We start from the raw sequence: 57671 nt of genomic DNA, 5'->3' as shown, positions 1-57671 counted from the left end.
CAGTTATGGCATCAGTGAATCACTAAACCTTATCGTGCCTCGTCTTTTTGGGGGTTCTAACCACGAAAACTTAGGAGAAAACTCTAAGACCTATCAGTATTTGGTACAATTGGGGGTACCCCCTATGCAGGCATTACAAGAAACACAACGTTTACCCACTTACTGGGGCGACCAGCCTATCGTGGCTGCCCCTGCCTATATAGGAGCTGTGGTGTTCTTCCTATTTGTCTTAGCACTTTTTGTAGTAAAAGGGAGAATTAAATGGTGGCTTTTAATGGGCTCAGTAATGGCACTCGTACTTTCGTGGGGCAAGAACTTCGGACTGCTCACTGATTTTATGATAGACTACTTTCCGTTATACAATAAGTTTAGAGCGGTATCGTCTATACAAGTAATTTTAGAACTCTGCGTGCCTATATTGGCGATAGTAGGGTTACAACAGTTCTTAAAAACGCCTGAAGAGGAGCGCAAAAAATACTTGCTTTACAGTCTTTATATTTGTTTGGGGGTAATGTTATTGCTTTTCTTAGGAAAAGGATTCTTTGATTTCCAAAGTGCAAACGATGTGTATTACGGCAACAGAGAGATTGTGCAAATGATAGTGGAAGACCGCAAAAGTATTTACACTGCTGATTTGCTAAGAAGCACCGTACTTATACTGCTCACGGCTTTGGCTTTGGTACTTTATCAGTACAACAAAATTCCTCTTAGGGGAATGCAAATAGCACTCTTAGCATTGCTTTTCTTTGATTTGGGAGGAGTAGCCAAACGCTATGTAAACAAAGACAATTTTGTAGATAAATACCTAATAGAAAATCCTTTTGAGGCAACTCCTGCTGATATGGCGATTCTTCAAGACAAGAGCTATTATCGCGTATACGAACCTCAAGTGGGTATCAATGGCGCACGTACTTCGTTTTTTCACCATTCGATTGGAGGCTATCACGCAGCGAAACCTAAGCGCTTGCAGGAACTCTTCGATTACCAAATAGCCAAAGGAAATATGGAAGTGCTCAATATGCTGAACGTGAAATATATACTTTTGCGCAACCAAGAGGGAGAAATACAACCAATGCACAACGAAGATGCCTTAGGTAATGCGTGGTTTATAAAGCAACTTAGCTTAAAAAACAGTGATAATGAGATGATGAAAGCTTTAAAAGAGTTTTACCCTTCCGAAGAGGCTTTAGCAACGCTCAAAGATTTGAAAACAAACCTTCCATCACAATACACTGTGGATAGCACGGCTACGATTGCACTAAAACATATGCGCCCTGATGAATTAACTTACGAAAGTAACAATTCTCACGAAGGTTTTGCGGTTTTCTCGGAGATGTTCTACCCTCACGGCTGGAAAGCGACTATCGATGGCAAAGAGACGCCTATCTACCGTGTAGATTACACTTTACGAGGAATGTCTGTACCCGCAGGAAAACACGAGATACGCTTTGCTTTTGACCCCGAAGTAGTGAAAACAGGTAGTAGGTTAAGTCTTGTAGGGTGTATTTTATTGCTTTTATGGCTTGCAGGAGGTATTTTTGTACAATTTAAAAAATGAAAACACTTTTTACTACTATTGGACTACTGCTAATCAGTGTTATTCACGCTCAAGATTTTATAGGCAAAGAATGGCGCATTGATAATTTTTTAGGGGAGTTCCCTGACGTGACCGATGTGTATTTCCTAAAAACGCCTGAGAGTAAATATACTTTTGGCGACCGTATTCTCTTCAATTCAGATGGTACTTTCTCCTCCTGGTTAGTAGCCGAATGTGGTAATACCTGCTCTTCTCCTACTATAGGGACTTATCAAGCGGTAGGTAAGTATTTATCTATTCAGGTAGAGAAAATGGAAAAACGAGGGGTGGAATGTGATAGTATTCCTATAGAGCTCAATCTTAATCTCGGTAGTTATTATCTCCACAAAATCTCCAACGATGAATACTACCTCATTAAAAGTACTGGTAATTTTGCTACCGACAAACAGAAACTAAATGACGTAGCCACTTTACTGCGCTTTATCAAAATTTATGATATACGGGGCAAATCGCCTAATCCTTCTTTCCAACTGAAAAGTGATATTCCTAAAGACGAGCGCATTGGCAAATTCGTACGCAAACTCTTTCATCTCACTACTTATGAAATCCTCAAAGGCTTCCCTGATAACCATAGTACTCATTACCTTGTAAAAGACCTTAAAACTAACACCTATTACTACCTACGAGAGGAATATTTTAGCAATAAAGTTACTGTTTACTACTTTACTGAAAAAGACTTAAAACAACGTGCTAAAGAATTGAAAAAACAACGGTAAATAGGGAAGGAGAAAAGACAAAAGAGGTACCTAACAGAAGAAGCGAGAACCGAAGTAAAACCTAAAAAATAAATAGTTCTCAAAACTACTTTATATAAAAAAACAAAAAGGAGCCACAATAATGTAGCTCCTTTTATTGTACCTGAGGAGGGAATCGAACCCTCACTCCGAAGAACACGAGTTTGAGTCGTGCGCGTCTACCAATTCCGCCACTCAGGCTCCTTTTTAATTCGGTTGCAAAAGTACATAAGTTTTTTAAATATACAAAAAAAACGAGTACTTTTTTACAAAATAATTTATAACAACCTATACTTCAATAGTCACTGCTTTGTTTTTTACAAGGCTATCTTCCTCAAAAAAGAAGTCTACTCTTCCCAAATTAATACCATAACAACCTACTTGATTTACCAAAGTAGTTTTTCCTCTTTTATTTGTAACCAAAGTAGGGCGAGGTAAAAAAGTATGTGTATGACCTCCTATAATTAAATCGATATAAGAGGTTTGAGCAGCAACTTTTAAATCGGAGACCTTAGGGCTATTTTTGTAATCATATCCTAAGTGGGACAGACAGAGAATTAAATCACAATGTTCTTCATTATAGAGTTTGCGTTCCATATCTTGTGCTATCTCTATAGGGTTCAGATAAACTGTTTCGCCATATTGTTTTTTATTTACCAAACCTTCCAATTCAACGCCCAGACCAAAAACTCCTATTTTAATACCATCTACCATATAAATTTTATAGGGGTTTGTATACCCATTGAGGAGCGTTTTACTTACATCGTAATTAGAAATGATAAAATCAAACTTGGCGTGAGGAAGCTGTGCAAAAAGCCCCTCTACTCCATTGTCAAAATCGTGATTCCCTAAGGTAGCAGCATCGTATTTAAGCATTGACATTAGCTTAAACTCTAACTCACCTCCATAGAAATTAAAATAAGGAGTGCCTTGAAAAATATCCCCTGCATCGAAAAGCAAGGTATGAGAATTTTCTTTACGTACTTGGTCGATGAGATATGCCCTGCGCGCTATTCCTCCTTTATTAGGGTTATGAGGGTCAGTAATAGGGAAAGGGTCGATGTGACTGTGTACGTCGTTCGTATGCAAAATAGTAATTTGTTTTGCATTGCTTGGCTTCATTGATAGTGATAGACCTCCTACCCCCATTAGCAAAGATGAAGCTCCTATGTTTTTAATAAAAGTACGTCTTTTCATAATCGTATTATAGTTTATATTCAAATCGGTTATCTTTTTTAGCGTCTAATACATCTATTTTTTTGAAATAGTCAATCAGTACATTGCGAAGTTTATAATCAGTTTCATCTACTTTTAAAGAATTTTCGAAGAAGTACATCGCATCTCCCCCATTCATTAAATAATCGGAAGTAGCGACTATATAAGTAGCTTTAGAATCGAAAGGTTTCCCGTTGATATTGAAGTGAACCACCTTACCATCTTTGGTGATTTGCAAATCTATTTGCTTTGACAGAGGGTGAGGTTTTCGCTCTTTAATCAAATAGTTAAGAAGCTCTTGTACTTTCTCTCCTGACATTGTAAGTACTACTACTTTATTCTCAAAAGGCATTATATCATAAACTGAACCTACTGTAACATCACCTTTAGGCAAATCAGAACGAATACCTCCCCAGTTGAGCATTACAAAGTCGATATCCTTACCTGTACGTTTTTTGTAAAGAGGATTTACAATTTCGAAGGTAGCATCAGCCATAAAATTACCAATAGCGGTATTTAACGCTTTTTCTTTTCTATCTTTCACCAAATCGACTGGATTTTGAGCTAAGACGGTAGACATCTCAGAGGATATGTGTTCGCGATATGGTGCGATAAAGTTTTCTATTTCAGCTTTTTGTGAAATAGTATCGGTAATAGGAATGTTTATAGCTTTTACTCTTGTAAGCTGCGTTTTAGACGAAGAGCAAGAGGCTAAAAATCCTATTGTTACAAGCAATACAAAAAAATAATGCTTCATTACATCAAACTTTTTCATAAATATATTTCTATTTTAAAAATTATTTTTACCTTTGCAATCACACGCAAAATTACAATATATTTTGGACATCGTAAAAAATTATAACATAAAAAATAAAATTCGGAAGAATTTTAAAGCCTTAGAAAGTTATAACAAAAGGTTAGACAACAACTTAGCAAAAGTTGGTTGTATTGTGGATATGGATGTAGTGAAGAATGTAGACCCCTTATTGGAGCTTATAAAATACTATTCCATTCGCCCTGAGAACTATATTGTCTTAGGATATAAGCGTGAATCAGAAGAAACTCACGCTAATGGAACTCCTTTTCTGATTGATAAGGAAATTAATTGGCAAGGAAAGATTAGGAATTACCACGCCGATAGATTAGCTGAACAAGAGTATGACTTGCTCATTAATTATTTTAGTGAGCCTAAATTGCCATTGTTGCTATTATCTTCGTCTATCAAAGCTAAATTAAGAGCTGGTTTTGAAGGAATAGGGCTACAGTACAACGATATTGTGATAGCTTGTTCTCCTGCTGATGAAAAGGTTTTTGCTAATGAATTAAAAAAAATATTAGAAACCATTATTCGCAAATAAAAAAATTATGACAAAACAACTAAGAGGAACTGGTGTGGCTCTTATCACACCTTTCACAGCTGAGAAGCGGGTGGATACTAAGGCTCTTACCCGTATAGTAGAATATGTAACTGATGGTGGAGTAGATTTCATTGTAGTTTTGGGAACTACCAGCGAAGCTCCTACTCTCAGTAAGGAAGAAAAGGCTCTTGTGCGAGAGACTATTATCAAGGCTAATAAAAAGCATTTACCCTTAGTATTAGGTATTGGGGGCAATAATACCCAAAGTGTTATTGAGGAAATCAAGAGTACGGATTTAACCCCTTTTGATGCGATTCTATCTGTAACGCCTTATTACAATAAACCTTCGCAAAATGGTTTATATGCACACTTTGCAGCAATAGCCAAAGAGAGTCCTTTACCTATTATTTTATATAATGTACCTGGGCGCACAGGGGTATGTATGACCGCTGAAACCATATTGCGATTGGCTAATGACTTTAAGAATATTATAGCTGTAAAAGAAGCTTCTGGCAATTTAGTGTTAGATATGAATATCTTAAAAGATATGCCTAAACATTTCACTTTCTTATCAGGAGATGATACTACGACCCTTCCTTCAGTATATATGGGTGGTAGTGGAGCAATTTCGGTGATTGGGATTGCTTTCCCTAAAGAATTTTCTGAGATGGTACGGTTAGGGTTAAACGGTAATACTTCTAAAGCTAATACATTGCAATACGAATTGTTACCTATGATGGCTTTAGCTTTTAAAGAAGGGAACCCCACAGGAATTAAAGCTATTTTAGCTGCTCAAGGCTTATGTGAGCCCTATGTGCGTTTGCCTTTGGTAGAGGCTTCGGATAGTTTAAAAGAAGAAATAAGAAAAGCTTTAAAATAAAGGGCATTAAAATAAGTGACAAATAAAAAAAGCGGTTTGAAAGTTAGCTTTCAAACCGCTTTATGTCTTTCAACTGTTCGTTATCAAGATCGTAGATATCATTCTTTATAGTTGCTTCGCCTTTCTTATCTACCGATATGGTGTAGTACAGAATATTAATCATATATTTTGTATTGAGTTTTACACGATACTGATTGCGCTTATTATTGTTCATAAAGTCTTTTACTTTCTCTTCTGTCCAAGACTTTCCATCACCTTCATTCTTCAGTAGATGATAGGCTAATTGCGAAGGATTTTGCACGCGTACACAGCCGTGACTAAGTGCACGTTGCTCACGTTCGAACAAATACTTCGATGGTGTATCGTGCAAATATATACTCATATTATTATTGAGCAGGAACTTCACTAAGCCCAATGAGTTGCGCTCGGAGGGAGCTTCTACAAAATAAAAAGCACGTTTATGCACTAAAGGATTCGTCCAATCTACCTCTAAGGGGTCTATCACCTTGCCATTTTCATACATAGTATAACCTCTATTTTTGTATCTTTCAGGGTCTTCTTGCAATAGCATTTGAGGAATCATTTCCTTTCTGATAATACTCTGAGGCACAGACCACGTAGGGCGAAATTCTATTGAACGGATAGAATCGGTGAAAATGGGAGTTGAGCTTTGAGCTCGCCCCACCACTACTTTGGTTTGATATATTAATGAGTCCTTATGATATAAAAAAAGTTTATAATCAGGGATATTCACAATTATATAATCATCACCTAAATCATTATTGAAAACACGCATACGCTCCATATTGAGCCTAAGTAAATCGCGCTGGCGTGCTTTATTCATATTCAGACGATTGAGCGTTTGGATACCTAAGGAACCATCGGGAGTAAGCCCATTACTGCGCTGAAATCTTTTCAATGCCCATATAAGGGTACTATCTACTTCCTGAGGGTCGATTTTGGGAACTGACCCAAAGCCTTTTTTAGCTAAGGCATTGCGCAAGCTCTCAACCTCAGGATCAGTATATCCGTAAACAAAGTTTTTAGGGTCTGAAAATTTAATAATACGGATAGTGTCAAGAGGCTGATTTTTGAGTTGTATATACTTATATTTCATTCGTCTATACTGTTCTCCTTTGGGATAAAGACTTGCTAATTTTGCTTCTAAATCATCGTTATCTCCCAAATGTAAGAGCATATCAATATTCCGATATTTATATTTTGGTTTTATCCACGTATGTTTTCCATAGGCTCTTTTAGAAAAGCGACCAGAGGTAAGGTGCTTGGCAAAAAGCAAAAAAGAGGCGGTAATTTGTTTATCTAAATAAGCCTTATAATCATTAGGGAGTTTATATTTATAGGCACTATCTACCACTTTTTTCAAAGCAGAACGCCTATAAGTTTCGGGGTTTAGACCATCTTCTTCAATACATTTTAAAGCTTCTATATATTGCGAAAAGATGCGAGAAGGGATGTCTTCGAAGAGCCAACGAGTTTTTCCTCCATTTTCTGTATAATAACTATGGGTTTCGGACTGTATTCCTTTTTTATAAGTAGCATCAAGAACTGTAAGATTTTCAAATGAAGTTACAGAGGTATCTACTGCAATAGTAAGAGCCTCAGTATAAACCTCTTTACCAGCCTCATTTAATGAAGAATTGGGGTGAGAAGTAGTGGGAGTAGTTTTTCTACAGCTTTGTAAGATGATAAAAATAGCTATTAAAACTGCAATTTTTATCTTTAAATCAATATGAATCATATTAAAAACATATTTTGGGTGCAAAGATAAGGATAATTAGGGAATTAGCAAATGTGAAAATTAGGAAATTAGTAAATTAGTAAATGTGAAAATTAGCAGATTAGCAAATTTAGAAATTAGCAAATGATGGAGAGAGGTTAAAATAGTTATTTGATTGGTCGGAGGAAGGTGGAGCTTTCGGAAGGAAACGAAAAATATCAGAAGTACACTGAGAGTAATTTTGGAGAGAAAAGGCTCTTAGGAGGGTATGGTTAGCTTATAGGTAGCTTATAGGAAGCTTATACGAATCTTGGACGATTGGTATAGAAAGGGTATACAAGTGATTGATTAATAATACAATACAACAATGCAAAAAATGTTAAAAACGGGGTTACGAGGCGAAAGAAAAGGTAAGGTGAGATATTGGAGAAATATGGAGGAACTCTAAAAAACTCGGAGGAAAAATATGCTCAGCTTATAGGAATCTTATACGGAATCTTGTACGATTATTATAGAACAGCCTTTTAAACTTCTATAAAATAAGGAGTTATATTATAGAAAAACAGCTTATTAACCGTATCAATACACTTTTTTAGCTGTTTAGTTTTTAGTTTCCACTTTTTTTCAGTACCTTTGCACAACTTTTTAAAATAGACAAAAATGTTTGATAATTTAAGTGATAAATTAGAGAAAGCCCTACATAACTTAAAGGGACACGGTAAGATTACCGAAATAAACGTAGCTGAAACACTGAAAGAAGTGCGTCGCGCTTTGCTTGATGCCGACGTGAATTATAAGATAGCCAAAGATTTTACCAACAACGTAAAAGAAAAAGCCTTAGGACAACAAGTGCTCACTACCCTACAACCAGGGCAGTTAATGGTGAAGATTGTAAAAGATGAGCTCACCCAGCTAATGGGAGGTGATGCTGCTGGAGTGAACCTATCGGGGAATCCTACTGTTATATTGATGTCGGGGTTACAAGGTTCTGGTAAGACTACTTTCTCAGGGAAATTGGCTAACTACCTCAAAAATAAAAGAAATAAAAAACCATTGCTCGTAGCGTGCGACGTGTATCGTCCTGCTGCGATAGACCAATTACATATTGTAGGAGAGCAGGTAGGGGTACCTGTTTTTTCGGATAAAGGGAACAATAACCCTGTGGATATTGCCAAAAAAGGGGTGCAATACGCTAAAGAAAACCACTTGAACGTGGTGATTGTGGATACCGCAGGTCGGTTGGCAGTAGACGAGCAAATGATGACCGAAATATCGAATATCCACAAAGCTCTCAACCCACAAGAAACCCTTTTTGTAGTAGATGCGATGACGGGGCAAGATGCTGTAAACACGGCTAAAGCCTTCAACGATGTGCTCAACTTCGATGGGGTTATCCTTACCAAACTCGACGGGGACACCCGCGGTGGGGCGGCTATCACTATTAAATCGGTAGTGAATAAACCTATCAAATTCGTAGGTACCGGCGAGAAAATGGACGCTATTGATGTGTTCTATCCCGACCGTATGGCTGACCGTATTCTCGGTATGGGCGACGTGGTATCATTAGTAGAACGCGCTCAAGAGCAGTTTGACGAAGAGCAAGCGCGCAAATTGCAAAAGAAAATTGCAAAAAACCAATTTGGGTTTGACGACTTTCTTGAACAAATACAGCAAATTAAGCGTATGGGTAGTATGAAAGACCTCCTTGGTATGCTTCCCGGTGTAGGCAAAGCAGTGAAAGACCTCGATATCAAAGACGACGCTTTCAAGCATATCGAAGCAATTATCCATTCTATGACTCCAAAAGAGCGCAATACGCCTGCTATCATAGATTTAAACCGCAAAAAACGAATTGCCAAAGGTAGCGGTCGCGATATTCAAGAGGTAAACCAACTAATGAAACAGTTCGAGCAAATGAGCAAGATGATGAAAATGATGCAAGGTGGCGGTGGCAGAAAGATGATGCAGATGATGCAGGGAATGAGAGGTTAGATAAAAGGTAAAAGGTAAAAAATACAAATATGTTACAAGAATTCATTGAAACTGTAGTAAAGAACAAAGAAGTGTTTTACCTAGAAGTAGACGAATCGTTTGCTATGTGTGGTTCGCAAGCCTTCTACATTGAGGAAACAAAAGAAGCTATTCCTGTAGCCCTCTTTTGGGAAGACGAAGAGAAAGCAGTAGCTTGTAAAGCCGACGAATGGGCTAAGGGAATTGTAAAATCGGCTACCTTAGAAGAGTTTATTGAGATATGCTTTGGAATGCAGGTAGAAACAATGGCAGTGGGTATTGGGTTTAACGCTGATTTATCAGAAGGAGAAGAACTCGTGCCTGTTGATTTGATAAAAGCATTGATAAAAGAAATTGACAGAACAAAAACTACGGTTACTTTTAGTGACTCGTTCGAATCATTAGCCCAAGTAAAACAACTTTTGAACCAAATAGAGCTTGATATCACCGATGAAAAAGCCCTTTAACCACTAAAAACACAATCAGTAATGACTATCTTAGACGGAAAAAAGACTTCAGAAGCCCTCAAACAAGAAATTGCTGAGGAAGTAAAGCAACTAAAAGCTGAGGGAAAGAAAGTACCACATTTGGCTGCCGTATTGGTAGGCGACGATGGGGCAAGTCTTACCTACGTGGGGAGTAAGGTGAAAGCTTGCGAACAAGTAGGCTTTGAGTCTACTTTAGTAAAACTTCCTGCTAACATCAGTGAAGAGGGGCTACTGCAAGAAATTGAAAAGTTAAACGCTAATCCTGAAATTGACGGCTATATAGTACAATTACCACTACCTAAACACATCGACGAGCAGAAAATACTTTTAGCCATAGACCCTACAAAAGATGTAGACGGCTTTCACCCTGCTAACTTCGGTAGAATGGCACTGGATATGGAGGCTTTTATTCCTGCTACACCTTTCGGTATTATGGAGTTGCTGAAACGCTACGAAGTGCCTACCAAAGGCAAACACGTGGTAGTAGTAGGACGCTCACACATCGTAGGTCGCCCCATCAGCATATTGCTCAGCCAAAAGGGAGCACAAGGCAACGCTACTGTTACACTTACTCACAGTCATACCCCTAACCTCGCTGAGCTTACACGTCAGGCAGATATTGTGGTAATGGCATTAGGTATTCCAGAATTTCTAAAAGGCGATATGGTAAAAGAAGGCGTAACCGTGATAGACGTAGGAATTACACGCCTAAAAGACGATAGCACCGATAAAGGTTATCGCATTGTAGGCGATGTAGCTTTCGATGAAGTAAAAGAAAAAGCGAGCTACATTACTCCTGTACCAGGAGGCGTAGGCCCTATGACCATAGCAATGCTCTTGAAAAATACGTTATTAGCTTATAAATGGTATCGATGAAAATAAAAGAATCTAAATATTATCACCCTGTAAACCTCTTGCAGATAGACTCCGATGACCACGTAGAGGTGTACGATAAATACAAACTTCTGACTTTCAGCAACCCGTACCGTTGTTTGTTAGACGACTTGATGGCAAGAATTTATATAGGAGGAGAGGATTTGGTTATCCAACGAGACAAACTGAAACACTTTGTGAAATGTACTGACTATTACACCATAGAATACGCCTCCAAACAAAATGAGCTATACGAATCGGAAGAATGCTATTTTCACCCAGAGCTCAAAATCTTTTTGGTAATAGACAAAAATCTCTCCAACGAGTACGATAACCAGATTTTTGAAGACGGATTATACAAAGTAAATTCAGTATACTACCAAAACGACAATCCAAAGGCTAAAGAACACCTCAACATCTTGTTTTCAGAATATATAGAAAAGTATATCTCTAAAGAATCTAAGGTTTCTATACTACTAAAAACGCAAATAGGATTAGAAATCAAAACCCATAGCATCAAGCCTTACCGCATAGATTTTGAAACGATGTACAACAATGATTTCTTCGAAGTACATACTCGAGTGAAAAATGCGCTAACGAATGACAACAAGGGCGTGGTACTATTTCACGGGATTGCTGGTTCGGGGAAGACAAACTACATCAAATGGCTTACGAGCCAAATCCCGAATAAAAAATTTATCTTTGTACCTACTACAATGATAGGGTCGCTCACCGACCCTGCTTTTATTAGTCTGCTCATAGGCAATAAGAACTCTGTATTGGTACTCGAAGATTGTGAGAACTATATAGCTGAACGCACCTCCTTCAACAGTAATACCGATGTAGTATCGTCTATCCTCAATATAGCTGACGGTATGCTTTCTGATGTATTAGAATGCCAGCTGATATGCACGTTTAACTCCGATATTTCTAAGATAGACTCGGCATTATTGCGCAAAGGCAGATTGATAGCCGAGTATAAGTTTAAAGAGCTAACTGTTGAGAAGTGCAATAAGTATTTGCAATCTACCGATAGAGATTTTAGAGTAGATAAGCCTTACTCATTAGCAGAACTGACCAATATAGACATAAAGGAACTCAAAGAACAAGACAAGCAAACTAAAATAGGTTTCAAATAAATGATACGTATATTTCTGACTTTTCTCTTCGTCTCGATAACTTTTGCCCAAGAAACAGGTAACCGAATGTCATTGCTTTTTATGGGGGATATAATGGGGCACGTGCCACAAATAGAAGGAGCTTACGATATTGAGACGAAGCAATACAATTATATGCCTGTATTTGACAAAATCAAACATAAGTTTGCGCAGGTAGATTTTGCTATTGCTAATTTGGAAGTAACTTTGGCAGGGGAACCTTATACAGGTTACCCCCAGTTTTCGTCGCCCGATGCTTTAGCAGTTGCTTGTAGAGATAGCGGAATAGATGTATTGGTAACTGCCAATAATCACACTTGCGATAGAGGCAAAAAGGGAATTATTCGTACTTTAGACGTACTCGACTCCTTAAAAATAGCTCATACAGGAACCTTTCGCAACAAAGCAGAATTTGAGAAAGATAATTTATTGGTGCTTTCCAAAAATGGGATTTCAGTGGGAATACTCAACTATACTTATGGTACTAATGGTTTACCCGTTCCTGAACCTACCATCGTAAATAAAATAAATCTCAACCTAATGAAGCAGGATATTGAGAAAGCTAAAAAAGTAAATCTCGATAAACTGATAGTAGTGATACACTGGGGGATAGAATACCAGCAAAAGCAAAACAAAAAACAGGAAGAAGTAGCACAATTTCTTTTTGACAACGGAGTAGACATTATTATAGGAGGTCACCCACACGTCTTACAACCTATGTATTACTATCCGCAAACGGGACTTCATAAGGAACAGATGGTAGTTTATTCACTGGGTAATTTTGTATCTAACCAGCGCAAAAGCTCAACAGACGGAGGTGCGATGGTAGAGCTGACCCTCTTCAAAGATGCTTATGGCACTCGTATCCTTGATAAAGGATATTATTTAGTTTGGGTAAATCGCACTCCAAAAACTAATAAGAAATATCTTTTTGAAATATTACCTTGCAAAGAATACGAAACTACTCACTACAAAGACCTTACTGAGAGCGTTAAGGATAGTATGAATATCTTTATAAACAACTCTCGAAAGTTATTCAAATCTAATATTTTAGTTAAAGAGAAACTATAGCTTATTACAACATTTCTTTTATGTATCAGCTTTAGAAAATAAATAAAGGCTTTCTAATGATTATTATTTAGATAGCCTTTTCTTCTATATTACTTTTATAGCTACTTAGCTTTTATCATACGATCATTCCCAAAAAGGTCTTGACGTAAAGTTATCTCAGTAAAATGCTTTTGTTCCAATAATGTTTGCATTTCTTGCCCTAAATACTGATTAATTTCAAAGAAAAGACTCCCATTAGTGTTTAAACTCTGCTGGGCAAGAGTAGCTATTTTATCGTAAAATAATAACGGATTATTATCAGGGACGAAGAGTGCTAAATGAGGCTCATATTCTAAAACATTATGGCGTATCTCTTTCTTTTCTAACTCACGTACGTAGGGCGGATTAGAGATAATAATATCATATTTATTAGGAAGAGTTTCTATTCGCAAGATATCTTGTTGTAAAAAATGAGTAACTACACTGTTTAATTCAGCATTACGCTTAGCTACTTTCAAAGCTCCTTCCGAGACATCTATAGCTGTTACTACGGCATTAGGAAGAGCTTTAGCAAGTGAAATAGCAATACAGCCACTGCCTGTCCCTACATCTAATATCTTGATTTTCTCGCTTTTGTCAGAATATTCTTGAAGTACCCAATCCACTAACTCTTCTGTTTCTGGTCGAGGTATCAATACATTTTCATTTACGAAAAAACGATTAGAGAAGAACTCAGTTTCACCCAAAATATACTGTATAGGTTTAGCTGTTTGTAATTCTCTAATCGCTTGCAAAATAGGTTGTGCTATATCTTCAGTAAGTAAAGTATCAGAATTTGCTAATATTGTAGCTTTACTGTACTTCCCATAATGCTTCAAAAGAATAAAGTAAAACGCATTTATTTCACTCTTAGGATAAAGTATTTCTAATTTATGATGTATATACTCTCTTAGCTCACTAAAAGTCATTAGTTCACACGAATTTGTTGTCCTACTTTTAGGTTACTACTAGTCACATCATCAAAATTATTAAGCTTCATCAATTGTTGTACAGGTACTTGTTGCTCCCGTGCTATTTTATAAAGAGTATCACCTGTTTGTACTTGATAATAGACTTCAGCAATAGCCTCTTTTTCAATAGTCGTGGTATCAATAGTATTAGTAGGTTTAACGATTGTTTTTGTTACAGTGGGTTTAGACACCGATTTAATAGCTGTAGCTGGTTTAGATACTTCTTTTTTAGGAGTTGAAACAGTTGCTACTTGGGTATTAGAAGAAGTTATATCTCCTCCCTTAGCTGCTATTACTTGATTGTCATACTGATGTAATTCAAACTTTTTGATAAGAGCTATCAATTTCTTTGCATAAGTAGGGTCAGTGGCATAGCCTGCTTTTCTGAGCCCGTGTGCCCAACCTTCATAATCTGTAGGACTAAGGTCAAACAGTGCTTTATAACGATTGCGATTTACAAGAAATTGTGAATGGTCTTCAAACGATTCGTATGCATATCTATATTTGCGAAAACATTCGCTCTTCTCATCGTCGTCGTGGGTAATAGTCTTGCCGTCCCAAGTAGCGTGACATTTAATTCCAAAGTGGTTATTGCCATAACGTGCCAAGCGTCCTTGCCCCGAACCACTTTCTAAAATGCCTTGTGCCAAAGTAATACTCGCAGGAATATTGTAACGTTGCATCTCTACCATTGCAATATCCTTATAATCCTGAATATACTTTTGAGTAACGGCTGCCGTAACTTGTACCGCAGGAGTTATCTCGTGAAAGCTGTCTTCTGAGACATCTCTACGATTGTGTTTTGAATCAGCTAAAGCCTTATTTCTTTGGGCTATCTCCGAATGGGTAGGCTTTTTCATCTCCACTCTCGGTGTCGGCTTTTGTCCTCGATAGATTACCGAATGAGAATTTCTCCCTTTCCTGTAAGGCTGATCAGAGCACGATGATATTATAAAGAGAATTAGCAATAGCAAACTAAATCTTTTCATCATAATTCAATATACTTTTATGTTTTTTAATTCGTTCGTTGTTAAAACCTTTAATCCCTTGCAAACCACCACTATGAATGGCTAATATACGGGTATTGGGGGCAAAATATCCCTGCTTTGTGAGGGCAAAGATAGCAAAAATCATCTTACCTACATATATCGGGTCTAATAAAATTTTCGTCTGACTGTTAAAATCATTTAAAAAATCTACTAATTCATCGGTTACTTTAGCATAACCACCAAAGTGATAATCGTACACTAATTCCCAATTGTTTTTGGTTGTATATTGTTTGATTACCTCACTTAAAAACGCTCCTTTCAAAGCTGGGAAACCAATGATTTTCTGATGATTAGCACTTGCATTGATGAGTCCTGAAATCGTTCCTCCTGTTCCTACGGCACTGCATATCACATCAAAAGCGTTGTCCTCAGGAGTAAGGATTTCTTCACAACCCTTCACTGCCAGCTCATTAGTACCTCCTTCAGGGGCTATATAGATGTTTTGTCCATAGCGTTTCCTAAGATTTTCCAAGAACTCTGGCGTATGTTTTTGTCGGTAAGCCTCTCTTGTAACAAAATAAAAATCCATACCACAAGATTTAGCAAACTTTAACGTAGGATTAACATCTATTTTAGAACCTAACTCATCGCCACGAATCACACCTATAGTTTTCAAACCTACTATTTGTCCCGCAGCTGCTGTCGCAGCAATATGATTGGAATAAGCTCCTCCAAAAGTGAGAATCGTATCCTTGCCTTCCTGTTGGGCTTGCGCTATGTTGTACTTGAGCTTTCTGAGCTTATTCCCTGATACAAAAGGGTGATTTTTGTCCTCTCGCTTTATCGTAAGGGTAACCCCATCAGGCAACGGGATATTCACGGGTTCGTTTTCTATATGTAAGTTATTGAATAATAAAGGCTGCATAGTTATTCATATCTCAACGCTTCTACAGGATCTAATTTCGAGGCTTTTACTGCCGGATACAATCCTGATATTACCGCTACTACAAGAGCTATACATATAGCAATAATAATAACACCCCACGGAATGGTAAAATCAAACTTAACGGCTTTAGATATCAAATATCCCAAACTGATACCTAATACAATACCCGTAAGTGCTCCCAATTGAGCTATTATTAGGGTCTCGGTAAAGAACTGTAAGGTAATAGATTTGCGCTTAGCTCCCAACGCTTTGCGAATGCCTATCTCCTTAGTGCGCTCGGTTACCGAAACGAGCATAATGTTCAATAGGGCGATTGAAGACCCCAAGATGGTAATAAGCCCAATCACAAAACCAGCAACAGAAAGGGTACCCGTAATACTGCCTATGCGTTGTAATAGGTCGTCACTGCGTTCTATCCCGAAATTATTTTCTTGTAAAGGTGCTAAGCCTCTCAGGTTACGCATCACTATGGTAGCATCATCTATAAGTCCATCCAACTGGTCTTTGCTCTGAGCGCTTATTTTGAGTTGAAAATTAGGATTATCTATAGGGAAAATACTACGTGCAATTCCTAAAGGAATCAACACTTGAAAGTTTTCGTAATTGCCAAAGGAGGAACTTTGTTCTTTAAGTATACCTATGACTTTGAACTTATAACCACGTACCGAAATAGTCTTTCCTAATGGATTTACATCTTTGAGTAGTGTTTTCTTAAAATCCGGACCTATCACGCACACATAGCTATTGTTCTGTATATCGAAATCGCTAAAATTGTGTCCCTCTTCCACTTCTAACCCCGAATTGCCAACATAGTATTCATCTACGCCTATCACTACGGCTAATGGGTCAGTTTTTTTGTTCTCGTACTTCACCTCAGCTGAGGAGGCAACATTCATAGAAATACTCGTTTTTGCAAACGGATTATCTAACTGTTGTTTAAACGCTACTGCTTCTTGATAGGTAATTAAAGGGTGTGGCTTTTGGGTGGTACCGCTCCCCTCAACTCGCTGACTGTATTGATACCTTGTAATCGAAAAAGTATTAGCTCCCATACTCGAGAAATTGCCTTCAAGCGTATTGCGCAAAGCAGTAATCACACTCAGAATTCCTACCAATGCCGTAATGCCAATAGCGATGATGAGCACGGTGAGAATTGTGCGCAATAGTTGCCCTCTGATACTGTCAAGAGCTATTTTTATATTTTCACGAATTACAATCCACACGGTTTATAACAAATGCTTATGAGCGCGGTAAGATGAACGTACTAACGCTCCACTTTCCACGTGACGAAAACCTAATGATAAGCCTATTTCTTTGTACTTGGCAAACTGCTCAGGAGTGACAAAATTCTTTACAGGAAGGTGCTGTTTCGAAGGTTGCAAATACTGACCGATAGTCACAATATCCACTTTTGCCTCTTTAAGGTCGTGCAAGGTTTCTATCACCTCTTCCTCAGTTTCTCCAAGTCCTAACATAATCCCCGATTTAGTACGGTTCGCGCCGTTTTCCTTTAAGTAACGCAACACGCCCAAACTTCGGTCGTATTTAGCTTGTATACGCACTTCACGAGTCAATCGGCGTACCGTCTCCATATTGTGCGAAATGATTTCAGGTGCAGCTTTCAGTATACGGTTTAAGTTGCGTTCCACTCCCTGAAAATCAGGAATTAAGGTCTCCATTGTGGTATTAGGGTTCATTCGGCGCACGGCTCTCACCGTCTCAGCCCATATAATGCTTCCCATATCCTTTAAATCATCTCGGTCTACCGAGGTCAGTACTGCGTGCCTAATGTTCATCAGTTTGATAGAACGTGCCACCTTTTCAGGTTCTTCCCAATCCAAACTTTCAGGTCGCCCTGTTTTTACGCCACAAAAGCCACACGAGCGCGTACAGATATTCCCCAATATCATAAAAGTAGCAGTACCTTCTCCCCAACATTCTCCCATATTGGGGCAACTACCCGAAGTACAAATTGTGTGAAGGTTATATCTGTCCACCACACTCCTCAGTTCAGTATACTTTTTACCAGTGGGTAATTTTACCCGTATCCACTCTGGTTTATTGCTCTTTAAGGTAGTAGTGGTAGTGGTTCCTATTTCATCTACAGCAAGTGTTTCTGCATTCATTATTTTTTAATGTTCTATATAATTTTTTACAAAGATACTACAAAATTGATGATTACAAAAGTTTTTAAACCGAAAAAATATCTATCCCCTATCGGAAGTACTGATTATAAGTGAAGCACAAAAAGCTATTTCTTATATCTAACCTAAGTTTTACTAAGGTAAAAGCCTATTTTTTTCTTATATGAGAAAAGGCTAAAACAGAAACAAACGTTCTATTTTAGCCTTAAAAATAATTTTATCAACATTCTGACTTTGGCGGAGAGAGAGGGATTCGAACCCCCGGAGGTGTTACCCTCAACGGTTTTCAAGACCGCCGCATTCAACCGCTCTGCCATCTCTCCAAGTGCACAATCACAATTGTTTTCTCAATTATGCGGGTGCAAAGGTACAACTATTTTTATTATCTGCAAATTTTAAAAGCAAAAAATTAGATATTTTTTCTCTTCTATTTATAATTTATTGTTTTACAGATATGAACTATATTGCCTTTGTAAAAAACTAATTGTTCATCGTTGCCAAAAACTCTTCGTTATTGCGCGTTAGCTTAATTTGCTTTTCCATAAATTCCATCGCCTCTATCGGATTCATTTCTGCCAAATACTTGCGTAACACCCAAGTGCGATTAAGCGTGTTTTCATCAAGCAACAAGTCATCTCTACGAGTAGACGAAGCTATTAAGTCAATAGCTGGGAAAATACGGCGGTTCGAGATACGTCTATCCAATTGTAACTCCATATTACCCGTTCCTTTAAATTCCTCAAAAATTACCTCGTCCATCTTTGATCCTGTCTCGGTAAGAGCCGTAGCGATGATAGAAAGAGAGCCTCCGTTTTCAATATTACGAGCTGCTCCGAAAAAGCGTTTAGGTTTGTGTAAAGCGTTAGCATCTACCCCACCGGTAAGCACTTTCCCCGAAGCTGGTTGCACTGTGTTATAAGCGCGAGCCAAACGGGTGATAGAGTCCAACAATATAACCACATCGTGACCACATTCTACCAATCGTTTTGCTTTTTCAAGTACGATATTAGCTATTTTCACGTGTTCGGAAGCTTCCTTATCAAAAGTCGAAGAGATAATCTCTCCTCGCACACTGCGTTGCATATCAGTTACCTCCTCAGGGCGCTCATCAATCAAGAGTACCATTAGGTACACCTCAGGATGATTTTTGCTAATGGCATTCGCAATATCTTTTAAAAGCATTGTTTTACCCGTCTTAGGTTGTGCCACTATCATACCGCGTTGTCCTTTCCCAATAGGAGCAAAAAGGTCTATCAAGCGAGTAGAAACAGTAGAACCTTTGCCTGCCAACTCAAATTTTACATCAGGAAAAAGAGGCGTAAGGTGCTCAAATAGTACTCGGTCGCGCACCACTTGGGGGTCAAGTCCGTTTATCTTTATAACTTTTAGTAGCGGATAATACTTTTCGCCATCTTTGGGCGGACGCACTTCTCCATATACCGTATCTCCTGTTTGCAAGCCAAAAAGTCGGATTTGTGAAGAAGATACGTAAATATCATCAGGCGAAGCCAAATAGTTATAGTCCGAAGAACGCAAGAAACCATAACCGTCAGAAGTGATTTCTAAAACTCCTTCACAGTCTACCACGCTGTCAAATTCAAAATCGGGGGCGCGATAACGGTTTTTCTTTTCTTTGTCAAAATTCTCATTATTAACAATAGTATTGCCATTGTTCACATTTTGATTGTAATTACCATTATTGCCATTGCCATTTTGTACAGGGGAACTGTAGTTTTTTGTTGGAGTAGCATTATTTTGATGATTGTTAGAAACCACAGAAGTAGTGTTTTTCTTCTGATACGTTTTAGATTCATCTGCCGAAGAAACCTTTTTAACGGCTGGTGTTTTTGAAGTCTTTTCTTGTTTAGAACTGCCTACTTTTTGAGGTATTTCTATTTTCTTTTTACGACTGTTTTTTTTGGGTTCAGTTGTGTTCTCAGTTGTAATAATAGGAGAATTGTCTTTTTGAACTTCTTCTTTTTTGTTGGGGAGTTCTTTTTTTTGATTTTTTAGAATTAGGTCTATGAGTTCAGGCTTATTTACATACCGAAATTTAGGTATATCCAAATGTTTTGCTATTTCCTGTAACTCAGTTAGCTTTTTAGATTTTAACTCTACAATGTTAAGCATTTTAAATAGTTATTATTAAAGTAAGTGATTTTTTTCAGTAGTCAAGATAAGTGAAATTCCTCTTTTTATATAGTTAAGATGGGATATTATTGAAAGTATTTTTTAATCAGAGGTACTGAAATCGGGTGCAAAGATATAAAACATTTAGCAATTAGCAAATTATTTTCTTTTTTTTATTGTCCGCCCATTCCACCATCAAGTGCAATTTTTTTTATTAGCTTTTGATAGAATAAACCTTTTAGTTTTTCAAAATCTAATACTTTTCTTGCTCTATACAAGTTCCCATCGCTACATTACCTTTGTCATTCGTCACCCGTCATTCGTCATTCCTTCCTTTTTCTTTCGTTTTAACATTTTCTACCACACACTCTTAATCATTCATTCCCAACTACTTAAATACCCTTTCTATACCAATCTTCCAAGATTCGTATAAGCTTCCTATAAGCTTTCTATAAGCTAATCCCATCTTAAAAGCACTTTCACACCTGCTACGATACCCTTCGTTTCCTTCCGAAAAGCCCCAATATGCCACTTTTGTAGTACACACTTTGTTAAAGTTTTTTTATTGCCTCAGGTATTTCTGGCATCATTGGCATTATTGACATTTCTGGTATGAATCAATTATTTTGTAGTATCAAAAAAAGAATGTATTTTTGCCTCATAAAGAAGTAACTATGAAAGAACGCAACCCTCTTATCGATGTGCTCAAAGGTTTTGCTATCATCTTGGTAGTGATAGGACACGCTTCGCAATGGTTTTCGGGTGATGACCGCACTAATCCCTTGTATGTAACCATTTACGCTTTCCATATGCCCCTTTTTATGTTTCTTTCAGGCTATGTAAACTTCAATATTCGTGGCGAACTGAACCTCAGCAAACGCTTTCAGGTATTGGTGATTCCTTTCTTCGTTTGGTTTTTAATTTCCGCCACTTATCACGGTTATATCCTCGATATAGAAAAAGTATGGGAACATCTTTGCGTACTCATTTATAAACCCACACAAGGAATGTGGTTCTTGTGGTTGCTATTTTGGGAGTGTGCCTTGCTCTATCTGGCTTTGAAGATTAATAAACATCGTGAAATATGGGTGATGATAGGTCTATGGAGCATTCTCATCTTCTTGCACCGAGTTACAGGAGCACAACCTATCTTTTATGGATTGCCCGAATTGTGTTGGTATTTCATCTATTTTTCATTGGGTTATGCCACACACAAGTACAAACCTCAAGCGCTGAAAATCCTCCGCCCTATGGGTTGGGTGAGCCTTATTACCTTTCCGCTCCTATTGCTCTTTCCTGTCGATAAAACTCATTACATACTCCACTCTCTCCGTTTATATGCTTTAGCACTTACGGGTATCGCTGCTTCTTATGTTTTATGGGAATGGTGTTACCGTTCAGAAAATAAGGCAACACAATGCTTGAAGTATTTAGGAGGTATTTCTTTAGAAATATATGTCACCCACTATTATATGCGCTTCTTAGTAGTTTACATCAAAGAATATATAAGCGATAATTTCTATTTGAACGTAGCTATATTTACCGTTTTAGCCATCATCGCTTGCGATATAATACAACGATTGGTACAGCGCGTAAAATGGCTAAGAAGAATACTCTACGGCAGATTTTAGATAGGTGAAAAACTCTTAATTTTTCACTTCTCCATTTCTTTTTCTGCCTTGCGAGCTTCTTCTATATAGTTTTTGAACTCTTTGCCGTATTTAGAATTGGCAACCTCTTTATTGAGTTTTCCATAAATTGAATCTAAGTATTTTACGCGAGTATTGGGGGCATCAACCAATACCACATAAGGGGTGATATACGAATCGGGGTGCGTGAGGGCATAGTTCAGCACAAAGAGGTGACGACGGAAGTTATTTTTCTCCGATGCTGCATTCAGCGAGTCGGCTAAGGTAGTATTACCCGCCTTAAAAGCATTCACTTGCTGTTCGAGGAGTTCAGCATTGCGCATTCCGAACTGTCGCATAGTGTGGGCATACTCTCCATAATCCTTTTGCGATTGTGAACCACTGATATTGGCTTTCACTTCAAACATATCATAAGAACTGTTGATAGTAATCTGCTTAGGTTCACCAAAGAACATTAGGCGGTCACCGAGGTCGGTACCTGCTTGTTTTTTTAAATCGAGGTAAATAAAAAACACTTCAGGACTCTCTAAATGTCGCTTGAAGGTAAACTTACCATTGCCATTGGCTACTACCGAATCGATATTGGTGAGCTTATCGTTTACAAATTGTTGTAGGTAGATAGTACCTACTTTCAATCCGTCGATATTTCCTTCCACAATCATTGTGTTTTTGTCTTCCTTGTCGCAAGCTATCATCAATAGTGCTGAGACTACCATTAATATTCTTTTCATTATTGTTTAGTTTTTAGTTATTAAAAAGAGAGACAATTTTGCCAAAGTTTATATGATTGTCATCATTGTCATTGCTTTGTTCTGTGTTTCCTCATATTCTTTTTCAGGAATGGAGTCTTTGGTAATACCTCCTCCCACATATAGGTAGGTTTGCTCTTGTTCTATCTGCATACAACGCAAATTCACATAGAATGCTTGGTTATTGTTGGACACCCAGCCACAATAGCCTGTGTAATATTGCCTTTTATAAAGTTCGTTTTCTATAATAAAAGTGCGAGCTTCCTCAGTAGGATAACCACAGACGGCTGGTGTAGGGTGCAGACGTTTTATTAACTCATATACTTTATCAGGAGCTATCTTCCCTTTAATTTCAGTACATAAATGCATCAGACTACCTGCTTGCACAGTTTTAACTGCTGAAACCTCAAGTTCATTAACATACTCTTGTAACTGCTGCACGATGGTATCAGTAACTATTTGCTGTTCTTCTTTTTCCTTAGTATGCCAATGTATCTCACCTTCTTTAAAAGGTTGTGTACCTGCCAATGCCATTGTGCAAAAATCTTCGCCATTACTGCGGAAGAGCGTTTCGGGCGTAGCAGCCATCCAAGTCCCTACTTTAGGGTGATAAAACAAATAGCAAAATGCCGAAGGGTATCGTGTTACCATATTGGCAAAGCTCTTAAACGGATTTACGACTTCTTTGATAGTTATCTTGCGCGAAAGAACCACTTTCTCAAAATGACCTCTGTGTATCTCATCAATAGCTTTGGTTACTAAACCTATGTGCTTTTGTTTTTCAGCTTCGGTATCTTCTAAAATATCAATATTAGTATTTTCTACAATCGATTGTGTAGGCAAATGGCTTACGGTAACTTTGTTAGCAGTGATGATAACAGCAGGTTCATTAGCATCGAAAGGAGCGAAAACAAATCCCTCTTGTTCTTCTTTATCAGTGTTAAAAAAATGAAGTGTATCATCTTCTTGTTGCAACAATATTACTGAAGTGTGATAAGGGGGCTTGTAGCACACAAAAGGTAAGTGTTCAGTATATTTGTGCTGTACTTGTTTTAAAAGTTCTTCAAATGAAATATAATCTTCGGTTTTAATCTTCATATAAATAAAATGCTTGCCGTGCTACGGCTTATATCGTTTGTGAATCATAAAAAGCTTTAAAAGCACCATTTTGTACCAATAGCTCATCTTTGGTACCTTGTTCTACTAATTTTCCTTTGTCGAGCATCAGTATTTTATCGACATATTTAGTGATAGACACACGATGACTCACTATAATTACGGTTTTGCCTTTTAAGGTATCGCGCAAATTAGTTAAAATCTTCTCTTCGGTATCGGTATCTACGGCTGATAAACAATCGTCTAACAAATAAATTTCGGCTTCTTTGAGCAATGCTCTTGCGATAGCTACTCGTTGGCGTTGCCCGCCACTGAGTGATACCCCGCGCTCTCCAAGCACCGAGTCATATTGATGGGTGAACTCTGTAATATTGTTGTGTACCACTGCTTTTTGGCAGGCTTGTATTATCTGTTCTTCGGTAGCATTTTTATTGCCAAAGCGCAGATTGTTGCGAATAGTGTCCGAAAACAAAAAGTTCTCTTGTGGCACTACCGAAATGGCTCTGCGCAAGCTGTGTAGATTCAATTCTCTTACGGGTTTGCCTCCTATCAGTACTTCACCCTGATTTGCATCGTACATACGTGCAATGAGATCTAACAGTGTAGTCTTACCACTACCGGTTTTGCCTATAACGGCTACTGTTTGTCCTGCTTCTATATGGAAAGATACGTCTTTAAGAGCTTCTATCCCCGTATCTTCATAACGGAAAGATACTTTATCAAATGTAATATCTCCTTTAATAGGCGTAAGCTCTCCTACCTGATTGCGTATCTGAGGTACTTCGGAAAGAAACTCGTTGATGCGCTTTTGTGAGGCTTCTGCTTGTTGTACAATAGAACTTACCCAACCTACGGTAGCCACAGGCCAAGTGAGCATCATCACGTAAATACTGAACTCTACAATTACTCCAATAGATTGTATTTCACCGGTGTAATAAAGCTTTCCCCCAATAAAGATTACAAAGATAAGGCTCAATCCTATCATCAGTATCATTGTAGGGATAAAAAAAGCCTGTATCTTAGCGAGCTTGATGTTTTTCTGACGACCATCTTCGGCGAGTACTGCTAATTGTGCATCGGTAGCCGCCTCGTTATTATACGATTTTATCACCCCGATACCTGAGAAAGTTTCTTGCGAGAAAGTAGAAAGGTCGGATAGGTAGGCTTGTACCTTCATCGTTTCAATATTAATCTTTTTGCTCATTTTGTAGATAAGCAAAGAGAGAATAGGCAATGGGATAAGGGTGTAGATAGTAAGTTTGGGAGAGATGATAAACATTAGCGGAATTACGCAAGCAAAAAGTGTAATAGTTTGCACACTGTACATAATAGCAGGACCTGCGTACATACGTACTTTCGATACGTCCTCGCTGATACGGTTCATTAGGTCACCTACTCGGTTGCGTTTGTAGAAGCTAAGCGATAACTGTTCGTATTTTTTAAATATCTCGTTTTTCATATCGTATTCGATGTAACGAGATACATTGATAATAAGCTGACGCATAAAGAACATTAGCACTGCCGATATGATAGTTGTACCGATGATAATAAGCGCGTATTCTATAAGTAAGGAAGTCATTTGTGAGGCATCTTTGTTAGCCGATTTAGCAAAGTCCTCAATGGCTGCGATAGAGTTTTTTACATATCGCGGCATAAAGAGTGAAAACACTCGCGACACTATGGTAATAAGTATCCCAAGTAGTAAGTGGTATTTATATTTATAAAAATATTTACGTATATGTCTCAGATGTGCCATTGGCTTAAATTCTCAATCAGAGTGCAAAAGTAATAAATAATGAGCAAATAACAATAAGAACTCAATTATTAAAACTTCGGTAACTCCCAATGGTATTTTACCGATAACAATCGCACAGCTATAACTACCATTATGGTAATGAATACTACTAAGTTGTGATTTACAAAGTTATCGATAAGGAAATAAACAGTACCTCCTGCTATGCAAGCCGTTGCATAAATCTCTTTGTGGAAGACAGCAGGTAGTTTGTTGGCTAATATATCCCGAATAACTCCTCCGAAGCTACCTGTCATCGTACCTAAGATAATAGCAATAGTAGGCGACAAGCCAAAACGCAATGCTTTTTCTATCCCGATGATAGTGAACACCCCCAGTCCAATAGTATCAAACACCATCAGCGATTTGCTCCAATGCTCAGAGAATTGCTTTTTGAAAACAACGGTAATCACTACACTAATGACTATCATCAATATATACGTAAGGTTGTTCATCCAGAATACCGGTACACTGCCTATCATAATATCGCGGAGCGTTCCCCCTCCTACCCCTGTTACAAAGGCTAAAATAAGCATTCCAAATATGTCCATACGGCGTTCTAACCCCACTAACACGCCCGAAATACCAAATACAGCCGTTCCTATTAAGTCCCAGAGATAAATCTGGTCTATCTGTGATAGTACATTAATAAAATCTTCCATTCTAAGTTCTATTTTAATTTCTGTGACTTGCCACACTTCTCTTAGCATTAATGCCAAATCTCCAAAAGTCGCCAAGTGTCCCCTACTGGTACAAACACAAACGCAATAGCTTTTTCCGTATTTTTACAACATACCCCATCGGGATAATAACTAAAAGTATAGGTTTGCAGAGCGTTGATATCATCGGTGAGTAACTCTTCTTCGGTAAGAAGTACACTGCCATCTTTCTGTACCAACAAACGCATTAAAGGCTCTGCCAAATGCTGTTGCCTAAACGCCATATCAGTAGTGAATTGCTTGAAGAAAGCGGGGAACTGCTTCTGCTGGTCTAGCAACTGTTTAGTTTGCTTTTCCATTTCGGCATAAGGTAATAAGCTACCGTCCTTTCGCTGTAAGAATACCTGTTTGCAATCATCTTTAGCTACACAAAAGGTGTACAAATGTATATCGGCATAAGGCAATTGGCTCAGCAACTGATAGCGGTAATACATTTTACTATCTTGTTGCAAGCTATCTTGCACCCAATAGGTGCGATTACTACCCGCAAGACTCTCTATCTGTTGTATTTTTGCTTTTACTTCTGCTAATTCAGCAACTGTTTGCTTAGCGGTCTCAGTATTACAGCTCTTTTTAAAGCTAATAATAGGGTCATCGCAAGCTAAAACCAGTAGTGAAAGGGGTATTGTTAAAAGAAATTTCATTTTATATCTCACCTTTTACCTTAAACAAATTCAAATCTTACCATTCCGTCTGCATCTATCTTAGTGAGCTTTACTTTGTGCAATGTATTCACTAAGGAAGGATCCCACGGGGCTTTTACCTTTACGTAGTTCTCTGTAAATCCGTGAATGTAACCCTGTTTGTTGTCGCTCTCAAAAAGCACAGTCTTCTCTTTCCCCAGCTGACTCGTATAAAAGGCATTGCGTTTCTTTGCCGAGAGTCCACGTAACATCTTACTGCGTTTAGCGCGTACAGCATCGGGCACTACCCCGTCCATTAGCACCGCCTCAGTATTGTCGCGCTCGGAATAAGTAAATACGTGCAGATACGAGATGTCCAAATCATTCAGGAAGTAATACGTTTCCAAAAAGTGCTCATCAGTCTCCCCCGGAAAGCCTACAATTACATCTACCCCTATGCAAGCATCGGGCATCACTTCGCGTATTTTGGCTACTCTACTCACATAAAGCTCACGCAGGTAGCGGCGTTTCATTTTTTTGAGAATTTCATTACTTCCACTTTGTAACGGAATGTGAAAGTGAGGCACAAAGCTGTTAGATTGCGCTATAAAGTCGATTGTTTCGTCCTTAATGAGATTCGGCTCAATCGATGAGATGCGTAGGCGTTCTATGCCTTCAACCTTATCAAGGGCTTGCACAAGTTCCAAAAAAGTATGCTCGTGCTTTTTGTTGCCAAATTCTCCCTTGCCGTAATCACCTATGTTCACGCCCGTAAGTACAATTTCTTTGATACCTTTATCCGAGATTTTCTTAGCATTAGCAATGATATTTTCAATAGTATCACTGCGCGAAATACCACGTGCCATCGGTATGGTACAGTAAGTGCATTTGTAGTCGCAACCGTCCTGCACTTTTAGGAAAGCCCTCGTACGGTCTCCGATAGAGTAGCTCCCCACATAGAAATCAGTTTCCGAAATCTCGCAGGAGTGTACCACACCCTCATTATTTTTGGTAAGGTCGTCGATATATTGGGTAATGTTGAACTTTTCTTTTGCTCCCAGCACCAAATCCACCCCATCTACCGAGGCGAGTTCTTCGGGTTTCAGCTGGGCATAACAACCCACTGCCGCCAAGAATGCCTTAGGGTTTGTTTTCAGTGCTTTACGTACGATTTGTTTGAATTGCTTGTCAGCATTTTCAGTTACCGAACAAGTATTGATTACATATATATCAGCAGGTTCGTCAAAATCTACACGCTGGTAGCCTTCTTCTTCAAAGCTTCGCGCAATAGTTGAAGTCTCCGAGAAGTTCAGTTTGCAACCCAAAGTATAAATTGCTACTTTCTTCATTATTAATTGTCAATTATCAATTGTCAATTGTTAATCGTTAAAAAATTCTCTCTCTAAAAAATACTGTACAATGGCTTTTTTCATCAGTATGGTTTGTTCACCAGGCTTTAGGTCAGGGAGGTTTTGCACCAAACGGTAATGAGGCCAGCCGTCAGGGTCTGTAAATTCGTATTGGTAATAACCAAAGGGTTCTAAGAGCTTACAAATGCCAATGTGCATCAAGTCTACTTTCTCATCTTTGACGTAAGTGCGTCCCAATTGTCCCAATTCTTGTACCCCGATGAGGTAGATAATCCCATCTATCCCCAATGTTTCTCCTTCGGTAAAAGTATCGGAAAGGCGTTGTACCACCTCTTCCCAACGGGCTTTTAGTAGCTCGTGTTCGGTCATAATAAATTCATTTAGGGTGCAAAAGTACAAAAAAAAATCATATTGCAAATTTGTGCTACATCTGCCTTACCTTCATCTTATCCCCTCTTTAGTTCCACCTTATCGTCGTTCTTGGTTTGTCTTTTCTTCGTCCTTTCTTCGTCCTTTCTTCGTCTTTTGTTTATCTGCCCGTGCGACTCGCACCGTCTTTTGTTCGTTCATTGTTCGTCTTTTCTTCGTCTTTTCTTCGTCTTTTCTTCGTCTTTTGTTCGTCTTTTGTTCGTCTTTTGTTTATCTGCCCGTGTGGCTCGCACCTGCCTATGCGACTCACACATTTGCTAATTTGCCAATTATTCTCTATCTTTGCACCCTAATAAATCATTATATCATTTTTTATGAAGAAAATCAGTCTTATACTGTTGGCTTTTTTATTGCTCACTCCCATAGCAAAAGCCGACGAAGGAATGTGGTTTTTGATGTTCATCGAACGTCTCAACCAAAGAGATATGCAGAAGTTAGGCTTACAACTCACTGCTCAAGAAATTTATAGCATCAATAATAACAGTCTCAAAGATGCTATCGTACAATTTAATGGAGGTTGTACTGCGAGTATCATCTCCAAAGATGGCTTAGTGCTCACCAACCACCATTGTGGCTATGGCAATATCGCTCAGCTCTCCACACCTGAAAATAACCATCTAAAAAACGGATTCTGGGCACGCTCTCACGCCGAAGAACTTTCACCTAAGCAATCGTTCGTGCGTTTCTTTGTGCGTATGGACAATGTAACCGACCGTATGCTATCAGTGGTAAAACCTTCAATGAACGAAAAAGAACGCGAAGCTGCTCTCAACCAAGAAATGGCTAAAATACAAAAAGAAAACAGTGAAGGGGGTAAATATGTAGTTTCAGTACGTCCGTTCTTCCAAGGTAATGAATATTATTACTTCGTATACCAAGATTTTAAAGATGTACGACTTGTAGGTACGCCTCCTGAAAGCATTGGAAAATTCGGTGGTGATACCGATAATTGGGAATGGCCTCGCCAAACAGGCGACTTCTCGCTTTTCCGCGTTTACACTGATAAAGACGGTAATGCCGCCGACTATTCACCTAATAACGTACCTCTTAAAGCAAAACGCTATCTTAAAGTGAGCCTTAAAGGCGTGCAAGATAAAGATTTTGCAATGATTATGGGATACCCAGGACGTACCAACCGTTGGGAAAGCTCTTATTGGGTAGACCAAAACGTAAAATATGCCTATCCTGCGTGGGTAGAAGCCTCTAAAACAGCTATGGACGCAATGAAGCGCTTTATGGATAAAGACGATGCAGTACGCTTGCAATACGCTTCACAATATTCAAGCATTGCCAATTATTGGAAAAACCGCCAAGGTATGATTGATGCACTTACCGCTCATAAAACAGCAGCTACTAAGCGCAAAACCGAAGCTATTTTCGCCAAATGGGCTAATAAAGCTGAAAATAAGGCTGAATATGGCGACGTACTGAACACTTTATCTAATTTCTTTGAAAAAACCAATGCTAAATCAGCCGATGAGAATTATTTGGGTATGCTATGGCGTGCTTCTTTCTTTATAAAGATGCCTGTGCGTTACATCAGTATTGTAGATGGGGCTAAACGCGGAGGTATGCCCGCTGAAGAATTGCAAAAAAGAGTTGATGACTTGTTAGCCGATTATGACAAAGTGAATTTAGAGGTCGAAAAGGCTATCCTTGCCGATATGTTACAGCTCTATGCTAACAAAGGTAATGAAGTTCCTTCTCAGTTGAAAGATATCAAAACAAAATATAATGGTAACTTCCATAAATATGTAGAGGAACTTTTGGCTAATAGCATTTACCGAAGCAAAGAAACAGCGAAAACAGGTACTCAACAAGATATCATACAATTAGCACAAGACCCTATTTTGCAACTCTCCGAAGTGCTTTTCAACAGTTACCGCAACCCTTCTCAAGAACTTATAAACTTAGAAGACAGCTATGCCAAAGCCTTCCGCAAGTTCATAAAAGGTATGCGCGATTCTAAAATCAGTACTATCTTGTATCCCGATGCCAATTCTACTCTGCGTCTTACCTATGGTACGGTCATTCCATTGGCTGCCGATAAACGCAACCCCGATGTGAAAAAGAACTACTATACTACCTTCAATACCCTAATGGCAAAGTACAAAAAAGGCGATGCCGAATTTGATATGCCACAGCGTATGCTCGACCTTTATAAGAAGAAAGAATTTGGAAGGTATATAGACAAAGACGGTTCTATGCACGTAAACTTCCTTACTAATAACGATATCACAGGTGGTAACTCAGGTTCGCCTGTAATGAATGGTAAAGGAGAACTCATAGGGCTTGCTTTCGACGGCAATATCGAAGCAATGGCAGGCGATGTAATCTTCGACAAACAACTACAACGCACTATCAACGTAGATATTCGCTACGTCCTCTGGGTAATCGATATTTATGCCGGAGCCAAGAACATTATAAATGAAATAGAAACAGTACAGTAGATAAAAGAGTTAGGAGTTAGCATATAAGCTAATTCCTAACTCCTAAAATAGAATGAGCCTATCAAGTTATACAAAAGAATTCAAATACAATTTTAAAATTGCTTACCCCATCATATTAGGAATGCTCGGGCACACCCTTGTTGGGTTCGTAGATAATGTAATGGTAGGTAAAGTAGGCATTACCGAACTCGGAGCAGCTGCTTTGGGTAATACCGCTATATTCATTGCAATGTCATTTGCCATTGGTTTTTCTGTTGCTAGTACTTCCTTAGTAGCAATGGCTGATGAAGCTGGTGATAAACCAACTGCTCAGTCCATTCTCAATCACGGAATGGTACTCAATGTAATATTAGGAGTAGTACTCTTCCTTTTATTGTTTTTTGTAGAACCTGTGATGCGCTATACAGGACAAAGCGAGAAAGTAATAGAGTTGGCAGTACCCTACACCCATTTGGTAGCTTTTTCGCTTATTCCGTTAGGTGTCTTCACTACCTTCAAACAGTTTGCCGATGGCTTATCAATGACCAAATATGCTATGTATGTTACTATCTTAGCAAACTTGCTAAACGTTTTTCTAAACTATCTTTTTATTTATGGTAATTGGGGTTGCCCGAAATTAGGAGTGTTAGGTGCTGGTATTGGTACCTTAGTATCACGAATTGTAATGCCTATAATGCTTTTCTTTATGCTGAAAAACTTAGAGAAGTCGCGTGAATACGTTATGAGTATCAGTTTTAAGAATATGCAACAAGCAATGTACAAAAAGATAACTGCTCTCGGACTCCCTACCGCTATGCAAATGATTTTTGAAACAGGTATCTTTACGGCAGCTATTTGGATAAGCGGTATGCTGGGTGAAAATCATTTATCAGCAAACCAAATTGCGCTCAACTTATCGAGTATGACTTTTATGGTTGCTAATGGCTTAGGAATTACCGCTATGATACGTGTAGGGAATCAATTAGGAGCGAGAAACTATGCTAATTTGCGCAGAGTAGCTATTTCGGTATTTCTGTTAGTACTCTGCACACAAGTATTTTTTGCCCTTCTTTTAGCAGTATTTCGCACTTGGTTACCGTCATTGTACTTAGAGATGGATAACATAGAAAAATTAGCTAATAATACTCTAGTAATAGGCGAAGCTGCCAATCTCTTGCTCATTGCAGCTATTTTTCAAATATCCGATGGAATGCAAGTAACAGCTCTTGGTGCTTTACGTGGAGTACAAGATGCTAAAGTGCCTATGTACATCACCTTTGTTGCTTATTGGCTGATTGCCTTCCCTATTCTTTATGTGTTAGGCGTTTATACCAATTTAGGTACTATGGGCATCTGGATTGGCTTGCTTACCGGTCTCACCGTCGCTGCTGTCTGCCTCTTGTATAGGTTCAACCGTATCAGCTTACAGCTGATAGCCAACAGACACCAATATACTTCTTAAAGCTCTTTTGTAATTCATAAACAACAAAGGGCTGTTCAATGTACATTGAACAGCCCTTATATTTTTATTATAATAATTTATAAACTAATTTTAATCTTCCTCTTCTCCATCCCAGTATTCCAGAAACTCCTTTATGAGCTTGGCGGGATTGGCTTTCTTTGTCCAAGAAATAGGCGTATCTTCAAAATCTCGCTGGTGAATAATGATAGGAATATTACGCCCAAATACCTTTTCTACCTCCCCGTCGTCCAACAATCGTTTGGCTAGAGCTATCACCTCTTTGATAAAGTCTTTACCAAACTTATCACCTTTTTTGAGGAGTTTGTCATAAAGGTCTTCGTCTTCTTCTATGGCGCGGTCGTTTTCCTCATCAGAATAAAAATAAGGAGTTTTAGCAAACCACTGTTTCAGCAATTTGTCTTTTTTACCTCCTACGGTTTCCACTTCTGTTTGTAACCAATAATCAAAATTCCACTTAGCATCTTCTTTCGAAGTGGCGTTGTAACTCTCTTCTTTTACATTTGAAAGGGTATTATAGCCCAGTGTAATTTTAGGAAATCGCAAGTCATCATCGTCACACGTATAACAAAAAGACAGTGCATAGACTTCTTTTTTATCCTCTTCATTTGCAATTTCTTGAATTGCATTTTTCAACTTCTCGTAACTCTTCTCTGTAAAGTTTTTTAGTTCCTTTTCCACTATAAAATATTGATATTTTAATTCTATTTGCTTTTAATGATTTTTTCAAAATGTCTGCAAAAGTAACTATTTTATTTTACATAGCGTAATTTTTGAGCTATTTTTTTTCATTTCAGATAATGAATAAAGAAACGAGCTTTTTAAGATACTATTTTATACAAATTCGTAAGTTTTAGTGCTACCGTTTCATCAAAGGAAGTCGTATTCTTCACTTGTATGTCGGCGTCTTTATGCTGAATGGTGAGTGTGAGTTGCAAAATAGGGTGAGTAATGGGGTTGATAAGCGCCATAAACTTCACATTAGTAGTTTTGGCTAAAAAGAGTTTATGCCCTGTAATTTCCTCAGTAAGGTTCTTGATTATTTGCATCATACACACTCCTGGTGTAATAGGATTACCAGGAAAGTGCCCTTTGAAGATAGCGTGTTGAGGGTTGAGGGTAAGGGTGCAGAGATAGTTTTCTGCGTCTTGCTTTTCTAAGCTATTGAGGGTATAAAATTCTTTTAACATCTTTGAGGATAAGCAATTAATGATTTATAATTAAGGGTTCTAAAACTATTTTAATAGTAAAGGTGTGATGTTCTATGGTTATGTTGTTGCTATTATAGGTAAAAGTAGTGTATAGTTTCTTACCTTGCATATTGAGCTGTTTGGAGAGGTTGGTTCCTGAGGTAAACAAATAAACGGCATCATTTCCATCTTTGCTTTGTTGTACTTCGATAGTACCATTGGTGTATTTTTGAGTAACCTGCCAATGGGTTTTAAGAAGGTGCTTAAAGTCAGTGGTGAGGGTACGAATGATGATTTTCCTATTGAGGTCGGGGGTTATATAGTTGGTTTTTATCTTTCCGCTTTGGTTTTCAAAATCGAAAAGCGTATTACCAAAGTCGGTAGTGAGGGCTACTCGCCACGTATTATCTGCGGTAATTTTAGCTGCTAAGAGTCCGCTAAAAGTGTGACCATAAGCAGTAATAGTAGCTCGATAAAGATACTCCTCTCCTACTCTTACGTGAGGATTTGCAATAATTGCTTTATTTGTTGCAACTGACTGGTATTCAGCAGGGAGGTTATAAGAAGGTGAGCAACTACCGAGCCATATAGCAAACAGACTACATTTTAAAATTTGCTTCATCAATTTTTGTATTTAGTTTTTTATTGCTGAATAAGATTTCGGTGCAGTCTTTAGAAGGCTCAATGAGTTTTACACGTTCCACGACACTATCGACATCAAAATACAGATGAATTTCACTCACATATTTTAAGAGAGTCTTATCCTTAGGCAATAGTTTTACCAATGTACTTTTGCCCGATTTAGCAAAGGTCATAGCAAATTCTTTCTCGTTGAACATATCACCACTGATAGAACTCACAATAAGGTTATTTATTTTTTTAAATACTTTATTATCAGCTTTCATCTGTGAGACATTACCTGCATCATTCACTGCGATTTTATCTTTCTGAAAAATAATGCGATACTGGTAAGGTTTAGTGTATTGCCAATTCAGTTTATCGGGTTTAGCGAATGCCATTTTTCCAAAAGTCTCAATGTCCTTACTCATAAAATCCAAGTGTTTTTTCTGAGTAAAATCCGCTTGCATTGTTTGGATTGCCTTGTTTTTAGCAATGGTTTGAGTTTTGAAGTCGCGTATTTGGACTTCGGTAAGAGCTTGAGCACTGATTGTTAAAGGTGCAACATAAATAAGGAATATTAAGAGTTTTTTCATTCTAAATTGTTTGTAATTGTATAGTTATTTTCTTTGAGATACTGCAATAAGCGTTCCAAAACGGTGAGGGTATGAGGCAGACGGTCGTGCATCAGTATGATATTGCCATTGGTAAGCTTGCGTACGATACGGTGAAAGAGCTTATCCTCATTATGTATCACGGTATCTAACGAGCGCACATCCCAGCCTATGGCTTTCTTAGCTGTTGCCCGAATCGCTCTAGCAACGGGTGGCGAGGTGATTCCGTATGGAGGTCGGAAATATGGGGTAACGATATCCAAGTGCGCCAATGCTTTATCGGTATGGCGGATTTCGTTGGCAAGGGCTTTTGCGTGCAGAATATTTTTAGGTTGATGGGTGAAGGTATGGTTTGCCACTAAATGACCTTCGGCTTGCATACGTTTGACGACCTCTGGATACTTTTGTATTTGTTCACCTACACAAAAAAAGACTGCTTTGGCGTTGTATTGCTGCAATAGATCTAAGAATTGTGGTGTGAGTTCTGAGGGACCATCATCAAAAGTTAGCGCTACTGTTTTTACTGGACGCCCCTTTAAGAAGTATTGTGTTTTAACAAAATAAGAGAGGCGGATATCGAATACGCCCCAAGAGGTAATGCCTAAAAACAACACTATTAATAACACATATACCCACCAAGGAGCATTTTGTATAAATGCTGTTACAAGAGTAGCTACAAATATTGCAATTATAAAAAGATGTTTGTTCAATGTTTAAATAATATAGAGTTGATACTTTGTTAAGGAAAACCTCACACGGATTTCACGGATTTACACTAATTTGATTTGGCTTAAAATACTTTACAATGTATTTACTTACGAATGTCTTAAGTGAATTAAATATTTTGTATCAGTTTTTTTATACAATGAAAGTATATTTATATTAAGCACGGCAAAAATAACATACATTTTACTTCCTTACAAATATTTTAATTACTTTTTCCCGAAACGTAGAAAATAAGTTTTTATTAAAAATCTTTTTACTCTTTTAGTACAAAACTTTCTTCTTAAAAATTAAATAAGAACAATTTCATTATCAATCTTAATATGTTATTTATGTAAGCACCTATCTTTCAAAGAGAAATTTCACACATAACTTCATATTTTATCAGCTCTAATGAGGAAGGTTAAATATTATTAAAATACTCGTATGCTGATAAATACAACAAATATAGAAAGAAATGAAACCTTCTGAAAAGTTTAATTTTGAAAGGAGCTTACTAAATATCATAATAAATACAGCTCAAAATAAATATAGCTCAAACTTTTGCAACCTCTTTACAACGAAAAAGCGACCCTAAAAGTCGCTTTTTTTATTTTTTCAAAAGTACAAAACTAAAATCTTTGCCTCTATATGAATTTACTAATAAAATATATTGTATAGGGGTGGAGAGAGTAAGCTCGCAAATGGTGGGAAGGGTTTGCTTTTGTAGTACTTGGCAAGCCAACCAAAGTCCGAAGGCTGAGGCTGTGTAATACTCACTACTCAAGGTTTTGTAGTGCAAGGTAGGGCGTTGCCAAGAACGATTTTCTGCTTCACCAGTAAGTATCAAATCTATATTAGAGAGGGTAAGATGGTGGCGAGAAAGAAAGTCGTTAAGGGCTGTTTGTTGTTGCTCGGGGGTGAGTTCATTGTACAAAGCTACATCCACAAGTTCTCCATAGGTATTGGGGGTAGCTTCTGCTGATAAAGCAAAGAAACTTGCGCCTTCCCCTTTTTGGTCAAGCCCTACTAAATCATATAAATACAAAGTGTGCGGACTGTGTTCATCTACACCTCCTACCAAAGCCGTATTGATAGCGTCTTGCTCCATTTGCATTTTAGCATCTAACAAAGCTGATTCAAATGATACAGCCCCATTTACATAGGTAAAGTTTTCTCCTTTGCACTGCAACAAAAGAGCTATCTGCCCCGCAACAGTATTATGAGTAGATTGTATAAAAGCCGTGGGGGTGAGGTGCTCCTCGTTGTCGTTGATAAGCGCTGTAAGGAATTTTTCAGAATCTTGCAGGCATCCCATACCCGTACCCACCAAAATAGCATCAGGGGTAGTGATATGCGCTTCTTTTAAGGCTTCAGTAGCAGTGGCTATACCCATTTTTACTCCTTTAGCCATACGACGACTGGCATTAGGGGCAATATATTCTTTATAAGAAGGTTCTTGAGCGTAACACACTTCCTCTGGAGTAACCTTTAGGGCTTCATCGAGGAAATGAGGAGTTAAGAAAGTAGGTTGAGCCGATATGCAGGCTATTCCATTGATATAAGACTTCATTCAATTAACAATTTACAATTAATAATAACGATTTAGGAGTTAGATATTAGGAATTAGTATTAGACTTTGGTAAAACTTGTGATGTATTTTTCACTCTCAAATACGACACCAATCCTAACAACAGCACTATCCCCACAGCATAATATACAAAAGCAGGGGTAATAATTTTATCGCCTGTGGCATAGCTGTGCATACCTGTAAGGTAGAAATTCACACCAAAATAAGTCATTAGGATACTGCCAAAGGCAACAATGCTCATAAAGTTGAACATCCATCGTCCGCGCCAATGGGGTATCAAGCGCAGGTGTATCACCAAGGCGTAAATCATAATGCTAATCAATGCCCAAGTTTCTTTAGGATCCCATCCCCAATAACGTCCCCAGCTTTCGTTTGCCCACATACCACCCAAAAAGTTGCCTATGGTGAGCATTACGAGCCCCACTGTAAGAGCTAATTCGTTTACAATAGTAAGTTCTTGTTGTATGAGGTTGATTTTATGAGCATTCTTGCGGGTGGTAACTATCATCAGTAAGAGGTTGAAGACACCTAAGAGCATTCCTAAGGCAAAAGGTCCATAACTACCTACAATCACGGCAACGTGCAACATCAGCCAATAGCTATTGAGCACGGGTTGAAGAGTTCCAATAGCAGGATCCATCCAATTCCAGTGGGCGATCATCAGTATCATAGCGGTTACAAAAGCGGTGGCAACAACTGTAAGAGGTGAACGTCGCGAAAAGAAAAGTCCTACCCCAATAGCCGACCACCCTACATATATCATACTCTCATAAGTATCGCTAAAAGGTGCGTGACCTGAAAGATACCAACGTACAGCAAGTCCTACAGTATGCAGGATAAAACAGAGCCACAGCAAAGCTATACCTATTTGGGTAAGTCTTCTAAAAATTTGTTTTGGTATAAAAATATGCCATAGTAGTACTATAAATAGCACCGTACCAAGATACAAATACGCTTGAAAGAGTTGTTCAAAAATATTGATGCGATTGTACCACAATTCAGTTTGTACTTTGGCAGGTGAGGGCAATACCTCAGCCGAGTAGAATTCTTGTTGTAGCTTGATATTGTTAAGTACCTTATCAGCTTTGTTATAATCGCCTGTTTCACTAGCTTGTTGTAGCAAAATAAGGTAAGCTGGCAGTGCGCTTTTTACAAATTGTTTGTAAAGTGGGTCGGTGATTTGGAGGGTGTCGTTTACGTAATCTAAGTGCGAAATCCACTTATGATTAGGGTCATTAGGCACAGGAAATACCTTAAAAATATCGCCTTGTAGTGCTCTGTTAAGCAAGCCAATACGTTGGTCTACTTCTTTAAAATCTTTTTGAAATTGGTTAGGAGTATTTGTGTTGTAAATATCTTTCAATAAAGGGGCGAGTTTGTACTGTCCATTTGCATCAAAAAAATCTTTGGGTTTTACCCATTTGGTTCCTTCGGGGACTCCCAAAAAACGATGTAAACTGTCATTAGCTTTCTTTACATAGATAATGTCCGACTCATACCACGCTTGCGGACTGAGGAGCATAGAAAGCAATACTTGATCGGAAGTGAGCCCTTTATAAGTATCGTGTTTACTAAGTTTGCGTAAGAGTTCTGAAGAGAAGGTATTCACGGGCTTAAAACGCCCATCATCTTGAATGAGCATTGCACCAAACTTTTCAGCGTGCGCTTTGTTGGGTACTACCATAGGAGTTTGGGCAGTAGCCAAAGAGCCAAAACATAATGCCCAAACGATTGCAATTCTTTTAGCTTGTAGGTCTTTGAGTTGCTGATTGAGTTTCCTAAATCGGGATTTGCTTACAAACATAAACGCCAACATACTACCGAAGAGCAGTATATAACCTATGTAAGTGATGAGGGTACCCCAAAAGTCGTGGTTTACCGATAGTATAGTACCTTGTTCATCGGGGTGAAAAGAAGATTGGAACAAGCGATAACCTTGATAATTGAGAATATGATTCATCTCAATATCATAAGGAAAAGTCTTCCCTCCCCCACTCACGGTTACTTTGCTTTTAAAGGAAGCGTAACTATTCTCTGTGCCAGGGTATTTTTCGGCTATAAAATCGTTGAGGGTAAGACTGAAAGGCAACTTCTCTTCACGTGCTCCATAGCTTAGATGAAACTGCAAGCCGTTCAAAGTGATTGTGGTAAGAGGGTGCTGTACGCCACGTTTGCCCATTACTGTTACTTCTTTGCGCTGATTACCTGAAACAACTTCCAATACTAAGACATTCATCTCCTTGCCTATGCGTTTAAACGATTTATACGTAATGCTAAAAGGTTTGCCTTTAAAATCGGACGACCACTGATAATGATTAGAGGTATGTGAAGAAAAAAGTACCTCTTTTTGTTTCTTTTTGCGCAAGGGAGCTCCTTGATAAGTGCCATCTACCATTACAGTGATATAAGTGCGATCGGAGAGGTAAGTATTTGTAGTTTCTCCTTCGCGTAGAGAAATCATACCTTCATCACCAAAATAACGCGTAACTCCAGCCCCTACGATGATAAACACCCACGAGAGGTGCAACACCAGCACCGCCCAATTCTCTCTTTTGAGCAATCGATAGCGGGAGATATTCCCTATAAAATTTACCACAAAAAGCCCTATTATCGCCTCAAACCACCAAGTGTTATACACCCAAATGCGGGCGGTATCGGTATCGTAGTCGTTTTCTACAAAAGTTCCTACTGCCATAGCTATAGCAAAAGTAATGAAGAGGATTGCCATCAGCTTGGTGGAATAGAGGAAAGAGATGAATCTGCGTACTATCATAATTGGGGGCAAAGGTAGTGAGTAATTAACAAATTAGCAAATTCTTCAATTAACTAATGAAGAGAGCTGGAAATTCGGAAGAAAACAAAAAGGTTCGGAAGATGTTTTTTAAGCAAAAATTAAAAAATAGCTTCTGGAGGAATATAGTTAGCTTATACAAAGCTTATAGGAAGCTCGAACGAATCTTGGACGATTGGTATACAATAGCTATATAAAAAGTTGAGAATTAGCAGTTAAGAAGTAAGAGAAAAAAGAGTTTTGAGCGAAGGTAAAGTGATGAAAAACGAAAGGAACTACCTAAAAAGGCAGTTCCTTAATTGTATAACTATAAAATTACTTATTTACAATTGATAAGCTGTTTAAGTGCACTCATTTCTTTATATTTCTCACGGGCTTCCCCAGCAGGATAACCAAAGTAAGTTTGTCCGCCCTCCAACGATTTAGAAATACCGCTTTGAGCTAAAATCACCGCTTTTTCACCTATAGTGATACCGCTAGTCATTCCTACTTGTCCCCAAATAGTTACTTCATTTTCTATTACTACACAACCAGCAATCCCTGTTTGTGAAGCAATGAGACACTTCTCTCCTACTACCGTATCGTGACCTATATGCACTTGATTATCTATCTTTGTTCCTTTTTTGATAGTGGTATCACCTGTTACTCCTCTATCAATGGTACAAAGAGCACCTAAATCCACATTATCTTCAATTACTACACGTCCACCTGACTTGAGTTTATCAAAACCTTCGGGACGTTTTTTGTAATAAAAAGCATCTGCTCCGAGCGCTGTACCGGCGTGAATAGTTACATTATCACCTATCACACAATCGTCGTAGATACTCACATTAGAATGAATCCGGCAGTTGTTACCTATTACTACATTGTTACCCAAAAAAGTACCTGGTTGCACTACTGTATTTTCACCTATACGAGCTGAAGGGGCTATAAGTGCAGTTGCTTTTTGAAAAGGTTTAAAAAAGTCGGTGAGTTTATTAAAATCGCGAAAAGGATCATCGGATATTAAAAGGGCTTTCCCTTCAGGGCATTCTACTTCTTTGTTGATAAGTACAATAGTAGCCTTAGAATGCAAAGCCTTCTCGTAATACTTAGGATGGTCTACAAAGACTATATCACCTGCTTGTACTACGTGAATTTCGTTCATTCCAAGTACAGGAAAATCTTCTGCACCTACGTATTTCGCATTGATGATAGTAGCTATTTGCTTAAGGGTATAAGGCTGTGAGAAACGCATAATTAGTCTTTCATTCTTTCGACGTAAGTACCTTTTTCAGTTTCTACCTTAATACGGTCACCTTCGTTGATGAAAAGAGGTACATTCACAATAGCTCCTGTTTCAACAGTAGCAGGTTTGGTAGCATTAGTAGCTGTATTACCTTTCACTCCTGGTTCTACGTGTGTAACAGTAAGGATAACGTTAGCAGGCATTTCTACTGAAAGCGGTGTTTCGTCTTCGGCATTGAAGATTACCATCACGGTTTCACCTTCTTTAAGTAAATCGGGGTAATCGAGCATATCTTTGCGAATATGCACTTGGTTGAAGTCGTCGTTGTTCATAAATACAAACTCATCGCCTTCGGCATACAAATATTGGAAAGAACGAGTTTCGACACGTACATCTTCAATTTTGTGACCAGCAGAGAAAGTGTTGTCAAGAATTTTACCTGTGGTAACACTTTTGAGTTTAGTACGTACAAAAGCAGGCCCTTTACCTGGTTTTACGTGTAGAAATTCAATAATTTTGTAGATATCGTGATTGAAGCGAATGCACAATCCTTTTTTAATGTCTGCGGTTGTTGCCATTTATTTTATTTTAAGTTATTTGTTTTTAGTTTTAAGTTCTTACTCTTTTATTAATTCACCGTGATAGCCTTTCATAATACCGTGCTGTGAGCGACGCACGAATTGCAATATCTCATCGCGTTCTACAGTGGCTTCCATTTCAGCTTCTATATAGTCCAAAGCGTGAGAGGTACTGAGTTTCTTTTGGAAAAGTACACGGTAAATATCTTGTATCTCACGTATTTTCTCAGTAGTAAATCCACGACGATGTAACCCTATAGAATTCACTCCCACATAAGAAAGTGGGTTGCGTGCGGCCTTTACATAAGGAGGAACATCTTTACCTACGAGCGAACCTCCTGTTACAAAAGCATAACTCCCTATAGAACAAAACTGATAAACAGCAGTCATTCCTGCCATTACAGCACAATCACCTACAGTTACGTGTCCTGCAAGAGTAGTACCATTAGAGAAAATACAATTATCCCCAACAATGCAATCGTGAGCGATATGAGAGTAAGCCATTATCAAGCAATTATTACCAACTACAGTTCTCATACGGTCGACGGTACCTTTATTGATGGTTACACACTCTCTGATAGTAGTATTATTGCCTATGTGAGTAGTGGTTTCTTCACCTTTATACTTGAGATCTTGTGGAATAGCTGAAATTACAGCTCCAGGAAAAATTTTGCAGTTCTTCCCTATACGCGCTCCCTCCATAATGGTTACGTTAGGTCCTATCCAAGTACCCTCACCTATTTCTACATTTTTACTGATAGTAGTAAAAGGCTCTATCACTACATTTTTAGCGATTTTGGCATCGGGATGGACATAAGCCAAAGGTTGAATCATATACTTTTATTTTACTTTAACAATTTGAGCCATTAGCTCAGCTTCAGTAGCTAACTTCCCGTTCACATAAGCGTAAGCTTGCATATGGCAAATACCACGGCGAATAGGCGTTAGCAATTCTAACTTGAATATAAGGGTATCCCCTGGCACTACTTGTACCTTGAACTTCACATTGTCTATTTTCATAAAGTAAGTGAGATAATTTTCGGGGTCAGGTACGGTACTAAGTATCAATACACCTCCTGTTTGTGCCATTGCTTCTATTTGGAGCACTCCAGGCATTACAGGAGCTCCAGGGAAGTGTCCTACGAAGAAAGGTTCATCCATTGTTACATTCTTTAAACCTACGACGTGTTTGTCAGAAAGTTCAAAGATTTTATCTACCAACAAGAATGGCGGACGGTGAGGTAACAACTTCATTATATCAACAGTATTGAGTAACGGCGGTTGATTGATATCTATAGAAGGAACGTTGTTACGACGTTCATTTTTTATAATCTTAGAAAGTTTTTTAGCAAATTGGGTATTGGTGAAGTGCCCAGGTTTAGTAGCAATCACTTTTCCGCGAATGCGTGTACCTACCAATGCCAAATCGCCTATTACATCCAATAGTTTATGGCGAGCAGCTTCGTTAGGGTAATGCAAAGTAAGATTATCGAGCACTCCATTAGGTTTCACTGAAATATTATCTTTGTTGAAAATCTTTTTAAGTTTCTGCATCGTACTATCAGAAATTTCTTTATCTACATATACGATAGCATTATTCAAATCTCCTCCTTTAATCAAACCGTGATCAAGTAAAGCTTCGAGTTCGTGCAAGAAACTAAAAGTACGAGCATCAGCTATTTCGGTTTTAAATTCGGAAAGTTTATTGAGGTAAGCATTTTGGGTGCCCAAAATCTTAGTACCAAAATCTACCATTGTAGTCACTTGGTATTCCTCGGCAGGAATGAGAGTAATCTCACTACCTGTTTCTTCATTTACGTAAGTAATTACTTGTTTTACTATATACTCATCACGCTCTGCATCTTGAGGAGTGATACCCGCTTTTTCTATAGCTTCTACAAAATATTTAGAAGAACCATCCATAATGGGAGGTTCGGAGGAGTTGAGCTCAATAATCACATTATCCAAATCCATACCGACGAGCGCTGCTAAGATGTGCTCACAGGTTTGGATTTTCACCCCCTTTTTCTCTAAAACAGTGCCACGTTCTGTACTCGCTACATAGGTAGCATCAGCTTCGACAACGGGGTTTCCTTCTAAATCGGTACGTACAAAGGTAAAACCATTGCCTACTGGTGCAGGTTTGAGCACCATTTTTACTTGTTTACCAGTATGTAACCCAATACCTTCTAAGGTAATTTCTTTGGATAAAGTATTTTGCTTTACCATAGTGTATTTATTTTAATTTTTTTTCTAATTCTTCTAAGCGTTTAAGCAAGTTAGGTAATTTTCTAAAAATGACATAAGCTTTGTTGTATTCAGCGTGCCCCAAAGCGGGAGAGCCTTGTATTGCTTCGTCATCTTTAAGGTTGCGACCTACCCCTGTTTGGGCTTGTATTTTCACGCGATTGCCTATTACTAAGTGACCTACGATTCCCACTTGACCACCTATCATACAATTTTCGCCTACTTTAGTTGAGCCAGCGATGCCTGTTTGGGCAGCAATCACTGTATTTTTACCTATTTCTACATTGTGGGCAATATGTATTTGGTTGTCTAACTTTACCCCCTTACGAATGATAGTAGAACCTAAAGTTGCACGATCTATAGCTGTTTCTGCACCTATATCTACAGAATCTTCAATCACGACATTACCTATCTGTGGTACTCTGCTGAACTCTCCTTTTTCATTGGGCTGGAAGCCAAATCCGTCAGCACCTAATACTACTCCACTGTGGAGCATACAATCTTTGCCTATGACAGTTTCGGAATATATTTTACAGCCTGCAAAAATAGTAGTCCCCTCACCTACTGATGAGTTATCACCTATGTAAGTGTTAGGATAGATTTTCACATTATCGCTTATCACTACATTTTCGCCAATATACACAAAAGCTCCTATATATACATTTTGTCCTATTTTAGCAGATGAAGCGATAAACGAAGGTTGTTCTATACCTACTTTATTCATTTTCACTTGATTGTAAAATTCTAAGAGTTTAGTAAAAGCGGCATAAGCATCGTCTACTCTCACTAAAGTTGCTGATATTTTATCTTCAGCCTCAAAGTCCTTATTTACAATCACTATGGATGCCTGAGTAGTATAGATAAAATGTTTGTATTTAGGGTTTGCCAAAAAAGATATACTCCCTTCACTTCCCTCTTCAATTTTTGAAAGTTTATAGACTTCAATTTGGGGATTTCCTTCTACTTCACCGCCGAGTACATTGGCTATTTGTAATGCTGTAAATTTCATTTAATTAGTTTATAATCAAAACGATATAAAACAATATTTATATGTTTTTGTCTTAAAAAAGGTTGTTTTTCGCAACAAAAATATAAAAATTATTTCATATAGCACTCTTTTTGCTATTTTTTTTCTCTATTGGTAATTTTACTCCCTCCTTTTCTACCTTACTTTGGATAGCAAATATAGTATCGTTCGGTTACTTGTGAAAGAGGTTCTAAGTTGATGGCTTCAGAGGTTTTAGTAAGATCTACTACTCTTCCATTTTTGGTGAGAATCTTAATTATTTCCTTTCCTGGATTATACGCTCTGTTAGTCATCACTCCTGTAAAGACAAAGTACTTAATATGCTTTTCTTCTACTCCTTTAGCAAGAGATAGTTTCTGCAGTCTCTTTATCTTCTGTTCTTCAAAATCGTTTAAGCGGACTTTTATTTTTAGCAAATCGCGATTGAGCAACATTTTGCTGAGTTTAGAAAGGACTACATCGGGGTGAAACTGCCATTCTTTCATTGCCGAAATAATATCTGTATCGTCTAAACGAGCAAACATCTCAAGTACTTCTTGTGAGAAATTATCTTTGGATATCTTGTTTTTCACAAAGAAAGCTAAGGCGGTGGACATAGTCAGTTCTTGCCCTTGTTGCACCAACTCTTTGGCACGATTGAGCAACCTGATGAGTATCTGCTCGGCTACTACGCTGGTTTTGTGCAAATACACTTGCCAATACATCAAGCGGCGGGCTATTAGGAATTTCTCTACTGAGTATAAGCCTTTTTCTTCGACTACTAATTCGTCGTTGCGTACGTTAAGCATTGAGATAAGGCGTTCAGAATTTATATTCCCCTCAGCGACTCCTGTATAAAAACTATCGCGTTTGAGGTAATCGGCTCTGTCCATATCCAACTGCCCCGAGATAAGTTGATGCATAAACTTACGTGGGTAAGTACCTTGAAATATTGCTATAGCGGTATCTAATTTGCCATTGAATACCTTGTTAAGCTCTTGCATAAAGCGCAGCGAGATTTCCTCGTGAGAAATACCTTCGACAATGCTGTGTTCCATTGCGTGAGAAAAAGGTCCGTGCCCTATGTCGTGCAACAATATGGCAATATAGAGTCCTTCAGCCTCTTTTTCAGAGATTTGTATTCCCTTGAAACGGAGCATCTCTACTGTTTTCTGCATCAAGAACACACACCCCAATACGTGCTCAAAACGAGTGTGTTTAGCCCCCGGAAATACCAAATACGAAAGTCCCATTTGATTGATACGCCTGAGCCGCTGGAAATAAGGATGCTCAATAATGTCAAACACTAAAGTGCTGGGGATATGGATAAACCCATAAATAGGGTCGTTGATAATTTTTAGCTTATTTCTTGAGCGCATTGAACTGTTTGTTTTTTAACCACTCGGCAGTAGCTTGATAAGTACCAATACAAGCATCGGCTTGTTCCTTATTCACATTATTTTCTTTTATTTGCTTATAAAACAACGGATACTCTTGTGAGGGTTGTTCTGTTTCTTTGCACAAACTGTATTGAGTGGTTTTTCTCAAAGGTGATATAATAGTGAGTTTATCAGGGGTTAAGTAACCTAAATCCTGATAAGTAGCAATATAAGCGCGTGGCTGATAGCCTTCTTTTAGTACATCTTGCCCTATAAATTTAGATGTATAACTAAAGTTAAGCAAACCAAAAACAGTAGGCATCACATCTATTTGTGATATCATTGTATCTACTTTTTTAGGAGCAATAAAATCGGCAACAATAAAACAAGGAATGCGATAACCATCTAAAGGCAATTCGGTACTACCTGCACTCGATGCACAGTGATCGGCTACAATCACAAAAAGAGTATTTTTATACCACTCTTGTTGTTTTGCCATCTCAAAGAATCGCTTGAGAGCATAATCGGTATATTTTACTCCACCTGCACGTCGTTTTTCGGTAGGAGAAATGTCAATTTTACCTTCAGGATAAGTAAACGGACGGTGATTACTTACTGTCATCCAGTGATTGAAAAACGGTTTGCCTGCTCTAGCTTGTTCATTCATCACCTTTATAGCTTTGTTTGCCATATCTTCATCGCAAACGCCCCATATATTGGAAAAAGTTACTTCTTCTGGAGTAAAGCTCTTGCTATCTACAATATCGTAACCATTACCACTGAAGAAATCCTTCATATTATCAAAATAACTATCACCTCCATAGAGATATTTCACATCATAACCTTTACTTTTGAACACGCTACCCGTGGTAAACTTATCTTTATTGTCTTTGCGCTTCACCACACTTTCGCCTGGAGTAGGTGGTATGCAAAGAGTTAGAGCTTCCAACCCTCTCACAGTGCGGTTACCCGTAGCATACAAATTAGTAAAAAATAAGCTGTTATTAGCTAAGCTATCCAAGAAAGGTGTACGGTTATCGGCATTACCATACATTGTAAGGTATTCTGCCGAAAGACTCTCTACTGAAATGAGGAGGACATTGCGGTGTACTTCGGTAGTATCGCTTACAATTTGGCGTTCGAGAGCAGGCGCATTGAGTTGTTTGAGCACAATGCTTTCAGCCTCTTTATCTGGCAAGGTAGGATAAAACTGAAAGAAATCTAACTCACTATGAGTAAAAGCGTAATAAAACTTGTAAACACCATTGCTTTGTATTTCTTGAGCAAAAGTATTTTCGGCAGTCATAGCACCAAGCTGGGGTAATCTCCACATTCCTATAAGCACTAACAGTAAATAGGGCACTACTATAACCGTTTTTTCAAAGAGGGTAGGTATTGTTTTGAGCGCACTCTTAGTCTTGAGAAATAAATATATAGTAATTGCCAATACTACTACAAAAACCCCTGTAAATAAGGGTACTACAGGGTAACTCTCCATTATATTACCTATCACTTCATTGGTATAAATAAGGTAATCTACTGCTATAAAGTTATAACGAATCCCGAACTCATTCCAAAAGAAATATTCGCTTACTGCATTCATCACTATGGCAAATACATAGATAGCCAACGTAATAAAATACAATGCATTGCGCAGTTGGGCTCTGTACTTAGGCAAAAAGAGTAATAAGGCAAAACACAGCGTTTTAAAGCCGAAGAAAGCTAATGCGATTTCGGGAATCACACCCCCATATTGAGCAAATATATTGTTAGGATAAAACTGTATATAGAGTAGTATGAGGATAAACACTCCTAAAATAATGCCTCCGTAAGGTTTTTTGTACTTCACATTGGCGATAAAGAGGAAATAAAGCATTAAAATACTACTTGCCAATACTATCACAAAAGCGTCGGATAGTAAGCCTATGAAAAGCATCTTAAACACACTCCACACCGAAAATGTGGTAGCAGTGATAGGGTGCACCATAAAAACGATGCGCATCACAAACGATACGATAAGGTATAAGCTAGCTATATAAGTAAAAGGTTTTATTCTTTCTAAAATAGACTTCATAGATAGTTATTTTTGAATGATAAACATTGTAATTTCTCTCTTAAAAAAAGAAACGCCTTAAAAAGACTCATAAGGCGTTTCATTTTAAAAATGAAAAATTCTTTATTTATTGATTTGTGTTGAGCATAATTGGCATTGCCAACATTAGCACTTTCTCACCCTCATCAAGTCCATCAACAGGCGTGATAAGTCCAGCGCGATTTGGCAACGACATTTCTATCAAGATTTCATCAGAGTCTAAGTTATTAATCATCTCTTTCAAGAACTTAGAGTTGAAGCCTATTTCTAAATCGTCTCCCTGATAGTTACAAGTGAAACGCTCCTCACCTTTATTGCTATAATCTACGTCCTCAGCTGAAATTACCAAGCTAGAACCAGCTATTTTCAAGCGCACTTGGTGGGTAGTTTTATTTGAAAACAACGACAAACGGTTAATAGAACTATAGAATTGCGAACGATTTAAGATAAGTTTGTTAGGATTTTCTTTAGGAATTACCGCATCGTAGTTAGGATATTTACCATCTATAAGGCGGCAGATGAATTCCATATCGTCAAAAGAGAATTTTGCATTGCTCTCGTTGTATTCTATTGTTACTTCTGTTTCGCTACCTGCTAAAATACCTTTGAGAATGTTCAACGGTTTTTTAGGCATAATGAAATCAGCCGCTTCATTAGCTTTGATGTCTAAGCGTTCGTATTTCACTAATTTATGAGCATCAGTACCTACAAAGGTAAGTCCGTTTTCACTGAATTGGAATAAAATACCGCTCATTGTAGGACGTAAATCGTCATTTCCTGCTGCGAAAATAGTCTTTTGCACGGCAGTTGCTAATACATCGCCTATCATCGTTACTTTGCTCGATTCAGGCAAGGCTACAGGACGAGGGAACTCCTCTCCATCTAAATAAGCTAAGGTATAATTACCGGTAGTAGAGCTAATTTCTATTACATTATTCTCTTTTACCAAAAAGGTAAGGGGTTGTTCTGAAAAGGTTTTAAGGATATCTATCAATAATTTAGCTGATACTGCTATGCTCCCTTCTGAATCTGATTCTACTTCCAAAGTACCTCTTACAGTAGTTTCCAAATCGGAAGCAGAGATAGTTAAAGAATTGGTAGACAGTTCAAACAAAAAGTTATCGAGTATAGGCATTGTATTGTTGTTATTGATTACACCGCCAAATACTTGTAACTTCTTTAATAAGTAAGAACTTGATACTATAAACTTCATATTTTTATATATTTTAAATGACAAAATTACCCCTTTTCGGAGTAATAATGGCAAAAGTAGAAAGAATATTTGTTACTACCAAATTTTTTTAGATATTTTTTAATTTTAATATGAGTTCGACATAAGAGATAGTATGACTTACACTACAGAAATTCTAGCAAAACAAGCAATTACAAATAGGTAGTTTCGCTGTTTTTTTAATCTCCCACGAATTCCAAAAAATAGAAACTTTGCCAACAATAGAAAAACGAATCTATAAACAACAAAGAAAGACAGTTTTTGTTTGAAGCAATCTTATACTTAGCTTATACGAATCTTATAGGAAGAACGAACAATGAACGGTGCGAGCCGCACGGGCAAATGAACGAATGACGAACGATGAACGAACGAATGACGAACGATGAACGAACAAATGACGAACGATGAACGAACAAAAGACGAACAAAAGACGAACAAAAGACGAACAAATGACGAACAAAAGACGAACAAAAGACGAACAATGAACGAACGATGAACGAAGAAATGCTAAAGAGAAGAGGAAGATAAGATAGCGTTAATAGCTTTTTAAAAATAAAAAATAATATATTTTGCTTATTTCTATTTGTAATTAAAAAAAACTTTGTATTTTTGTGCCATTATTTTAAACATAAAATTATGGAGAAATTTGGTGATATCATCAATGTAAATACACCTGTGCTCATTTGTTTTTATTCTGAAGGTATTGAAGTTTCACTACATATGAATGCTGTATTACGCGAAATAGTTACTATTTTGAAGGATAGAGTAAAGGTTGTGAAAGTAGACATTAACAAGAATAAAGAATTAAGTAAGGCACTGAAGATAAGTGTCTTACCTACTGTTATTATCTTTAATAATATGAATCTTATTTGGCGGGGAGAAGGCTTTCAAGACAGTGAAGTTTTACTAATGGAACTTAACAAATTTCTGTAATTAATGATTAAAGGTCAATGATTAATGGTTAGTTCTAATTCCTAATTTCTAACATAATGAGGAATTAGTAATCCTACCACTAAATCGTAACTATTGATACCTTGTGATTGTTTGTTTGCTTTCAAGAATGCATCGTAGCTTGCTTTAAAAACAGGCTCAGCTTTGTTCTCATATTGTTGCCAAAACAAACGCACTTCTTTATAATTTTCAAAGATACCTTTGTGAATTTGGGAGTGAAGGCTTTCATATTCAGTAGGGGCTACTTGAGCTACTTCATTGAGAAAATAGCGCAAGGCAAAGAGTTCTGCACTGTATTTAAAATAAGGATTATCAGTTTTTAGAGCTGCCAAATACCCTAAATAATTTGCTTCTTCTTCGGCAGCATACCCCATTTGATGTGCTATCTCGTGGCAAACAGTAATAGGCACACTATAACCTATCATCTTTCTGTTTACTTGGGCTTCATTAGTAAACGGATTCAAATACCCACTATATCCCATATAGGTAAGCAATTTACTGTAAAGAGAAGGTTTGACGCTTTTCATTGCTTTAAAGTCTGTAACACCTTGTTTCTCCAGAGGATAGCCGTTATAAGCAATGCGATATATTTCTTTTTGTGAAAGCCAAAAGTCTACTTTAGTAGTATCATTGGTTGCTAATCGGGAATGGATTGTGTTGGCTCTGTCAATACACGTTTGTGTAGCTTTCAGCAGTTGGGCTTGGGTATATTCTTTAGAAATGTGTAAAGACTCCGATAAAGGTACCCTAAAATAGTTGAACCCCCAAAGGAAGAAAAAGGCAAAGACAATACGTATTATTTTTGAAAATATCTTATCTAAGATTTTTAAGGGGGCTTGCCATAACTTTTTGAAGTGTTTTACTACGGCTAAAAATATACCTATAATGAGCAACGTGTATAGAATATCACCCATAGAAAAAGGTACCCACCCGAATAAAAAGTGCAACACTTTAGCTATATACGGGTAGATACCTTTACTATAAATGTGTTCTGTAACGGTAGGAAAAGTACGAAAAACAAGCCAAATAACTATATAAATAGCAAAAACACTATATTTCCATACTTGTTTCCTTTCCATTATTTCTTATCGTCTTTACCTTCCAAGTCTCTCTCAAATTGTTTTACTTCTTTGAGTTGCTCTATAATCTTATCAATAGTTTCTTTTTTGTCTATTTCAATAGGAATTTCCACTTTAGTGTACTCCCAACGAATTACTAAATTTACTTTTTCATTAGAAATATTCTCGAATGAGAACTCTAAAGCTTCTTGTAAATCTTTGGTTTGAGTAACAGGCACTGTAAATTCAATAGCATTCTCATTAGGGTCATAGCTATAAGCTCCCCACGCATCGGCATCGTAATTGAGAACTACCGTCCACTGGTGAGCTTCAGGAGTTACAAAAATAGCATAATCGCCCTTCTTTACCGACTTGCCACCAAATTTTACAGGCTGAAGAAAACTAATACTCGTAGCTTGATTAGCTCCTAAACGCCAAATCTTCCCATAGGGGACTAATTCGCCAAATATTTTACGCCCTCGCACACTTGGGCGACCATAATCTACTGTAATTTGACTCACAGAAAACTGTTGTGTGATTACCTGACGTGGACTTGCCATAGGGTAGCTAAAGTTCTGCGCATAAGACGCAAGACTTATCAAAAAAACTACTATAAGGATTAGTTTCTTCATATTATTCGAAGTTTAGATTTAATAAGAACCCACGACTCTTTAAACCATTAAGATTACTTGTCCAAGGGCTATTGGGATTATTATCGGGTATCAACTCATTATTAACTGAAAATAGGGCTCTCAGAGAAGGAGAGACTCTAAAATAAGGAGTGTAGAAGTCAATACCTAAACCTAATTCATAAAAGAAAACATTTCTTGTAGCACGGAAAGTCTTTTCGGAATTATCAACATTTAGATTCGCATTACTACTCAAGTTAAACACCATAGAAGCTCCTGCCGTTACGTAGGGTTTTACGTTATACCAGCGCTTAGCACTATACTTTAGCAATAACGGAATATAAATATATGTAGAAGGAACATCACGCATCGAATCTCTCGAATCAGAGAATCCAGGGAAGATAAGAATACGCTTGTTGTACACCAAACCTGGCTCAATTCGCAAATCGAGATGTTTCACTAAGCGCACAGAGCCTGTAAGACCTACGTTGAAACCTAATTTACGGTCAGTTTGTATTTCTCGCAGATTAGCTGTGCGATAATTTAAGTCGCGGTAATCTATTTTGAAGTCAAACACATTGGTACCAAAATAGTACCCCCATTGAAAACGTTTGTCATCAAAATGTTCTAAGTTCATAATAGGCTCTTTGATTTGCCCATACAAATTCAATGCTCCTAAAAATAAGAACAACCCTATAAGACTCTTTTTAAATGTTTTCTTATTCATTTTTTATTGTTAAAGTTCTATTTATTAGCTATGTAAATGGTGACTACTCCACCTAAGGTTTTAGGATAATATTCAGTTTTCTGATAACCTACCTTATCTAATATCTCTTGAAACTTCTTCCCGTAAGGAAAATGGATAGCCGAATCAGATAAGTACCTATAAGCCGACCTGTCTTTAGAAAAGAGTTTGCCTATGAGGGGCATCATATAATTTGTATATAGATGATACCCTTGTTTGAAAGGGAACTTTTTAGGTACAGAAGTCTCTAATACCACCAAGCGCCCCTTAGGTTTCAGCACTCTGAGAATTTCACTTAGTCCCTTTTCTAAATCTTCAAAGTTGCGTACTCCAAAGCCTACCGTTACAGCATCGAAAGTAGCATCAGCAAAAGGTAGTTGCTCACTGTCTCCGTGTACTAAATTAATGCGGTCAGTAAGTTTTTTTTTAGCTATCTTTTCGCGCCCTACTTCCAACATTCCTTCTGAGATATCTAATCCTGTAATCCTCACATTGGGAATAGTAGTAAGAGCAATTGCTAAATCGGCTGTGCCCGTAGCTACATCAAGCACCGTAGTAGGGTGTATCTCTGCCACTTTTTGTACTACAAATTTACGCCATTTTACATCTGAGCCCCACGAAATCAAACGGTTCAAACCATCATAAGTATCTGAGATAGTGTTGAACATTTGGGTAACTTGTTCCTTTTTACCCTGTGCTGAATCTTGATAGGGCGTAACAGTGTTCTTAGGCATATAGTGCTGAATTTTTTGCAAAGATAGAAATTAATTTTCAATTGACAATATTTTTGTCTCTTATTCACATACCGCCCATTCCACAACCCTAGCTTTACCTCTTACCTATTTAAATGCCTTTGTATTATTCTTAATAATCGCTTCTTTCTCGGCTTCTGGAATAGAGTATTTATGACCATAAGCAGCTCCTTCCCAATCGCCGTAAGAATAGTTAGGGAGCACAATAAAACGCTTACCAAACTCTGTTTTATTCTTATGTACTGCCTCTGAACGTTCTTTTGGAGTACCACCATCGAAATCTTTAGAAAAGTCGGAAAGGTTGTCACCCATCAAGAGCACAATGTCGTAATCTTTAGCAATTTGTAATCGACGGTTTTCTTTGCTCTTCTCAGCAGAACGCAAGATAAGCCGATTGTCCGAAGGCAAAGGAAAATTGTACTTGCGCAAGTTCTTGGTCGTACCTTCACGTTCGTTGTCACGACGATTAGTCACATAGAAAATAGCTACTCCCTTGCTATCGGCGTATTTAAAAAACTCTAACGCGCCTGTTAGCGGTTTGGCATCGCCTAAAACTGTCCATTCTTCCCACGCTTTTTGTGAATAACTAATACCCTGTTTCGCACAATAGGCTTCAAAGGGCGAATTGTCCAAAAAGGTTTCATCTATATCGGTAACAATTGCCAGCGGTTTATCGCCCTTTTTAGCAAGGGCTTCGTCCAATCGCAATTGTGCCACGTTGAAGGCTTGCAAACACAAAGCTTCATATTCAGCAGCGTTTTGCTGAAAGTAAGACGACCACAATTTGCCGTTGGCAATGAGGGCACTTTCTTGCGTAGTAGTTTGCGTTGTGGTAATGTTTTTAGTAGCACAGCAACTGCCGAGCAGTAAGGCTACTACTCCAATGAGTAAATAATTCTTTTTCATTTCTATTTAATTTGTCAATTTGCTAATTTCCCAAATTTGCTAATTATCTTGTCTACTATTATCTGCGCAAGCTTTTCTTTACTTTCTAAAGTCCAGCCTGCAATATGAGGAGTGAGAAGCACATTATCCGCTTCCAATAGGTATTTAAACGATTGGGGCATTTGTTCGTCGCTAAAGAAGTCTTCAAACGATGCCTTTTCATATTCTAACACGTCTAAACCTGCTCCTAATACTTTCCCGCTTTGCAAGGCGCGTACCAAATCATCGGTAACTACGCTCTTCCCACGTGCAGTATTTAAGAGCCAAAAACTCTTAGCAAAACTATTGATAAACACTTCATTCACCATACCTATAGTTTGTGGGGTTTGAGGTGTGTGCAAGCTCACTACATCTGCCTGACGAAAAAAATCTACTAAGGTTACTTGTTTGGCATTCTCGTCACCTTTGTTGGGGAGTATATCGTAGCAAATCACACTACAGTCAAAACCGCGCAACTTCTTAGCAAAACTCTTTCCCATATTGCCGTAGCCTATGATACCTACTGTCTTGCCGTCGAGCTCCCAACCTCTGTTCTCCTCGCGCAACCATTTGCCATTTTTAATTTCGTTATTGGCTTTCTTAAACTTGTTCAGCAATGCCAGAAGCATACCGAGTGCGTGTTCGCCTACTGCATTTTTATTGCCTTCAGGGGCTGCGATGAGCGTTATACCTTTACTTTCGGCATAAGCTACGTCTATATTTTCAAGCCCTGCACCTACTCTGCCTATGAATCTCAATCGAGTAGCCTTGTCTAAAAATGTCCTGTCTATAGTAAAACGACTGCGTATAATAAATCCATCGTAATCAGCTATTTTAGCCTCAATAGACTCTTTAGAGCTTGTATAGTCTTCGTAATTTTCAAAACCCTGTGCTGCGAGTTGTGAAAGCATCAAGGGGTGGTTTTTGTCTATATGTAATATCTTCATTTTAAAGTGAATCCTTTTTTATCTTTAAATATAAAGAGCCTAATATAGGCCTTATTTTTTTGCAAAAATAATAAATAATTACGAACTACAAGTGAAGAACCACAAATAATTTGCTAATCCTCAAATTTGCTAATTTGCTAATTATCCCCTACCTTTGCCGTCTATTAATAAGAAAAATTATGTCACTATCCTATTTACAACCCGTTGATGAAGCTTTTACCTTAGACGATTACAAGCCACAACAAGTGGGTTTTCAACTCCATAAACACCTCCCCTCCCTTGGTTTACCTGATCTTACCGACGTGAAAATTGCCTTTTTCTGTATCGAAACAGAAGGACAGTCATTCTATCGCTTCCGTCAGCATCTGTATTCTCTCTTTATGGGAAATTGGAATTTTGCCATTGCCGATTTGGGTAACTTGCCCTTAGGCGAAACCGACGACGATACTCATTTTGCTATCAAAGAAATTGTAGCCGAGCTCATTAAGCAAGACGTTATCCCTGTGGTACTGGGGGGTTCGCAAGACTTTACTTATTCCCTCTACCGTGCTTTCGATAGTCTCGAACAAATGGTGAATGTAGTGTGTGTAGATGCTAAGTTCGATTTTGGCGATACCGAAGAACTCTTTGTAGAGAGCTCCTATATGAGCAAACTCATTTCAGAACCTCCCGTGAATTTACTCGATTTTACCAATCTTGGCTATCAGTCTTATTACGTAGCTCAAGAAGAGCTCGATTTGCTCGAAAAAATGTGTTTTGAAGTACACCGCTTGGGCAATATAGTGAATGATTTGAAGATTATCGAGCCCGCAATGCGTGATGCCGATATCGTGAGCGTCGATATGACCTGTGTGCAGGCAAAAGATATGTTAACTGAAGGTAATGTAAATGGCTTCAATAGTAGGGAAATATGTGCTATCACGCGTTATGCAGGTATCAGTAGTAATGTGCAAGTGGCAGGTATTTTCGATATCCCCAATACCGATTTGGCAAGTCAGCTACTCGCCGAAATGCTTTGGTATTTCTACGAAGGATTTAACTTCCGTATCAAAGAACTACCTGTGATAAACGACGAGAATTACACTAAATACATCGTACCCATTGAAGATATCCAAATAGAGTTCTTCAAAAGCACACAAACCGAACGCTGGTGGATGAAACCCGGAGGCGATAAATACTCCGGACCTCAAAACCACATACCCTCCGGACTTATTCCTTGTCTACCTCAAGACTACGAAGAAGCCATTAGTGGCACTATCCCCGAACGTTGGTGGCGCTCCTATCGCAAATCAGTATAAGCAAATATCTTTTCTATAAAGCCATAGAAAATCGCAATTTCATTTACTTTAAATTCGCTTTTTGTTCATTTATTCTTTATCCACCCTTGCGGCTCCTACCGTTATTTGTTCGTTTTAGGTTTACTTTAGCTTCGCTTTCTCTTCAAATAGGTCTTGTCTTTCAGATTGATAGTCTTCACTAATTTCTCTTTAAGGCTTGTCCCCCTTCGGGGGTTCGGGGGCTTTCGTCATTCGTCATTCATCTTTTCCTTCACTTTTCCTTCATCTTTTCTTCGTTCATTCTTCGTCTTTTCTCTATCTGCCCGTACAGGTCACACCGTCTTTTGTTCATTGTAGAGCCACTGTAGACCCACTGTATACCCACTGTAGAACCACTGTAGACCCACTATAAACCCACTGTAGACCCACTGTAGACCCACTGTAGA

General features: G+C 38.1%; 51 protein-coding genes, 2 tRNA genes and 1 pseudogene (1 of these 54 running past the window's edge). 14 read left to right on the top strand and 40 right to left on the bottom strand.

The window, feature by feature from the left end; all coding sequences use genetic code 11:
* Both HMPREF9072_RS08930 and HMPREF9072_RS08925 read left to right on the top strand, forming a co-directional pair.
* A protein-coding gene (locus tag HMPREF9072_RS08930) for a YfhO family protein (protein WP_009411401.1) crosses the window boundary here: on the top strand, positions 1-1558 show its 3' portion. It extends 830 nt beyond the left edge of the window; 1558 of the gene's 2388 nt are visible here — the last part of the coding sequence; its start codon lies off the left edge, out of view; its stop codon occupies positions 1556-1558.
* Positions 1555-2313 (top strand): hypothetical protein, encoded by a 759-nt coding sequence (locus HMPREF9072_RS08925; RefSeq protein ID WP_009411400.1) that lies wholly within the window; start codon positions 1555-1557, stop codon positions 2311-2313. The genes HMPREF9072_RS08930 and HMPREF9072_RS08925 overlap by 4 nt, the downstream gene beginning before the upstream one ends.
* Positions 2314-2452: 139 nt before the next feature.
* Here HMPREF9072_RS08925 and HMPREF9072_RS08920 read toward each other — a convergent pair.
* The 3 genes from HMPREF9072_RS08920 to HMPREF9072_RS08910 form a co-directional block, all read right to left on the bottom strand.
* Positions 2453-2532 (bottom strand) — tRNA-Leu (locus HMPREF9072_RS08920).
* Positions 2533-2619: 87 nt separating this feature from the next.
* Positions 2620-3528, bottom strand: a complete 909-nt coding sequence (locus HMPREF9072_RS08915; protein WP_034566327.1) for a bifunctional UDP-sugar hydrolase/5'-nucleotidase — start codon at positions 3526-3528, stop codon at positions 2620-2622.
* Positions 3529-3535: 7 nt separating this feature from the next.
* A complete protein-coding gene (locus tag HMPREF9072_RS08910; RefSeq protein ID WP_009411398.1) occupies positions 3536-4321 on the bottom strand; it encodes a 5'-nucleotidase C-terminal domain-containing protein in 786 nt (261 codons plus the stop codon).
* 34 nt (positions 4322-4355) lie between these two features.
* Between HMPREF9072_RS08910 and HMPREF9072_RS08905 the strand changes: the two genes are divergently transcribed.
* Both HMPREF9072_RS08905 and dapA read left to right on the top strand, forming a co-directional pair.
* A complete protein-coding gene (locus tag HMPREF9072_RS08905) occupies positions 4356-4904 on the top strand; it encodes a hypothetical protein (protein WP_002671644.1) in 549 nt (182 codons plus the stop codon).
* A gap of 7 nt (positions 4905-4911) precedes the next feature.
* Positions 4912-5784, top strand: coding sequence for a 4-hydroxy-tetrahydrodipicolinate synthase (dapA, locus tag HMPREF9072_RS08900; protein WP_002671641.1), 873 nt, complete (start codon positions 4912-4914; stop codon positions 5782-5784).
* Positions 5785-5827: 43 nt separating this feature from the next.
* Here dapA and HMPREF9072_RS08895 read toward each other — a convergent pair whose 3' ends face one another.
* A complete protein-coding gene (locus tag HMPREF9072_RS08895; protein ID WP_009411397.1) occupies positions 5828-7543 on the bottom strand; it encodes a murein L,D-transpeptidase in 1716 nt (571 codons plus the stop codon).
* A 639-nt stretch (positions 7544-8182) separates the two neighbouring features.
* Here HMPREF9072_RS08895 and ffh point away from each other — a divergent pair.
* The 5 genes from ffh to HMPREF9072_RS08870 are packed head-to-tail and all read left to right on the top strand — an operon-like array spanning position 8183 to position 13121.
* Positions 8183-9514 (top strand): signal recognition particle protein, encoded by a 1332-nt coding sequence (gene ffh, locus HMPREF9072_RS08890; RefSeq protein WP_009411396.1) that lies wholly within the window; start codon positions 8183-8185, stop codon positions 9512-9514.
* A 29-nt stretch (positions 9515-9543) separates the two neighbouring features.
* Positions 9544-9999, top strand: coding sequence for a DUF2750 domain-containing protein (locus HMPREF9072_RS08885; protein ID WP_009411395.1), 456 nt, complete (start codon positions 9544-9546; stop codon positions 9997-9999).
* Positions 10000-10020: 21 nt separating this feature from the next.
* Positions 10021-10896 (top strand): bifunctional methylenetetrahydrofolate dehydrogenase/methenyltetrahydrofolate cyclohydrolase FolD, encoded by an 876-nt coding sequence (folD, locus tag HMPREF9072_RS08880; protein ID WP_009411394.1) that lies wholly within the window; start codon positions 10021-10023, stop codon positions 10894-10896.
* Positions 10893-12032: an AAA family ATPase gene (locus HMPREF9072_RS08875; protein ID WP_009411393.1), complete on the top strand. Its 1140-nt coding sequence runs from the start codon at positions 10893-10895 to the stop codon at positions 12030-12032. The genes folD and HMPREF9072_RS08875 overlap by 4 nt, the downstream gene beginning before the upstream one ends.
* On the top strand, positions 12033-13121 hold the full coding sequence (locus HMPREF9072_RS08870) for a CapA family protein (protein WP_009411392.1): 1089 nt from the start codon (positions 12033-12035) through the stop codon (positions 13119-13121).
* Positions 13122-13222: 101 nt separating this feature from the next.
* Here HMPREF9072_RS08870 and prmC read toward each other — a convergent pair whose 3' ends face one another.
* The 7 genes from prmC to rho form a co-directional block, all read right to left on the bottom strand.
* Complete coding sequence (gene prmC, locus HMPREF9072_RS08865; RefSeq protein WP_009411391.1) at positions 13223-14068, bottom strand: peptide chain release factor N(5)-glutamine methyltransferase; 846 nt, start codon at positions 14066-14068, stop codon at positions 13223-13225.
* Positions 14068-15102: a glucosaminidase domain-containing protein gene (locus HMPREF9072_RS08860; protein ID WP_009411390.1), complete on the bottom strand. Its 1035-nt coding sequence runs from the start codon at positions 15100-15102 to the stop codon at positions 14068-14070. Before HMPREF9072_RS08860 ends, prmC begins: the two co-directional genes overlap by 1 nt.
* Entirely contained in the window at positions 15086-16024 is a 939-nt protein-coding gene (locus HMPREF9072_RS08855) for a 1-aminocyclopropane-1-carboxylate deaminase/D-cysteine desulfhydrase (RefSeq protein WP_009411389.1), read from the bottom strand. The genes HMPREF9072_RS08860 and HMPREF9072_RS08855 overlap by 17 nt, the downstream gene beginning before the upstream one ends.
* A gap of 2 nt (positions 16025-16026) precedes the next feature.
* Positions 16027-17268, bottom strand: a complete 1242-nt coding sequence (locus HMPREF9072_RS08850) for an ABC transporter permease (protein WP_009411388.1) — start codon at positions 17266-17268, stop codon at positions 16027-16029.
* Between the two features lie 3 nt (positions 17269-17271).
* Positions 17272-18171 carry a lipoyl synthase gene (gene lipA / locus HMPREF9072_RS08845; protein ID WP_009411387.1) on the bottom strand — a complete coding sequence of 300 codons (900 nt, stop codon included), beginning with the start codon at positions 18169-18171 and terminating at the stop codon, positions 17272-17274.
* Positions 18172-18424: 253 nt separating this feature from the next.
* Positions 18425-18512, bottom strand: a tRNA-Ser gene (locus HMPREF9072_RS08840).
* A 157-nt stretch (positions 18513-18669) separates the two neighbouring features.
* Positions 18670-20319 (bottom strand): transcription termination factor Rho, encoded by a 1650-nt coding sequence (rho, locus tag HMPREF9072_RS08835; protein ID WP_009411386.1) that lies wholly within the window; start codon positions 20317-20319, stop codon positions 18670-18672.
* A 674-nt stretch (positions 20320-20993) separates the two neighbouring features.
* Between rho and HMPREF9072_RS08830 the strand changes: the two genes are divergently transcribed.
* Complete coding sequence (locus HMPREF9072_RS08830; RefSeq protein ID WP_009411385.1) at positions 20994-21950, top strand: acyltransferase family protein; 957 nt, start codon at positions 20994-20996, stop codon at positions 21948-21950.
* Between the two features lie 23 nt (positions 21951-21973).
* Here the strand turns inward: HMPREF9072_RS08830 and HMPREF9072_RS08825 are convergent, their stop codons facing one another.
* The 7 genes from HMPREF9072_RS08825 to HMPREF9072_RS08795 all read right to left on the bottom strand — a co-directional run bounded on the left by HMPREF9072_RS08825 (position 21974) and on the right by HMPREF9072_RS08795 (position 28706).
* A complete protein-coding gene (locus HMPREF9072_RS08825) occupies positions 21974-22699 on the bottom strand; it encodes a DUF4369 domain-containing protein (protein WP_009411384.1) in 726 nt (241 codons plus the stop codon).
* Positions 22700-22747: 48 nt separating this feature from the next.
* Positions 22748-23815 (bottom strand): chorismate-binding protein, encoded by a 1068-nt coding sequence (locus HMPREF9072_RS08820; RefSeq protein WP_009411383.1) that lies wholly within the window; start codon positions 23813-23815, stop codon positions 22748-22750.
* Positions 23816-23843: 28 nt separating this feature from the next.
* Positions 23844-25589, bottom strand: coding sequence for an ABC transporter ATP-binding protein (locus HMPREF9072_RS08815; protein ID WP_083475899.1), 1746 nt, complete (start codon positions 25587-25589; stop codon positions 23844-23846).
* A gap of 68 nt (positions 25590-25657) precedes the next feature.
* The gene (locus HMPREF9072_RS08810) at positions 25658-26287 is read right to left on the bottom strand and encodes a trimeric intracellular cation channel family protein (protein WP_002675733.1); all 630 of its coding nucleotides are present in this window, start codon (positions 26285-26287) and stop codon (positions 25658-25660) included.
* Positions 26288-26334: 47 nt separating this feature from the next.
* Positions 26335-26988 carry a hypothetical protein gene (locus HMPREF9072_RS08805; RefSeq protein ID WP_009411380.1) on the bottom strand — a complete coding sequence of 218 codons (654 nt, stop codon included), beginning with the start codon at positions 26986-26988 and terminating at the stop codon, positions 26335-26337.
* A gap of 20 nt (positions 26989-27008) precedes the next feature.
* Positions 27009-28316 (bottom strand): tRNA (N(6)-L-threonylcarbamoyladenosine(37)-C(2))-methylthiotransferase MtaB, encoded by a 1308-nt coding sequence (mtaB, locus tag HMPREF9072_RS08800; protein ID WP_009411379.1) that lies wholly within the window; start codon positions 28314-28316, stop codon positions 27009-27011.
* Positions 28317-28346: 30 nt separating this feature from the next.
* Positions 28347-28706, bottom strand: coding sequence for a hypothetical protein (locus tag HMPREF9072_RS08795; RefSeq protein ID WP_009411378.1), 360 nt, complete (start codon positions 28704-28706; stop codon positions 28347-28349).
* A 374-nt stretch (positions 28707-29080) separates the two neighbouring features.
* On the opposite strand from HMPREF9072_RS08795, the gene HMPREF9072_RS08790 reads away from it, so the two are divergent.
* Positions 29081-31216 (top strand): S46 family peptidase, encoded by a 2136-nt coding sequence (locus HMPREF9072_RS08790; protein WP_009411377.1) that lies wholly within the window; start codon positions 29081-29083, stop codon positions 31214-31216.
* A gap of 52 nt (positions 31217-31268) precedes the next feature.
* The gene (locus HMPREF9072_RS08785) at positions 31269-32657 is read left to right on the top strand and encodes an MATE family efflux transporter (RefSeq protein WP_009411376.1); all 1389 of its coding nucleotides are present in this window, start codon (positions 31269-31271) and stop codon (positions 32655-32657) included.
* 90 nt (positions 32658-32747) lie between these two features.
* Here HMPREF9072_RS08785 and HMPREF9072_RS08780 read toward each other — a convergent pair whose 3' ends face one another.
* From HMPREF9072_RS08780 to dnaN, 15 genes are all read right to left on the bottom strand, one after another.
* Positions 32748-33356 carry a hypothetical protein gene (locus tag HMPREF9072_RS08780; RefSeq protein WP_009411375.1) on the bottom strand — a complete coding sequence of 203 codons (609 nt, stop codon included), beginning with the start codon at positions 33354-33356 and terminating at the stop codon, positions 32748-32750.
* 140 nt (positions 33357-33496) lie between these two features.
* Positions 33497-33865 (bottom strand): 3-hydroxyacyl-ACP dehydratase, encoded by a 369-nt coding sequence (locus tag HMPREF9072_RS08775; protein ID WP_002671590.1) that lies wholly within the window; start codon positions 33863-33865, stop codon positions 33497-33499.
* A gap of 16 nt (positions 33866-33881) precedes the next feature.
* Positions 33882-34487, bottom strand: a complete 606-nt coding sequence (locus tag HMPREF9072_RS08770; protein ID WP_009411374.1) for a hypothetical protein — start codon at positions 34485-34487, stop codon at positions 33882-33884.
* The gene (locus HMPREF9072_RS08765) at positions 34465-35079 is read right to left on the bottom strand and encodes an outer membrane lipoprotein carrier protein LolA (protein ID WP_009411373.1); all 615 of its coding nucleotides are present in this window, start codon (positions 35077-35079) and stop codon (positions 34465-34467) included. The genes HMPREF9072_RS08770 and HMPREF9072_RS08765 overlap by 23 nt, the downstream gene beginning before the upstream one ends.
* Positions 35076-35807 carry a polysaccharide deacetylase family protein gene (locus HMPREF9072_RS08760; protein ID WP_009411372.1) on the bottom strand — a complete coding sequence of 244 codons (732 nt, stop codon included), beginning with the start codon at positions 35805-35807 and terminating at the stop codon, positions 35076-35078. The genes HMPREF9072_RS08765 and HMPREF9072_RS08760 overlap by 4 nt, the downstream gene beginning before the upstream one ends.
* Positions 35808-36409: 602 nt before the next feature.
* Positions 36410-37372, bottom strand: a complete 963-nt coding sequence (locus HMPREF9072_RS08755; protein ID WP_009411370.1) for a beta-ketoacyl synthase chain length factor — start codon at positions 37370-37372, stop codon at positions 36410-36412.
* A gap of 46 nt (positions 37373-37418) precedes the next feature.
* A complete protein-coding gene (gene ccsA, locus HMPREF9072_RS08750; RefSeq protein ID WP_034566324.1) occupies positions 37419-40163 on the bottom strand; it encodes a cytochrome c biogenesis protein CcsA in 2745 nt (914 codons plus the stop codon).
* A 337-nt stretch (positions 40164-40500) separates the two neighbouring features.
* The gene (locus tag HMPREF9072_RS08745; protein ID WP_009411367.1) at positions 40501-41418 is read right to left on the bottom strand and encodes a UDP-3-O-(3-hydroxymyristoyl)glucosamine N-acyltransferase; all 918 of its coding nucleotides are present in this window, start codon (positions 41416-41418) and stop codon (positions 40501-40503) included.
* Positions 41419-41420: 2 nt separating this feature from the next.
* Positions 41421-41987 carry an elongation factor P gene (gene efp, locus HMPREF9072_RS08740; RefSeq protein ID WP_002671577.1) on the bottom strand — a complete coding sequence of 189 codons (567 nt, stop codon included), beginning with the start codon at positions 41985-41987 and terminating at the stop codon, positions 41421-41423.
* Between the two features lie 39 nt (positions 41988-42026).
* Positions 42027-42821, bottom strand: coding sequence for an acyl-ACP--UDP-N-acetylglucosamine O-acyltransferase (lpxA, locus tag HMPREF9072_RS08735; protein WP_002671575.1), 795 nt, complete (start codon positions 42819-42821; stop codon positions 42027-42029).
* A 6-nt stretch (positions 42822-42827) separates the two neighbouring features.
* A complete protein-coding gene (locus tag HMPREF9072_RS08730; RefSeq protein WP_009411366.1) occupies positions 42828-44216 on the bottom strand; it encodes a bifunctional UDP-3-O-[3-hydroxymyristoyl] N-acetylglucosamine deacetylase/3-hydroxyacyl-ACP dehydratase in 1389 nt (462 codons plus the stop codon).
* Positions 44217-44223: 7 nt separating this feature from the next.
* Positions 44224-45243: a UDP-3-O-(3-hydroxymyristoyl)glucosamine N-acyltransferase gene (gene lpxD, locus HMPREF9072_RS08725; protein WP_009411365.1), complete on the bottom strand. Its 1020-nt coding sequence runs from the start codon at positions 45241-45243 to the stop codon at positions 44224-44226.
* Positions 45244-45401: 158 nt separating this feature from the next.
* Positions 45402-46619, bottom strand: a complete 1218-nt coding sequence (locus tag HMPREF9072_RS08720; RefSeq protein WP_009411364.1) for an HD domain-containing protein — start codon at positions 46617-46619, stop codon at positions 45402-45404.
* A complete protein-coding gene (locus HMPREF9072_RS08715; protein WP_009411363.1) occupies positions 46603-48693 on the bottom strand; it encodes an LTA synthase family protein in 2091 nt (696 codons plus the stop codon). Before HMPREF9072_RS08715 ends, HMPREF9072_RS08720 begins: the two co-directional genes overlap by 17 nt.
* A 106-nt stretch (positions 48694-48799) precedes the next feature.
* On the bottom strand, positions 48800-49924 hold the full coding sequence (dnaN, locus tag HMPREF9072_RS08710; protein WP_009411362.1) for a DNA polymerase III subunit beta: 1125 nt from the start codon (positions 49922-49924) through the stop codon (positions 48800-48802).
* A gap of 654 nt (positions 49925-50578) precedes the next feature.
* On the opposite strand from dnaN, the gene HMPREF9072_RS08705 reads away from it, so the two are divergent.
* Positions 50579-50875, top strand: a complete 297-nt coding sequence (locus HMPREF9072_RS08705) for a co-chaperone YbbN (RefSeq protein WP_009411360.1) — start codon at positions 50579-50581, stop codon at positions 50873-50875.
* Between the two features lie 41 nt (positions 50876-50916).
* Here the strand turns inward: HMPREF9072_RS08705 and HMPREF9072_RS08700 are convergent, their stop codons facing one another.
* The 6 genes from HMPREF9072_RS08700 to HMPREF9072_RS08675 form a co-directional block, all read right to left on the bottom strand.
* Positions 50917-51972 (bottom strand): DUF3810 domain-containing protein, encoded by a 1056-nt coding sequence (locus HMPREF9072_RS08700; protein WP_009411359.1) that lies wholly within the window; start codon positions 51970-51972, stop codon positions 50917-50919.
* Positions 51972-52583: a DUF2911 domain-containing protein gene (locus HMPREF9072_RS08695; protein WP_002671558.1), complete on the bottom strand. Its 612-nt coding sequence runs from the start codon at positions 52581-52583 to the stop codon at positions 51972-51974. Before HMPREF9072_RS08695 ends, HMPREF9072_RS08700 begins: the two co-directional genes overlap by 1 nt.
* Position 52584: 1 nt before the next feature.
* Positions 52585-53307, bottom strand: a complete 723-nt coding sequence (locus tag HMPREF9072_RS08690; protein ID WP_009411358.1) for a porin family protein — start codon at positions 53305-53307, stop codon at positions 52585-52587.
* A gap of 17 nt (positions 53308-53324) precedes the next feature.
* The gene (gene ubiE, locus HMPREF9072_RS08685; RefSeq protein WP_009411357.1) at positions 53325-54059 is read right to left on the bottom strand and encodes a bifunctional demethylmenaquinone methyltransferase/2-methoxy-6-polyprenyl-1,4-benzoquinol methylase UbiE; all 735 of its coding nucleotides are present in this window, start codon (positions 54057-54059) and stop codon (positions 53325-53327) included.
* 105 nt (positions 54060-54164) lie between these two features.
* A complete protein-coding gene (locus HMPREF9072_RS08680; protein WP_009411356.1) occupies positions 54165-54983 on the bottom strand; it encodes a 5'-nucleotidase, lipoprotein e(P4) family in 819 nt (272 codons plus the stop codon).
* A 14-nt stretch (positions 54984-54997) separates the two neighbouring features.
* Positions 54998-55948 carry a 2-hydroxyacid dehydrogenase gene (locus tag HMPREF9072_RS08675; protein ID WP_009411355.1) on the bottom strand — a complete coding sequence of 317 codons (951 nt, stop codon included), beginning with the start codon at positions 55946-55948 and terminating at the stop codon, positions 54998-55000.
* Between the two features lie 179 nt (positions 55949-56127).
* Here HMPREF9072_RS08675 and HMPREF9072_RS08670 point away from each other — a divergent pair, with 179 nt between their 5' ends.
* Complete coding sequence (locus tag HMPREF9072_RS08670; protein ID WP_009411354.1) at positions 56128-57246, top strand: formimidoylglutamase; 1119 nt, start codon at positions 56128-56130, stop codon at positions 57244-57246.
* 327 nt (positions 57247-57573) lie between these two features.
* On the opposite strand, the pseudogene HMPREF9072_RS12655 reads toward HMPREF9072_RS08670, so the two are convergent.
* Positions 57574-57671 (bottom strand): annotated as a pseudogene (locus HMPREF9072_RS12655) (dihydrolipoyllysine-residue succinyltransferase); the annotation flags it as partial.

This window comes from Capnocytophaga sp. oral taxon 324 str. F0483 (genome assembly GCF_000318315.2).
In the GTDB taxonomy this organism is placed as follows: Bacteria; Bacteroidota; Bacteroidia; order Flavobacteriales; family Flavobacteriaceae; genus Capnocytophaga; species Capnocytophaga ochracea.
Note: the sequence above shows the minus strand (reverse complement) of the source record. Positions and strands in the feature narration are given on the sequence as shown.

What these genes read in the sequence shown, in the direction of transcription:
- HMPREF9072_RS08925 (WP_009411400.1), top strand. Translation starts at nt 1,555, where the DNA reads ATGAAAACACTTTTTACTACTATTGGACTACTGCTAATCAGTGTTATT.
- HMPREF9072_RS08915 (WP_034566327.1), bottom strand. Translation starts at nt 3,528, where the DNA reads ATGAAAAGACGTACTTTTATTAAAAACATAGGAGCTTCATCTTTGCTA.
- HMPREF9072_RS08910 (WP_009411398.1), bottom strand. Translation starts at nt 4,321, where the DNA reads ATGAAAAAGTTTGATGTAATGAAGCATTATTTTTTTGTATTGCTTGTA.
- dapA (WP_002671641.1), top strand. Translation starts at nt 4,912, where the DNA reads ATGACAAAACAACTAAGAGGAACTGGTGTGGCTCTTATCACACCTTTC.
- HMPREF9072_RS08895 (WP_009411397.1), bottom strand. Translation starts at nt 7,543, where the DNA reads ATGATTCATATTGATTTAAAGATAAAAATTGCAGTTTTAATAGCTATT.
- ffh (WP_009411396.1), top strand. Translation starts at nt 8,183, where the DNA reads ATGTTTGATAATTTAAGTGATAAATTAGAGAAAGCCCTACATAACTTA.
- HMPREF9072_RS08885 (WP_009411395.1), top strand. Translation starts at nt 9,544, where the DNA reads ATGTTACAAGAATTCATTGAAACTGTAGTAAAGAACAAAGAAGTGTTT.
- folD (WP_009411394.1), top strand. Translation starts at nt 10,021, where the DNA reads ATGACTATCTTAGACGGAAAAAAGACTTCAGAAGCCCTCAAACAAGAA.
- HMPREF9072_RS08875 (WP_009411393.1), top strand. Translation starts at nt 10,893, where the DNA reads ATGAAAATAAAAGAATCTAAATATTATCACCCTGTAAACCTCTTGCAG.
- HMPREF9072_RS08870 (WP_009411392.1), top strand. Translation starts at nt 12,033, where the DNA reads ATGATACGTATATTTCTGACTTTTCTCTTCGTCTCGATAACTTTTGCC.
- prmC (WP_009411391.1), bottom strand. Translation starts at nt 14,068, where the DNA reads ATGACTTTTAGTGAGCTAAGAGAGTATATACATCATAAATTAGAAATA.
- HMPREF9072_RS08860 (WP_009411390.1), bottom strand. Translation starts at nt 15,102, where the DNA reads ATGATGAAAAGATTTAGTTTGCTATTGCTAATTCTCTTTATAATATCA.
- HMPREF9072_RS08855 (WP_009411389.1), bottom strand. Translation starts at nt 16,024, where the DNA reads ATGCAGCCTTTATTATTCAATAACTTACATATAGAAAACGAACCCGTG.
- lipA (WP_009411387.1), bottom strand. Translation starts at nt 18,171, where the DNA reads ATGAATGCAGAAACACTTGCTGTAGATGAAATAGGAACCACTACCACT.
- rho (WP_009411386.1), bottom strand. Translation starts at nt 20,319, where the DNA reads ATGCTTAACATTGTAGAGTTAAAATCTAAAAAGCTAACTGAGTTACAG.
- HMPREF9072_RS08830 (WP_009411385.1), top strand. Translation starts at nt 20,994, where the DNA reads ATGAAAGAACGCAACCCTCTTATCGATGTGCTCAAAGGTTTTGCTATC.
- HMPREF9072_RS08825 (WP_009411384.1), bottom strand. Translation starts at nt 22,699, where the DNA reads ATGAAAAGAATATTAATGGTAGTCTCAGCACTATTGATGATAGCTTGC.
- HMPREF9072_RS08820 (WP_009411383.1), bottom strand. Translation starts at nt 23,815, where the DNA reads ATGAAGATTAAAACCGAAGATTATATTTCATTTGAAGAACTTTTAAAA.
- HMPREF9072_RS08815 (WP_083475899.1), bottom strand. Translation starts at nt 25,589, where the DNA reads ATGGCACATCTGAGACATATACGTAAATATTTTTATAAATATAAATAC.
- HMPREF9072_RS08810 (WP_002675733.1), bottom strand. Translation starts at nt 26,287, where the DNA reads ATGGAAGATTTTATTAATGTACTATCACAGATAGACCAGATTTATCTC.
- HMPREF9072_RS08805 (WP_009411380.1), bottom strand. Translation starts at nt 26,988, where the DNA reads ATGAAATTTCTTTTAACAATACCCCTTTCACTACTGGTTTTAGCTTGC.
- mtaB (WP_009411379.1), bottom strand. Translation starts at nt 28,316, where the DNA reads ATGAAGAAAGTAGCAATTTATACTTTGGGTTGCAAACTGAACTTCTCG.
- HMPREF9072_RS08795 (WP_009411378.1), bottom strand. Translation starts at nt 28,706, where the DNA reads ATGACCGAACACGAGCTACTAAAAGCCCGTTGGGAAGAGGTGGTACAA.
- HMPREF9072_RS08790 (WP_009411377.1), top strand. Translation starts at nt 29,081, where the DNA reads ATGAAGAAAATCAGTCTTATACTGTTGGCTTTTTTATTGCTCACTCCC.
- HMPREF9072_RS08785 (WP_009411376.1), top strand. Translation starts at nt 31,269, where the DNA reads ATGAGCCTATCAAGTTATACAAAAGAATTCAAATACAATTTTAAAATT.
- HMPREF9072_RS08775 (WP_002671590.1), bottom strand. Translation starts at nt 33,865, where the DNA reads ATGTTAAAAGAATTTTATACCCTCAATAGCTTAGAAAAGCAAGACGCA.
- HMPREF9072_RS08770 (WP_009411374.1), bottom strand. Translation starts at nt 34,487, where the DNA reads ATGAAGCAAATTTTAAAATGTAGTCTGTTTGCTATATGGCTCGGTAGT.
- HMPREF9072_RS08765 (WP_009411373.1), bottom strand. Translation starts at nt 35,079, where the DNA reads ATGAAAAAACTCTTAATATTCCTTATTTATGTTGCACCTTTAACAATC.
- HMPREF9072_RS08755 (WP_009411370.1), bottom strand. Translation starts at nt 37,372, where the DNA reads ATGAAGTCTTATATCAATGGAATAGCCTGCATATCGGCTCAACCTACT.
- ccsA (WP_034566324.1), bottom strand. Translation starts at nt 40,163, where the DNA reads ATGATAGTACGCAGATTCATCTCTTTCCTCTATTCCACCAAGCTGATG.
- HMPREF9072_RS08745 (WP_009411367.1), bottom strand. Translation starts at nt 41,418, where the DNA reads ATGCGTTTCTCACAGCCTTATACCCTTAAGCAAATAGCTACTATCATC.
- efp (WP_002671577.1), bottom strand. Translation starts at nt 41,987, where the DNA reads ATGGCAACAACCGCAGACATTAAAAAAGGATTGTGCATTCGCTTCAAT.
- lpxA (WP_002671575.1), bottom strand. Translation starts at nt 42,821, where the DNA reads ATGATTCAACCTTTGGCTTATGTCCATCCCGATGCCAAAATCGCTAAA.
- HMPREF9072_RS08730 (WP_009411366.1), bottom strand. Translation starts at nt 44,216, where the DNA reads ATGGTAAAGCAAAATACTTTATCCAAAGAAATTACCTTAGAAGGTATT.
- lpxD (WP_009411365.1), bottom strand. Translation starts at nt 45,243, where the DNA reads ATGAAATTTACAGCATTACAAATAGCCAATGTACTCGGCGGTGAAGTA.
- HMPREF9072_RS08720 (WP_009411364.1), bottom strand. Translation starts at nt 46,619, where the DNA reads ATGCGCTCAAGAAATAAGCTAAAAATTATCAACGACCCTATTTATGGG.
- HMPREF9072_RS08715 (WP_009411363.1), bottom strand. Translation starts at nt 48,693, where the DNA reads ATGAAGTCTATTTTAGAAAGAATAAAACCTTTTACTTATATAGCTAGC.
- dnaN (WP_009411362.1), bottom strand. Translation starts at nt 49,924, where the DNA reads ATGAAGTTTATAGTATCAAGTTCTTACTTATTAAAGAAGTTACAAGTA.
- HMPREF9072_RS08705 (WP_009411360.1), top strand. Translation starts at nt 50,579, where the DNA reads ATGGAGAAATTTGGTGATATCATCAATGTAAATACACCTGTGCTCATT.
- HMPREF9072_RS08700 (WP_009411359.1), bottom strand. Translation starts at nt 51,972, where the DNA reads ATGGAAAGGAAACAAGTATGGAAATATAGTGTTTTTGCTATTTATATA.
- HMPREF9072_RS08695 (WP_002671558.1), bottom strand. Translation starts at nt 52,583, where the DNA reads ATGAAGAAACTAATCCTTATAGTAGTTTTTTTGATAAGTCTTGCGTCT.
- HMPREF9072_RS08690 (WP_009411358.1), bottom strand. Translation starts at nt 53,307, where the DNA reads ATGAATAAGAAAACATTTAAAAAGAGTCTTATAGGGTTGTTCTTATTT.
- ubiE (WP_009411357.1), bottom strand. Translation starts at nt 54,059, where the DNA reads ATGCCTAAGAACACTGTTACGCCCTATCAAGATTCAGCACAGGGTAAA.
- HMPREF9072_RS08680 (WP_009411356.1), bottom strand. Translation starts at nt 54,983, where the DNA reads ATGAAAAAGAATTATTTACTCATTGGAGTAGTAGCCTTACTGCTCGGC.
- HMPREF9072_RS08675 (WP_009411355.1), bottom strand. Translation starts at nt 55,948, where the DNA reads ATGAAGATATTACATATAGACAAAAACCACCCCTTGATGCTTTCACAA.
- HMPREF9072_RS08670 (WP_009411354.1), top strand. Translation starts at nt 56,128, where the DNA reads ATGTCACTATCCTATTTACAACCCGTTGATGAAGCTTTTACCTTAGAC.